Annotated in this window: 47 protein-coding genes (1 of these 47 running past the window's edge); 33 read left to right on the top strand and 14 right to left on the bottom strand. The window is 72.3% G+C overall.

The features are described from left to right. The 5 genes from ACFU9P_RS30795 to ACFU9P_RS30775 form a co-directional block, all read left to right on the top strand. On the top strand, window positions 1–1,358 hold the 3' portion of the coding sequence (locus ACFU9P_RS30795) for an FAD-dependent oxidoreductase (RefSeq protein WP_384087151.1). The gene continues 358 nt to the left of window position 1, outside the view; 1,358 of the gene's 1,716 nt are visible here — the last part of the coding sequence; the start codon falls outside the window, past its left edge; the stop codon is at window positions 1,356–1,358. A gap of 102 nt (window positions 1,359–1,460) precedes the next feature. Then, window positions 1,461–2,423: a dihydrodipicolinate synthase family protein gene (locus ACFU9P_RS30790; RefSeq protein WP_384087315.1), complete on the top strand. Its 963-nt coding sequence runs from the start codon at window positions 1,461–1,463 to the stop codon at window positions 2,421–2,423. Between the two features lie 5 nt (window positions 2,424–2,428). Beyond that, entirely contained in the window at window positions 2,429–3,475 is a 1,047-nt protein-coding gene (locus tag ACFU9P_RS30785; protein ID WP_384087148.1) for a proline racemase family protein, read from the top strand. After that, on the top strand, window positions 3,472–4,455 hold the full coding sequence (locus ACFU9P_RS30780) for an ornithine cyclodeaminase family protein (protein ID WP_384087145.1): 984 nt from the start codon (window positions 3,472–3,474) through the stop codon (window positions 4,453–4,455). The genes ACFU9P_RS30785 and ACFU9P_RS30780 overlap by 4 nt, the downstream gene beginning before the upstream one ends. Further along, complete coding sequence (locus ACFU9P_RS30775; RefSeq protein ID WP_384087142.1) at window positions 4,452–5,138, top strand: GntR family transcriptional regulator; 687 nt, start codon at window positions 4,452–4,454, stop codon at window positions 5,136–5,138. The genes ACFU9P_RS30780 and ACFU9P_RS30775 overlap by 4 nt, the downstream gene beginning before the upstream one ends. Before the next feature lie 103 nt (window positions 5,139–5,241). On the opposite strand, the gene ACFU9P_RS30770 is transcribed toward ACFU9P_RS30775, so the two are convergent. The 4 genes from ACFU9P_RS30770 to ACFU9P_RS30755 form a co-directional block, all read right to left on the bottom strand. Beyond that, window positions 5,242–5,898, bottom strand: coding sequence for a DUF305 domain-containing protein (locus ACFU9P_RS30770; RefSeq protein ID WP_384087139.1), 657 nt, complete (start codon window positions 5,896–5,898; stop codon window positions 5,242–5,244). A 99-nt stretch (window positions 5,899–5,997) separates the two neighbouring features. After that, window positions 5,998–6,396, bottom strand: coding sequence for a DUF6153 family protein (locus ACFU9P_RS30765; RefSeq protein ID WP_384087136.1), 399 nt, complete (start codon window positions 6,394–6,396; stop codon window positions 5,998–6,000). An 82-nt stretch (window positions 6,397–6,478) separates the two neighbouring features. Then, window positions 6,479–7,534, bottom strand: coding sequence for a FecCD family ABC transporter permease (locus ACFU9P_RS30760; protein ID WP_384087133.1), 1,056 nt, complete (start codon window positions 7,532–7,534; stop codon window positions 6,479–6,481). After that, window positions 7,531–8,670 carry a FecCD family ABC transporter permease gene (locus tag ACFU9P_RS30755; protein ID WP_384087130.1) on the bottom strand — a complete coding sequence of 380 codons (1,140 nt, stop codon included), beginning with the start codon at window positions 8,668–8,670 and terminating at the stop codon, window positions 7,531–7,533. Before ACFU9P_RS30755 ends, ACFU9P_RS30760 begins: the two co-directional genes overlap by 4 nt. A 31-nt stretch (window positions 8,671–8,701) precedes the next feature. Here ACFU9P_RS30755 and ACFU9P_RS30750 point away from each other — a divergent pair, with 31 nt between their 5' ends. After that, entirely contained in the window at window positions 8,702–9,760 is a 1,059-nt protein-coding gene (locus ACFU9P_RS30750) for an ABC transporter substrate-binding protein (RefSeq protein ID WP_384087127.1), read from the top strand. Between the two features lie 109 nt (window positions 9,761–9,869). Here ACFU9P_RS30750 and ACFU9P_RS30745 read toward each other — a convergent pair whose 3' ends face one another. Further along, window positions 9,870–10,520, bottom strand: a complete 651-nt coding sequence (locus ACFU9P_RS30745) for a TetR/AcrR family transcriptional regulator (RefSeq protein ID WP_384087124.1) — start codon at window positions 10,518–10,520, stop codon at window positions 9,870–9,872. A gap of 137 nt (window positions 10,521–10,657) precedes the next feature. Then, window positions 10,658–11,242, bottom strand: a complete 585-nt coding sequence (locus tag ACFU9P_RS30740; RefSeq protein WP_376372141.1) for a TMEM165/GDT1 family protein — start codon at window positions 11,240–11,242, stop codon at window positions 10,658–10,660. Window positions 11,243–11,679: 437 nt separating this feature from the next. Between ACFU9P_RS30740 and ACFU9P_RS30735 the strand changes: the two genes are divergently transcribed. Continuing rightward, window positions 11,680–12,306, top strand: a complete 627-nt coding sequence (locus ACFU9P_RS30735) for a hypothetical protein (RefSeq protein ID WP_376372139.1) — start codon at window positions 11,680–11,682, stop codon at window positions 12,304–12,306. Window positions 12,307–12,791: 485 nt separating this feature from the next. Here the strand turns inward: ACFU9P_RS30735 and ACFU9P_RS30730 are convergent, their stop codons facing one another. Continuing rightward, the gene (locus tag ACFU9P_RS30730) at window positions 12,792–13,757 is read right to left on the bottom strand and encodes a DUF2382 domain-containing protein (RefSeq protein WP_376372136.1); all 966 of its coding nucleotides are present in this window, start codon (window positions 13,755–13,757) and stop codon (window positions 12,792–12,794) included. 361 nt (window positions 13,758–14,118) lie between these two features. On the opposite strand from ACFU9P_RS30730, the gene ACFU9P_RS30725 reads away from it, so the two are divergent. From ACFU9P_RS30725 to ACFU9P_RS30710, 4 genes are all read left to right on the top strand, one after another. Then, complete coding sequence (locus ACFU9P_RS30725; protein WP_376372133.1) at window positions 14,119–15,183, top strand: NAD(+)/NADH kinase; 1,065 nt, start codon at window positions 14,119–14,121, stop codon at window positions 15,181–15,183. Between the two features lie 66 nt (window positions 15,184–15,249). Then, on the top strand, window positions 15,250–15,954 hold the full coding sequence (locus ACFU9P_RS30720) for an ArsR/SmtB family transcription factor (RefSeq protein ID WP_384087119.1): 705 nt from the start codon (window positions 15,250–15,252) through the stop codon (window positions 15,952–15,954). A gap of 83 nt (window positions 15,955–16,037) precedes the next feature. Further along, entirely contained in the window at window positions 16,038–16,766 is a 729-nt protein-coding gene (locus ACFU9P_RS30715; protein ID WP_384087312.1) for an SRPBCC domain-containing protein, read from the top strand. 201 nt (window positions 16,767–16,967) lie between these two features. Continuing rightward, entirely contained in the window at window positions 16,968–17,642 is a 675-nt protein-coding gene (locus ACFU9P_RS30710; RefSeq protein WP_376372127.1) for an HAD family hydrolase, read from the top strand. A 46-nt stretch (window positions 17,643–17,688) separates the two neighbouring features. Here the strand turns inward: ACFU9P_RS30710 and ACFU9P_RS30705 are convergent, their stop codons facing one another. The 3 genes from ACFU9P_RS30705 to ACFU9P_RS30695 all read right to left on the bottom strand — a co-directional run bounded on the left by ACFU9P_RS30705 (window position 17,689) and on the right by ACFU9P_RS30695 (window position 21,490). Further along, window positions 17,689–18,789: a PHP domain-containing protein gene (locus ACFU9P_RS30705; RefSeq protein WP_384087115.1), complete on the bottom strand. Its 1,101-nt coding sequence runs from the start codon at window positions 18,787–18,789 to the stop codon at window positions 17,689–17,691. A gap of 318 nt (window positions 18,790–19,107) precedes the next feature. Beyond that, window positions 19,108–19,758 (bottom strand): LAETG motif-containing sortase-dependent surface protein, encoded by a 651-nt coding sequence (locus tag ACFU9P_RS30700; protein WP_376372120.1) that lies wholly within the window; start codon window positions 19,756–19,758, stop codon window positions 19,108–19,110. A gap of 499 nt (window positions 19,759–20,257) precedes the next feature. Further along, a complete protein-coding gene (locus ACFU9P_RS30695) occupies window positions 20,258–21,490 on the bottom strand; it encodes an aromatic acid exporter family protein (RefSeq protein WP_384087113.1) in 1,233 nt (410 codons plus the stop codon). A gap of 191 nt (window positions 21,491–21,681) precedes the next feature. Between ACFU9P_RS30695 and fdh the strand changes: the two genes are divergently transcribed. The 4 genes from fdh to ACFU9P_RS30675 all read left to right on the top strand — a co-directional run bounded on the left by fdh (window position 21,682) and on the right by ACFU9P_RS30675 (window position 27,414). Then, window positions 21,682–25,017, top strand: a complete 3,336-nt coding sequence (gene fdh / locus ACFU9P_RS30690) for a formate dehydrogenase (protein ID WP_384087110.1) — start codon at window positions 21,682–21,684, stop codon at window positions 25,015–25,017. Further along, window positions 25,014–26,009, top strand: a complete 996-nt coding sequence (locus ACFU9P_RS30685) for a 4Fe-4S dicluster domain-containing protein (protein ID WP_384087107.1) — start codon at window positions 25,014–25,016, stop codon at window positions 26,007–26,009. The genes fdh and ACFU9P_RS30685 overlap by 4 nt, the downstream gene beginning before the upstream one ends. A gap of 71 nt (window positions 26,010–26,080) precedes the next feature. Next, complete coding sequence (gene nrfD / locus ACFU9P_RS30680; RefSeq protein WP_384087309.1) at window positions 26,081–27,043, top strand: NrfD/PsrC family molybdoenzyme membrane anchor subunit; 963 nt, start codon at window positions 26,081–26,083, stop codon at window positions 27,041–27,043. A gap of 71 nt (window positions 27,044–27,114) precedes the next feature. After that, complete coding sequence (locus tag ACFU9P_RS30675) at window positions 27,115–27,414, top strand: hypothetical protein (RefSeq protein ID WP_376372109.1); 300 nt, start codon at window positions 27,115–27,117, stop codon at window positions 27,412–27,414. Window positions 27,415–27,484: 70 nt separating this feature from the next. On the opposite strand, the gene ACFU9P_RS30670 is transcribed toward ACFU9P_RS30675, so the two are convergent. Further along, the gene (locus ACFU9P_RS30670) at window positions 27,485–27,994 is read right to left on the bottom strand and encodes a GNAT family N-acetyltransferase (RefSeq protein WP_376372106.1); all 510 of its coding nucleotides are present in this window, start codon (window positions 27,992–27,994) and stop codon (window positions 27,485–27,487) included. 342 nt (window positions 27,995–28,336) lie between these two features. On the opposite strand from ACFU9P_RS30670, the gene ACFU9P_RS30665 reads away from it, so the two are divergent. Beyond that, entirely contained in the window at window positions 28,337–29,083 is a 747-nt protein-coding gene (locus ACFU9P_RS30665; protein WP_376372103.1) for a DUF4118 domain-containing protein, read from the top strand. Window positions 29,084–29,203: 120 nt separating this feature from the next. On the opposite strand, the gene ACFU9P_RS30660 is transcribed toward ACFU9P_RS30665, so the two are convergent. Continuing rightward, window positions 29,204–30,556: a DUF2252 domain-containing protein gene (locus tag ACFU9P_RS30660; protein WP_384087103.1), complete on the bottom strand. Its 1,353-nt coding sequence runs from the start codon at window positions 30,554–30,556 to the stop codon at window positions 29,204–29,206. Window positions 30,557–30,964: 408 nt separating this feature from the next. Between ACFU9P_RS30660 and ACFU9P_RS30655 the strand changes: the two genes are divergently transcribed. The 9 genes from ACFU9P_RS30655 to ACFU9P_RS30615 all read left to right on the top strand — a co-directional run bounded on the left by ACFU9P_RS30655 (window position 30,965) and on the right by ACFU9P_RS30615 (window position 41,904). Beyond that, window positions 30,965–32,218 carry a methyltransferase gene (locus tag ACFU9P_RS30655; RefSeq protein WP_384087100.1) on the top strand — a complete coding sequence of 418 codons (1,254 nt, stop codon included), beginning with the start codon at window positions 30,965–30,967 and terminating at the stop codon, window positions 32,216–32,218. An 83-nt stretch (window positions 32,219–32,301) separates the two neighbouring features. Next, a complete protein-coding gene (locus ACFU9P_RS30650) occupies window positions 32,302–32,694 on the top strand; it encodes a molybdopterin-binding protein (RefSeq protein WP_376372095.1) in 393 nt (130 codons plus the stop codon). Window positions 32,695–32,893: 199 nt separating this feature from the next. Beyond that, the gene (gene modA / locus ACFU9P_RS30645) at window positions 32,894–33,706 is read left to right on the top strand and encodes a molybdate ABC transporter substrate-binding protein (RefSeq protein ID WP_384087097.1); all 813 of its coding nucleotides are present in this window, start codon (window positions 32,894–32,896) and stop codon (window positions 33,704–33,706) included. A gap of 226 nt (window positions 33,707–33,932) precedes the next feature. Further along, on the top strand, window positions 33,933–35,912 hold the full coding sequence (locus tag ACFU9P_RS30640) for an ABC transporter permease (protein ID WP_384087095.1): 1,980 nt from the start codon (window positions 33,933–33,935) through the stop codon (window positions 35,910–35,912). A gap of 75 nt (window positions 35,913–35,987) precedes the next feature. After that, window positions 35,988–36,998 (top strand): LysR family transcriptional regulator, encoded by a 1,011-nt coding sequence (locus tag ACFU9P_RS30635; protein ID WP_376372091.1) that lies wholly within the window; start codon window positions 35,988–35,990, stop codon window positions 36,996–36,998. Window positions 36,999–37,100: 102 nt separating this feature from the next. Next, on the top strand, window positions 37,101–38,261 hold the full coding sequence (locus tag ACFU9P_RS30630; RefSeq protein WP_376372089.1) for an NAD-dependent formate dehydrogenase: 1,161 nt from the start codon (window positions 37,101–37,103) through the stop codon (window positions 38,259–38,261). 120 nt (window positions 38,262–38,381) lie between these two features. Then, window positions 38,382–40,304, top strand: coding sequence for an NAD-binding protein (locus ACFU9P_RS30625; protein ID WP_384087306.1), 1,923 nt, complete (start codon window positions 38,382–38,384; stop codon window positions 40,302–40,304). Window positions 40,305–40,403: 99 nt separating this feature from the next. Beyond that, entirely contained in the window at window positions 40,404–40,604 is a 201-nt protein-coding gene (locus ACFU9P_RS30620; RefSeq protein ID WP_376372087.1) for a hypothetical protein, read from the top strand. Window positions 40,605–40,860: 256 nt separating this feature from the next. Then, window positions 40,861–41,904, top strand: a complete 1,044-nt coding sequence (locus ACFU9P_RS30615) for a phosphatidylinositol-specific phospholipase C domain-containing protein (RefSeq protein WP_384087091.1) — start codon at window positions 40,861–40,863, stop codon at window positions 41,902–41,904. Between the two features lie 96 nt (window positions 41,905–42,000). Here the strand turns inward: ACFU9P_RS30615 and ACFU9P_RS30610 are convergent, their stop codons facing one another. Next, window positions 42,001–43,557 (bottom strand): ATP-dependent DNA ligase, encoded by a 1,557-nt coding sequence (locus ACFU9P_RS30610; RefSeq protein ID WP_384087088.1) that lies wholly within the window; start codon window positions 43,555–43,557, stop codon window positions 42,001–42,003. Window positions 43,558–43,703: 146 nt separating this feature from the next. On the opposite strand from ACFU9P_RS30610, the gene ACFU9P_RS30605 reads away from it, so the two are divergent. From ACFU9P_RS30605 to ACFU9P_RS30595, 3 genes are all read left to right on the top strand, one after another. Then, the gene (locus ACFU9P_RS30605; protein ID WP_384087086.1) at window positions 43,704–44,732 is read left to right on the top strand and encodes an oxygenase MpaB family protein; all 1,029 of its coding nucleotides are present in this window, start codon (window positions 43,704–43,706) and stop codon (window positions 44,730–44,732) included. Beyond that, a complete protein-coding gene (locus tag ACFU9P_RS30600) occupies window positions 44,714–46,984 on the top strand; it encodes a tetratricopeptide repeat protein (protein ID WP_384087084.1) in 2,271 nt (756 codons plus the stop codon). Before ACFU9P_RS30605 ends, ACFU9P_RS30600 begins: the two co-directional genes overlap by 19 nt. 237 nt (window positions 46,985–47,221) lie before the next feature. After that, on the top strand, window positions 47,222–48,754 hold the full coding sequence (locus tag ACFU9P_RS30595; RefSeq protein ID WP_384087081.1) for a phytoene desaturase family protein: 1,533 nt from the start codon (window positions 47,222–47,224) through the stop codon (window positions 48,752–48,754). A gap of 19 nt (window positions 48,755–48,773) precedes the next feature. On the opposite strand, the gene ACFU9P_RS30590 is transcribed toward ACFU9P_RS30595, so the two are convergent. After that, window positions 48,774–50,645, bottom strand: coding sequence for a serine hydrolase (locus tag ACFU9P_RS30590; protein ID WP_384087078.1), 1,872 nt, complete (start codon window positions 50,643–50,645; stop codon window positions 48,774–48,776). 216 nt (window positions 50,646–50,861) lie between these two features. Between ACFU9P_RS30590 and ACFU9P_RS30585 the strand changes: the two genes are divergently transcribed. The 5 genes from ACFU9P_RS30585 to ACFU9P_RS30565 all read left to right on the top strand — a co-directional run bounded on the left by ACFU9P_RS30585 (window position 50,862) and on the right by ACFU9P_RS30565 (window position 57,045). After that, window positions 50,862–51,968, top strand: a complete 1,107-nt coding sequence (locus ACFU9P_RS30585) for a calcium:proton antiporter (RefSeq protein WP_384087303.1) — start codon at window positions 50,862–50,864, stop codon at window positions 51,966–51,968. 120 nt (window positions 51,969–52,088) lie between these two features. Continuing rightward, on the top strand, window positions 52,089–52,331 hold the full coding sequence (locus ACFU9P_RS30580) for a DUF397 domain-containing protein (RefSeq protein WP_046496401.1): 243 nt from the start codon (window positions 52,089–52,091) through the stop codon (window positions 52,329–52,331). 301 nt (window positions 52,332–52,632) lie between these two features. After that, the gene (locus ACFU9P_RS30575; RefSeq protein ID WP_046496399.1) at window positions 52,633–53,133 is read left to right on the top strand and encodes a hypothetical protein; all 501 of its coding nucleotides are present in this window, start codon (window positions 52,633–52,635) and stop codon (window positions 53,131–53,133) included. A 174-nt stretch (window positions 53,134–53,307) separates the two neighbouring features. After that, complete coding sequence (locus ACFU9P_RS30570; RefSeq protein ID WP_384087075.1) at window positions 53,308–55,659, top strand: glycoside hydrolase N-terminal domain-containing protein; 2,352 nt, start codon at window positions 53,308–53,310, stop codon at window positions 55,657–55,659. Between the two features lie 240 nt (window positions 55,660–55,899). Beyond that, a complete protein-coding gene (locus tag ACFU9P_RS30565; RefSeq protein WP_384087072.1) occupies window positions 55,900–57,045 on the top strand; it encodes a chemotaxis protein in 1,146 nt (381 codons plus the stop codon). Window positions 57,046–57,188 lie beyond the last annotated feature (143 nt).

Here is a 57,188-nt window from a genome sequence, read left to right as displayed (position 1 = left end):
CCCACACGGTCGGCGGCCACATAGCTCCCGACCACACAGGCCCTGACCACACAGCTCCCGACCACACAGGCCCTGACCACACAGATCTCGACCACACAGGTCGTGACCACATGGCTGCCACGCACACAGCCGGCAGCCCGGCCGGGCGTGTCCTGCGCAGCCGTACGGTCGTCGTCGCGACCGGTGCGTACGACCGTCAACTGCCCTTCCCCGGCTGGACCCTGCCCGGTGTTTTCACGGCGGGCGGGGTGCAGGCCCTGCTGAAGGGGCAGGGCGTTGTGGCCGGGCAGCGGATCGCGGTCACCGGTACCGGGCCCTTCCTGCTCGCCGTCGCCGCGGGCCTGGCCGAGGCGGGGGCGCGGGTGGTCGGGGTCTTCGAGGCCGGGCTGCCCGCCGGGCTCGGGCGCCATCCCTTCGCGGTAGCCCGAAACCCCGCGAAACTCGCCGAGGGCGCGGACTTCCTGCGCACCCTGCTGCGTCACCGGGTTCCGTACCGGACCCGTACGGCCGTGATCGCCGCCCACGGGGACGGCGAGGTCACCGGAGCGACGGTCGCACGCCTCGACGCGGGGTGGCGCGTCATGCCGGGCAGCTGGCGCCGTATCGACTGCGACACCCTCGCCGTCGGCTACGGCTTCACACCCCAGACCGAGATCGCGCTCCAGCTCGGCTGTGCCACCCACCGCGATCTCGACGGCAGCCTGGTGGCCACCGCCGACGGACGGCAGCTCAGTACCGTTCCCGGTGTCTATCTGGCGGGCGAGGTCTGCGGGGTCGGGGGAGCGGCCCTGTCCGTGACCGAGGGCGAACTCGCCGGGCTGCACGCCGCCTTCGTCACGACCGGCGCGGCCCCGAGCCGGGCGGTGGTACGGCGGCTGACGCGGCGGCGCGCGGCGCAGCGGGGGTTCGCCACCGCCCTGCACGAGGCGTATCCGGTACGGCCGGGATGGACGACATGGCTGGACACGGACACCCTGGTGTGCCGGTGCGAGGAGGTGACCTCGGAGGCGGTCACCGAGGCGGTCGAGGAACTGGGCGCGACCGATGCCCGCGGGGTCAAGCTGTACGCACGTCCCGGTATGGGGCTCTGCCAGGGGCGGGTCTGCGGTTACGCCGTCGGCTGTCTGGTCGCCGCGCGCACCGGGCGCGCGCCGACCGAGGACGATCTGCGTTCCATGGCGGGCCGGCCTGTCGCGCAGCCGCTGACGCTCGGCACGCTCGCAGCAGGCCTCGGCACCGACGACCCCGAGCCCGGCCTCGACACCGCCCCCGACGTTGACGCGCCCGCCCCCGAGCCTGACCCCGCCCCCGCTCCCATCCCCGACGACTCCACCTCGGACCAGAAATCCGGTCAATAGAATGTCACATGCCGTATTGCACGCAGCTTCAGTGGAATGTCACACTGCACACGCCCGGGGGCTCCCGGACACCGGAACGGGAACCATGGAGGTCGCATGAGCATGGGCACGGGCGTGCGCGCGCAGCCGTGGCACGGCGTATTGGTCGCGACGGCGTTGCCCCTCCGCGAGCGGGCGGGAGGCCGGCTCGATGTCGACTTCGACGGCTTCGCCGCGCATGTCGCCTGGCTCGCGGAGAACGGCTGTGACGGCGTCACACCGAACGGTTCGCTCGGCGAGTACCAGACCCTCTCGCCCCAGGAGCGCTCCCGTGTGGTGACCACGGCGGTCGAAGCGGCCCGCCAGGCCTCCCGGGCTGCCGAAGCGGCAGCCCCGGCCGGCACCGCGCCGTACCCCTTCACCGTCATGCCCGGCGTGGCCGCCTACGGCGCCGACGAAGCCCGCCGCTGGGCCGAGCAGGCCCGCGAGGCCGGCGCCCACGCCGTGATGCTCCTGCCGCCCAACGCCTACCGCGCCGACGAGCGCGCCGTGATCTCCCACTACCGCGAGGTGGCCAAGGCGGGCCTGCCGGTCGTCGCGTACAACAACCCCTTCGACACCAAGGTCGACCTCGTCCCGGAACTGCTGGCCGAACTGCACGCCGAAGGGCTGATCGTCGCGGTCAAGGAGTTCTCCGGCGATGTCCGGCGCCCGTACCGGATCGCCGAACTGGCCCCCGGTCTCGATGTCCTGTGCGGCGCCGACGATGTCGCGCTGGAACTGGCCGTCGCCGGTTCCCCCGGCTGGGTGTCCGGCTACCCCAACGCCTTCCCGCGCGCCTCGGTCGCGCTCTGGCGGGCTGCCTCGTCCGGCGATCTGGAGACCGCGCTGCCCCTCTACCGGACGCTGCACCCGCTGCTGCGCTGGGATTCGCGGACGGAGTTCGTACAGGCGATCAAGCTCAGCATGGATCTCGCCGGCCGGTACGGCGGCCCGTGCCGCCAGCCGCGCGTACCGCTGACCCCCGAGCACGAGGAACTCGTGCGGCGGGCCACCGAGAAGGCACTCGCGGAAGGGCTCGGGTAACACGCATGCGCAGCAGCAGAGTCTTCCACGCGGTCGACTCCCACACCGAGGGGATGCCCACCAGGGTGATCACCGGCGGCGTCGGAGTCGTACCGGGCGCCACCATGTTCGACCGCCGCCGGTACTTCGTCGAACACCTCGACCACATCAGGAAGTTCCTGATGAACGAGCCCCGCGGCCACTCGGCGATGAGCGGCGCCATCCTCCAGCCGCCGACCCGCCCCGACGCCGACTACGGCGTGCTCTTCATCGAGACCTCCGGCTGTCTCCCGATGTGCGGTCACGGCACGATCGGGGTCGCCACCGTCCTCGTCGAGACCGGCATGGTCGAGGTCGTCGAACCGGTCACCACCATCCGTCTCGACACCCCGGCCGGACTGGTCGTCGCCGAGGTACGGGTCGAGGGCGGGGCCGCGAAGGCGGTCACCCTGCGCAATGTGCCGTCGTTCGCGCTCGGTCTCGACCGCACGGTACGGGTGGGGCCCTGGGGCGACATCCCGTACGACATGGCCTTCGGCGGCAACTTCTACGCCATCGTCGCCCTGGAGAAGCTGGGCATCCCCTTCGAACGGGCCGAGAAACAGCGCCTGCTCGACGCCGGTCTGGCGATCATGGCCGCCATCAACGAGCAGGACCGCCCCGTCCACCCGGGCAACCCCGAGATCAGCGGCTGCCACCATGTCTATCTGGCCGCCCCCGGCTCGGACGCCCGGCATTCGCGGCACGCGATGGTCATCCACCCCGGCTGGTTCGACCGCTCGCCGTGCGGTACGGGTACGAGTGCCCGGATGGCCCAGCTCCACGCGCGCGGCGAACTGGCCCTGGACACCGACTTCGACAACGAGTCGTTCATCGGGACGCACTTCACGGGCCGCCTCGTCGAGCAGGGCCAACTCGGTGGACGGGCTGGCGCACAGGCCGACGGGCAGGGCGGATCCGGCGGCGCGCTCACCACCGTGACACCCCTCATCACCGGCCGCGCCTGGATCACCGGCACCGCGCAGTACCACTACGACCCCGACGATCCCTTCCCCGAGGGCTTCGAACTGTGAGCACCGCAAAGGCTGTTACGGCCACGACCGCGCCCCGGCTCCTCGGCGCCGCCGACGTCCTCCGTGCCATGCCGATGGCGGCGGCGGTCGAGGCGCTGCGGCGCGCGCTACGGGGCGGGCTGGACCCCGAGTCCGATCCGCCCCGTACGGTCGTGCCCGTGGCGTACGGTCAGCTCCTCCTGATGCCCGCCCACCAGCGGCGGTACGCGGGGGTCAAGATCGCCACCGTCGCCCCGGCCAACCCGGCGGCGGGGCGGCCCCGTATCCAGGGGCAGTATCTGCTGCTGGACGCCCCGACCCTCACCCCGCTCGCGCTGCTCGACGGGGGCGCGCTGACGACCGTACGTACCGCCGCGGTCTCGGCCCTCGCCGCCGACCACCTCGCGGAACCCGGCGCGGGCCATCTGGTGCTGTTCGGTACAGGGCCCCAGGCCCGTGGTCATCTCGACGCGCTGCGGGCCGTCCGCCCGCTGGACCGGGTGACCGTGGTGGGGCGTACGCCGGGCCGTACGGCGGAATTCATCGAGGCGGCGCGCCGGGACACCGGGCTCGACGACACCGGGCTCGACATCGGACCGGGGGAGCCGGCGGATGTCGCGGGCGCCGACCTCGTCGCGTGCTGTACGACCGCCAGGGCCCCGCTCTTCGACGGCGCGCTGCTCCCGCCCCATGCCACCGTGATCGCCGTCGGGTCCCACGAACCGGACGCCCGCGAGGTCGACCCGGCCACGGTCCGCCGCTCGACGGTCGTCGTCGAGTCCCGCGCGGCGGCCGTACGGGAAGCGGGGGACCTGATCCCGGAGCTGGCGGACGGCAGCATCGGCCGGGACGGCCTGGTGCCACTGGCCGACCTGGTCAACGGCACCGTCGCCGTGGACGGCCGGCGCCCCCGGCTCTTCAAGAGCGTCGGCATGGCGTGGGAGGATCTGGTCGTGGCCAGTGCGGTGCGCGAGGCCATCAGTGAAGGAGACGGAAAATGAGCGTGGGCGACCCCATGACACCGGTACTGCCCTCGTTCAGCGCCCGGCGCAATCTCCGCGAGGAGATCATCGAGACGCTGCGCGCGGCGGTGATCTCCGGTCAGCTGCGTCCCGGTGTGGTCTACTCGGCGCCCAGTCTGGCCGAGCAGTTCGGTGTGTCCTCGACGCCGGTGCGCGAGGCGATGCTCGATCTCGTACGGGAGGGCCTGGTCGAGGCCGTACGGAACAAGGGCTTCCGGGTCACCGAGCTGTCCGAGCAGGACCTCGACGACATCACCCATCTGCGTGCCCTGATCGAGATCCCGACCGTGCGCAGGATCGCCGAGGCCGGGGTCGATCCGGCGGTCATCGAACGGCTGCGCCCGCTGGCCGCCGGTATCGAGGACGCGGCCCGCCGCCAGGACCTGATCGCGCATGTCACCATCGACATGGAGTTCCATCTCACGCTGCTGGGCCTGACGGGCAACAGCTATCTGGTCGAGACGGTCCGCTCCCTCCGCTCCCGGTCGCGGATCTACGGCCTCAGCATCCTGGCCGCCCATGACCAGCTCGTCCCCTCGTCGCACGAGCACGCCGAACTGCTCGACCTGATCGAGGCGGGCGACGCCGACGGCGCGGAGGAACTGATGCGACGTCATATGGGTCACGTACGGGGCATCTGGGCCGGCGAGCGCGGCGCGTAACCGCACTGAAGGCATCCGGGCCCGGCGCCGGGAGCCGCAGCTGATGCGCGGCCCCCGGCCCCAAGGCTGGTGCTACCTGCTACCTGCTACCTGCCGACACTTGCTACCGGTCGAGGAGACCGTTCATACGGGTGATCTCGGCGCTCTGGGCGGTGACGATACGGCCGGCCAGGTCCTTGGCGGCCGGGTTCGCGCCCTGGGACTGCTCCGTCTTCGACATGGTGACCGCGCCTTCGTGGTGCTTGACCATCAGCTTCAGGAACGCGGTGTCGAACTCCGCCCCTGACGCCGACTCCAGCGTGGACATGTCGTCCTCGCCCATCATCCCGGCCATGGCGTGACCGGCGTGGTCCGCGCCCTCGGCCGGAATCTGTTCGCCCCAGCCCTTCAGCCAGCCGGACAGGGTCTTGATCTCCGGGTCCTGCGCCTTCTTGATCTCGGCGGCGAGTGTCATGACCTCCGCCGAGGAGCCGCGGGTGGCGGCGAGATCGGCCATCTCGACCGCCTGCCGGTGGTGCGGGATCATGCTCTGCGCGAACGCGATGTCCGCGGCGTTGTGGGCGGTGTCCGGTGCCGACGCGGACCCCGGGGCCGCCGCCGTACCGGAGGCCGAGGCCGAAGCGGAGTGCGACGAGCCGTTGCCGTGGCCGGCCTGTCCCGATGAGCCGGTGTCGTTGCCGCAGGCGGCGAGTGCCAGTACGGCGCCGGTGACGGCCGCGGTGGCCGCGGCCCGGCGGGCGGGGGTGCGGAATGAGGTCATGGTGAAGCAACTCCTGTGCGAGAGGTACGAATAAAGCCGGATGAAGGCATGCCGAGTCGGCCAACGGCCCGAAGAGCAGGGGTCGGCCGTGGAGCGGGCCTATATGCGCAGGAGTTGGAGTTCGCTCAGAGAGGGCGGGTCCTGGCCGTCCGGCGCGGCTCCGGGTGCCTGCCGCGGGTCGGTGGCCGGATCGGCGAGACCGGCGGGGAGGCCCGAGGCCGCCAGGGCGGAGAGCGCGGGTCCGGTACTGGTACCGGCCGCCGCGCACAGGCCGTCCGCGTGATCGAGATGCCCGCCGCCCTCATGGCCGGACTGTACGCAGTCGTGCGCACTGGCCGGCATGACATGAGCGGCCGGCGGCGCGGTGGCGGACGAGGCCGCCGGAGGAACCGGGGCCAGGCCGTGCATGGCCAGTACTCCCGCCGCCAGTGTCAGCACCAGCAGCAGAAGGGCACGCACCCGAGCGGGCCGTGCCATGCCGCGCGGTGGCCATCTCATGCGATCATCGTAATCCGAGACCGGACGCTTCGCCGTACCGCACCCTCGCCCGGAAGACCTGACGCCCGGCCAAGTGCCCCGGTCACGACGGGCGTACGTGCTTCCGCTCCCTCGACAGCAGCCACAGCAGATAGACACCGCCGAGCGCCCCCGTGACCAGGCCCACCGGGATCTGGAACGGGGAGAGAAGACGCTGGGCCAGCAGATCGGCCAAGGCCAGGACGAGCGCTCCGGTGAGCAGGGCCGAACCGATCGGCGCGCCGGGCGAACGGGTGATCCGGCGGGCGAGCTGAGGCGCCGCCAGCGCGAGAAAACCTATGGGGCCCGCGACGGCGATGGCCGTACCGGCGAGCGCGGCACCGAGCAGCAGCGCGAGCCCGCGGGTCCGGGTGACATTCACCCCCAGCGCGCCCGCGGTGTCGTCCCCCATCTCCATCAGCCGCAGCGGCCGGCCCAGGACCAGCGCCGCCACCGCGAGAAGCGGCAGGGCCAGCGCCAAGGGGGTGACCTGCGGCCAGGAGACGGCGTTGAGGCTGCCGAACGTCCAGGCCTTCGCGCTCTCGGCCGACTCCAGATCGGCCCGGGTGAGCAGGAAGTCGTTGACCGACGCGAGCATGGCGCCGACGGCGATACCCGCCAGCACCAGCCGGCTGCCGGACACCCCGCGCGACGCGGTGAATCCGTACACGGCCGCCGCCGTGACCAGACCGCCCAGCACCGAGCCCGCGCCGACACCCATCCCGGCCGCGCCGCCCGCCCCGCCGCCCGCCAGGATGACGACGAGCGCGCCGCTGGTGGAGCCGGTGGTGAAGCCGATGACATCCGGGCTGCCGAGCGGATTGCGCGACAGGCTCTGGAACAGCGCGCCGGACAGCCCGAGGGCCGCCCCGACGAGCAGTGCCGCACAGACACGTGGCAGCCGCTGACCCACGACGATGAACCGGTCGGTGCCGGAGCCGCCGCCCGCGAGTACGTCCAGGATCCGGCCCGTACCGATCCGGTACGTACCGGTGAACATGGCGAACACCCACACGGCGGCACAGGCCAGCAGCAGTACGGTCATGACGGCCGCGGTCCGCGCCGACCAGCGGAGTGTGAACCCGCCCGGAACCCGCAGCACACGCGTCGGGGCGCTCACGCGGTCACCTCCCGGCGCCGTACGACGAGCCACAGCAGCACAGGGGCGCCGATGAACGCGGTGACGATCCCGGCCTCGATCTCGCCCGGAGGCGCGATCACCCGTCCCGCGACATCGCTGACCAGGAGCAGCACGGCACCGCCCGGCAGCGAGAGGACCAGCAGCCGACGGATGTCGGGACCGATGAGCAGCCGCAGGACATGCGGAACGACCAGGCCCACAAAGGCGATCGGGCCCGCGGCCGCGGTGGAGGCACCGCACAGCAGCATGATCGAGAGAAAGCCGGCCGCGCGGACCCGGCTCACCCGGAGCCCGAGCGCCGCGCCCGTCTCGTCGCCCAGCGCGAGGGCGTTGAGGGCCGGGCCGAGCGCCAGCGCGATCAGCGTTCCGGCGGCGATGAAGGGGACGGCGGCGGTGAGCGCCTCCGTACCGCGGTTCTCCAGCGCGCCCACCACCCAGAAGCGGTACGAGTCAAAGGCCTCCGTGTCGAACATGGTGAGGATGCCCGTACAGGCCCCCAGACTCGCCGACAGCGCGGCCCCCGCCAGCACGAGCCGGGTGTGGTGGTGACCGCGGGTGGCACCGGAGGTCAGCGCGTACACGAGCAGGGCGGCCAGAACCGCGCCCGCGAAGGCGAACCAGACATAGCCGGACGCGCCGCTGACCCCGAATCCGGCGATCGCGATCACCACGGCGAACGACGCGCCGGCGTTGACCCCCACAAGGCCCGGTTCGGCGAGCGGGTTACGGGTGATGGCCTGCATGACGACCCCGGCGAGGGCGAGCGCCGCGCCGACGACCACCGCCAGGACGGTACGGGGCATCCGCAGCCGCCGGACGATGATGGCCTCCGGGCTTCCGTCGTCATGGACCAGGACACGCGCCACCGTCCCCAGCGGGATGCTCCGCGCGCCGACCCCCAGGCTGACCAGGACCAGCAGTACGACGACACCGAGGCATAGCAGGAGCGCCACGAACAGCCGGGCGCCGCCCGGCCGTTGAGGCCCGCGCCCGGCTTTCACTTCCGCTTCGCGCTCGGCTTGCTGCTGTCCCGTCTCCGGCCGCTTCGTCTCCGGCTGTGCGGAGTGCGCGCTTCCGGATATGTGATCTATCGCATTGCTGCCATACCTACTCATCGACACTTAGGGAAGCCTAAGCTAAGCGCTCGTGTACCGCTTCCGTGATCTTCATCTCATCCGTGCTGTCAGCGGCGTCGTCCTGGCCGGTGCCCTGCTGCTCACCGGCTGTTCCGCCGACTCGGCCGGCTCCTCGGCCACCGAACCGACCCGGCCCGCCAAGGCGGCCGACACGTCGGTCCATACCGCGCCACGCTCGGTGCCCAAGGGCATGGGTAGCGGCAGACCGGACGGCGAATTCCCGCGTACGGTCGCCCACTTCGAGGGCCGGACCACCATCAAGGCCGAGCCCAAGCGGGTCGTGGTCATCTCCACCGGCCAGGCCGACGCGCTGCTCACGCTCGGTACGGTGCCCGTCGGCTCGACCCGGGGCGACGGCGCGGATCTCGTACCCCGGTATCTGACCGTCGACTTCCCGCAGTACGCCGCGCAGTTGGCGAAGGTCGCCGACGTGGGGTCGCGGGTGGATCCCGATCTGGAGACCATCGCCAATATCAAGCCCGATCTGATCCTGATGAACATCGCGGGCAAGAACGCCAAGGCCCTCTACAGCGCGCTGAGCGCCCTCGCGCCCACCATCGCCACCCAGGGCACCGGGCTCTACTGGAAGCAGGACTTCCTGCTCGTCGCCGACGGGCTGGGCAAAACCGCGCGGGCCCGGTCGATCCTCGACGGCTTCCACGCCGACGCCGCGGAGCTGGGCAAGGGTCTCGACAGGCCGGTCACGGTGTCCTTCCTCCGGCTCAACGGCGACCGGCTGCGGGTCTTCGGGGTCCCGTCGTTCACCGGCAGCATCGCCGAGGACGCAGGACTGGGACGGCCGGAGAGCCAGCGGTTCGACGAGACCTCGGAGGACATCAGCAACGAGCAGCTGGACCGGGCCGACGCCGACTGGCTGTTCTACGGAGTCCAGGACGCCGGAGCCAAGTCCTCGGCGCTCACCGGGGCGCCGTTGTGGCCGACCCTGTCCGCCGTCGCGGGCGGTACGGCAATCCCGGTCGACGACGACGTCTTCTATCTCAACACGGGGCCCACGGCGGCCCGCGACGTTCTGTCCGTACTCAAGAAGCACCTGGCCGCGAAGGGCTGAGCCCGCACCGGCTCCCCGCCCCTGGACCCGTTCGCCGCGCTTGCCCGGCGGGCGGGTCCCTCCCGTTGGCGCGCCCGGCCGCCTTCTTGACGCCCGACCGTGTCCGTATTTACGGCTTGACCGGCTCCGGTACGGTCACGCACAGCGCGGCGATATGGTCCAGCATCGCGTCCAGCCCCGCTTCGAGCGCCACGGTGTCCCGGCGGACCCGGGTGAGCAGCAGCCCGCCCTGGAGCGCCGCGAGTATGGCGAGCGCCAACTGGCCCGGATCGGCGTCGCGGCGCAGTTCGCCCCGGTCGTACATGGCCCGCAGCCCGTCGTGGATGGACTGTCCCCACCGCGCGAAACCGGCGGCGACCTCCTCGCGCGCCACCGGGTCGGTCCCGGCGAGTTCACTGCCCAGCGAGCCGATCGGACAGCCGCCCGCGCAGTTCCGCTCCGCCTGCTGCGCGACCATGAAGTCCCGCCACGCCCGGAGCGCCTCCAGGCTGTCGAGCCGGCTGAGCAGGGGCTCCTGCGCGTCCAGTACGGCATCGGTCGTGACCGCGATCACAGCCCTGACCAGGGCCCTTTTGTCGCCGAAGTAGTGGTAGACCTGCGAGGGGCTCACCCCGGCGGCCTTCTGGACGTCTTCGAGACTCGTCCCCGCCACCCCGCGCTCGAACATCAGCTCCGCCGCGGCCGTGACGATCCGGCCGCGCGTCGCCACGCCCTTCCGGGTCAGACGAGGGGCGGCGGCGATGGCTTCTTCGGTGGACATGATCTCAGGATAGCCACGCTTTGGAGTTGACCCTCCAGAAAATGAATGACCACCCCCGGCAACGCTCGCTCACCCGGGTACGAGCCCCCGCCCGGCGTCCCGGGCGGGGGCTCTTGGCTCAGGTACCGGAGCAGACGTCAGCCTATGAAGATCTCGATCACCGTCCAGACCGCCAGCCCGAGCATGCACAGCCCGCCGATCCGCTGGACCGTCTTCAGCGGGACGCGCGTGGCGATGAACCGGCCCGCCAGCAGCGCCAGCGCCGAGACCGACATCAGCGCGGCGGCCGAACCGATCGCGGTCGACCAGGCGCCGTTGCTCGCCGCGAGGTTGGCGGTGGTGATCTGGGTGAGGTCGCCCCACTCACTGATGAACACGGCCATGAAAGCGGTCGAATAGACGGGCCAGAACCCGGTGACCGTCTTCGGCGCCGTCTCCTCGCCCTCCTCACCGCCCCCGCCGCGCAGCAGCATGAAGGCACCGAACGCGAAGAGCAGCGCGGAGACGAGCTTGACGATCCAGCCGGGCAGCAGCCCGAGGAGACCGCCCGCGCCGACGGCGATGGCGACATGCACCAGGAACGCCGTCGACGTACCGAACCAGACATAGAGCGGACGCATGCGCGTACCCATGGCCAGGGACGCGAACATGGTCTTGTCGGGCAGCTCCGCAAGGAAGATGAGCCCGAAGGCGGTGACGATCGCCAGGGGGTCGAGACGCATTCCGGGTGGCTTTCTCTGAGGGCCGGACCCGGGTCTTCGCGACGCGCCGTGCGGAGCGGGACGACCTCTCGGTCCGGCACGACGGCGCGCCCGCGGGACCGCGGGTGCGTCATGCCTGACCGAAGGTCTCGCCCGCCCGCCGTGACGGCGGGCCCGGCCACCGGGAACCCGAAGGCTCCAGTGTGTCGACGACCGGTTCGCGGGGCTACTCCCCTTCGCGCCACCCACACTACCCCACCCCCTGATGCCGCCTTTCGGCCCGTACGCAACCGGGCGGGGGCCCGACGAGCACCGGGCCGCGCCCCGGCCCGGGGTGTTCCACCCGGACGGCCCTGTCCGGTGGCCCGGTATCGGGGTCTGTCGTGTAGTGGGTGCTGTGGCCGCGATCTGGCGGTCGGACTTGCTGCCCCTGGGGCGGCCGGATCTGAGGAGCCTGGATGAGGACCAACATCAGGACAGCCACTGCCGTGGCCGCTGCCGTGCTGTGTGCGACCGCGCTCGCCGGATGTTCCGGCAGCGGGGACAGCGGCTCCGAGTCCCAGGCCGAGGTACCCGCGGACTTCGCGGCGGCCCCGACCTCCCCCACGGCAACGCACCACAGCCCCTCGGTGAACCCCTCCGACGAGGTCGGCACCATCTCCGCCAAGACCGGGCCGCTCGGGACCATCCTGGTCGACGACAAGGGCCGTACGCTCTACCTCTTCGAGGCGGACAAGACCAAGCAGTCCACCTGCAAGGACGGCTGCGCCAAGGCGTGGCCTCCCGGACTCGTGCTGACCGGCACGCCGAAGGCCGGCACGGGCGGGGTGAGGGCCAATCTGCTCTCCACCACCACCCGCAGCGACGGCACCAAGCAGGTCACGTACAACAACCACCCGCTGTACCGGTTCGAGGGCGACAAGAAGCCCGGTGAGACCAACGGCCAGGGCCTGACCGCCTTCGGCGCCAAGTGGTACGTCGTCGACACCGCCGGCAAGGCCATCACCACCCCGGTCTCCAGCACCAGCCCGAGCCCCAGCAAGAGCCCGGGAGCCACCCCCACCACCACCTCAAGCGAATACTGACCGCCTCCATGGGGCCGACAGCTCGGACACACCACGCCGCTCCCGCACGGCACCGGCCGGACTTCCCCGGTCGCCCTCCGTGCCGCAGTCCACGTGAGCGCCCTGGCCGGCTGTTCCAACAGCGACGGCGGCAGGCCGGCAGGCTGCGCCGCTCCCTCGCTGGGTACGGCATTCCCCTCGGGCGGAGGGCAGGACCAGGCCGTCACCGGCAATTCCGCGTACACGCCCGGCACCCCCGCCCTCGCGCCGCCGGCGTCCGCTGACCCTCAGGACCTCCGGTCCCCCCGCGGTGTGTGAGCCCCGCCGCGCGGACCGCCGAGAACACGTCGTACGACCCAAGGACACCTCGTACCGAACGACCCGAGGACACCTCGTACGACACGGCCGGGAACCGACCCGGCCCCCGCCGGCCACGGGAGCCGTGGTGGAGGCGGGGGCGTGGAGGTACGGGTCCCAGCACCCAGGAGCCTCAGTGCCCAGGGGCATCAGCGTCCCCGGCCGCGCCTGCCGCCGAAGTCCTGGCCCGTCTGGTCGGTGTCGTACTCGATCCGCTCCTTGCGGACGTCCGCCGAGACCTCCTTCTGCTCGGTGACCTTCTCCGTCTCCATGCGCACACGCTCGACAGGGATGGTCTCCTTGCTGATGACCGGCTGCTCGGCGTGGAGCGTCACCTCGGTCTGGGCCTCGCTGATGGCGGAACGGCCCATCCGGGAACGGTCCTCGGGCGCGATCGCCTCGTGGATGACCCGGACCTCCTCATGGCTCAGGGGCACGGACGTGGTCACGTTCTCGGTCACCACGACCTTGCGGAGCCGCGCGTGCCCGATCTCGCGCTCCTCGGTGCTGACATGGAGCTGTTCCTCGGACCGGATGAGTTCCTCGGCCTGCGGTTCCTTGCCCTCGCCCGGTTCGGCTCCGCGCATCCCCGCCATGGCCCTGCCCTGGCTTCCCGCGGTGGCCTGCCCGGACCCGGCGGGCATGCCCGCGCCCGCGGCGGTGCCGGCCGTGCCGGGGCGCGCCGCCGTACTCATCCCCGTACCCGCACCCGCACCGGACTCCGTCCGGGTCCCGGCGGCCGTTCCCGCGGCGGCCGTGCCCGGGCCCTCGGCCATGCCCATGCCGGCGCCGGTGGGCGCCAGGCCGTAGTGCTGGTAGAGCTGCTTCTCCTGGCCCGGGTCGAGATGCTCGTCGGCGGCCAGACGCGGTGCCTCCTTGACCGTCTCCCTGGCGTACGGGACATGGATGTCCTCACCGGCGCGACGGGCGCCGGCCAGCGGAACGAGCGTCTCGTTCATACCGAACAGACCGGTCTTCACGGTCACCCACTCAGGGCGGCCCGTACGGTCGCCCACATAGACCTGGCCGACGTTGCCGATCTTGTCGCCGTCCTTGTCGTACACGGGCAGCCCCGTGAGCCTGCTGGGGTCGTTGAACACGCCATCGGCTGACATCAGCGATCACTCCTCGCGTGGGGGAAGCGCGTCTGCGGGTTTGGCCCCTCACGGTCAGGCGCGCACGACACCATCGCGCCTCCGTCGGGCACGGGCGGCAACCTGGGGAGAGTCGGGACGTCAAGTCCATACGGCCCGTTTACGCCGTTCGAGCGGTGTTCACCGGAGATGGCGACCCGTTGGGGTTATCCGCCATTCGGGTGAATTCGAGGCGATCGATCCGTATTCTTCGGTTGACGTAACCATTCGTCCCCAGCACGGCGATCCTGGACCGCGAGGCGGCCGGATTCCGGGCCGACGGGCACCGTGTGTGGCGGACGGAGCGCGGAGACGGAACACGCGGAGGACGGAGAGCGGGAACATGGCTGTGCAACGGATCGGTCTCATCGTCCACCACGGCCGCTCCGAGGCCGTCGAGGCGGCCCGCGCCGTCCACGCCTGGTGCGGCGCGCAGGGCGTCCCGTACAAGGAAATCGATGTGTGGCGGGGGCACGAGCGGCGCCATGACAGCCAGGAGGAGGCGTCCTCGGCCGGCAACCCGGACCTGGTCGTCACCCTCGGGGGTGACGGCACGTTCCTGCGCGGCGCGCGGATCGCCGCCGAGAACGGCGCCGCCGTGCTAGGGGTCGATCTGGGCCGGGTCGGCTTTCTGACCGAGGTTCCGGCCGACAAGGTCACCCGGGCGCTGGACGCCGTCCATGAGGGGCGCGCCACCATCGAGGAGCGGATGACCCTCACCATGCGGGCCTCGCGCGCGCTGGAGATGCCGACGGGCATGGAGGCGCTGCTGCGTTACGGCCGCGGGCCCGCGCTGCCGCCGCCGCACGTCAGGCCGGACACCACGGAGGGCGAGGGCTGGGGAGTGGCCCTGGACATCACCGCCGTCAACGATGTGGTGGTGGAGAAACTCGCCCGGGACCGGCAGGTCAACCTGGGGATCTATATCGCGGGCCGGCTGCTCGCCTCGTACTCCGCCGACGCGGTCATCGTGGCCACCCCGACCGGTTCGACGGCGTACAGCTTCGCCGCCGGGGGCCCGGTGCTCTCCCCGCACATGGACGCCGTGGTCTTCACACCGGTGGCCGCGCACATGACCTTCGACCGCACGGTCGTGGCCGCGCCGGACGAGCCGGTGGCGGTACGGGTGCTGCCGCACTCGGGGGAGGCGGCGCTCAGTATCGACGGCCAGCTGCGGGGGGTGCTGGACCCGGGCGACTGGGTCGGGGTGTACGGGGCGGCGTACCGGCTGCGGCTGGTGCGGCTGGGTCCGGTCGACTTCTACACCAGGCTGCGCGAGCGCTTCCGGCTCTCCGACGCGCCCGCCACCGCGCCGGACGGCGAGTCGGCGCCGCTGTTCCGGCCGGACAGTCCGGTCCCCGCCGACCTCGCCCATCTGCGGCTGCCACCGGCTCCCACCCGCTCCTGAAGGCCGGCTCCCACCGACAATCCATCCGTCGTGGACAATAAAAGTTTTCGGTGAGAGGGTGGAGCCATGCTGGATGTGACCGTGATCGAGGACGCGGCGGCGGCAGCCGTCTCGCTGGACCCCATGAGGGCCAGGCTGCTCGCCGAACTGGCCGCCGGGCCCGCCTCGGCGACGATGCTCGCCGCCCGGGTCGGACTGCCCAGGCAGAAGGTCAACTACCACCTCAAGGCACTGGAGCGGCACGGCCTGGTCGAGCTGGCCGGCGAGCGCAGGAAGGGCAATGTCACCGAGCGGCTGATGCGGGCCACCGCGGCCTCGTACGTCATCTCGCCGCTCGCCCTGGCCGAGGTGCAGCCCGACCCGGGCCGGTTCCGTGACCAGCTCTCCGCGCGCTGGCTGCTCGCCCTCGCCGCACGGCTCGTACGGGATGTGGGCGCCCTGATCACCGGGGCGGCGAAGGCCCGCAAGGGGCTCGCCACCTACGCGCTCGACGCCGAGGTGCGGTTCGGTTCGGCGGCCGAACGCGCCGCGTTCGTCGAGGAGCTGACCCGTGGGGTCGCCGCGCTGGTCGCCAAGTACCACGACGACCACGCCGAGTCCGGCCGTGACCACCGGATCGTCGTCGCGCTCCACCCCACCGTGAAGATCCACCCCGCCGTCAACACCGCCGTCGACACCGCCGAACCGGGCGTCGAACCGGGCGGCGTCGTGCCGGGCGTGCCTGCCGTGCCGGCCCGTCCATCGGAAGATGCCACCACGACGGCCGGATGAACGCCGACGCCGCCACCGGCGTTCAGCACATCGCCCACGCGCCCCGGCGCGCCCAAGGAGTCACCTATATGTCCGAGGAAGACATGTCCAAGGAATTCGAGATCGTCCGTGAGTTCGAGGTCGACGCGAGCCCCGAGCAGGTCTGGGAAGCGGTCACCACGGGTACGGCGGGCTGGCTGTGGCCCATGGAGTACGAGCCCCGCGAGGGCGGCGCCGCGCCGTTCGGCGGCACCCTCACCGCCTGGGACCCGCCGCGGCGGCTGACCGCCCGCACGGAGGATGTGGAGGGCATGTCGCAGCAGACGCTGAATCAGCTCGACCATGTGATCCAGCCCCGTGAGGGCGGTGGTTCCTATGTGCGCTACGTACACAGCGGCATCCTCGTCGAGGACTGGGACAACCAGTACGACGGCGCCAACAAGCACACCGACTTCTATCTGCACACCCTGCGCCAGTACCTGCTGCACTTCACCGGGCGGTCCGCCGTGTTCGCCGGCGCCGACGGGCCCGCGGCCTCGACCGCGCCGGACGCGCTGGAGGTGGCGAGCCGGGCTCTCGGGCTGCCGGACGACGCGGCCGAGGGCAGCACCGTACGGGTCGAACTGCCCGGAGAGGCGCCTGTCGACGCGGTCGTGGACTACCGCAACGCGTACTTCGTCGGGCTGCGCACCGGCACGGCGATGTACCGGGTGTTCGGCAGGAACCACTTCGGCGCGCCGGTCGGGATCAGCGTGCACGACTTCGCCCCCGGCGCCGACGCCAAGCGGATCGAGGGCGCGTGGCAGAGCTGGCTCGACGGAGTGTTCGCGTAGCGCGCGAGCCGGGCGGCCCGCCCCGGCGCGGCCACTCGTCACAGGGTGGCCGCGCCTTCGGAGACGCGCCGAAGCGGTACGGGATGAGGCCGTCCCGGCCTGGGGAGACGGCATGATCGAGGTTCTGCTCCGGGCCGTGTGGCAGACACGGCTTGGAGCCCTGGGGCCCCAGGGCCCTGAACCGGAACGGGAGCGACACCCATGCCCACGCGCGCGGCACTGTTCGACGTCGACGGAACCCTGGTCGACACCAACCATCTGCATGTGACCTGCTGGTGGGAGGCGTTCCGGCAGGCCGGTCACACGGTGCCGATGTCCGAGATCCACCGGTCCGTCGGACTCGGCGCCGGTGAACTCATCACGCATCTCCTCGGCGACGAGCGGGATCCCGACCAGGACGCCTGGATCAGCGCCGCGCACGCCACGCTCTACGGGACCTATCTCGGCCGGCTGCCCGCACTGGAGGGCGCGGGCGATCTGCTGCGGTCGCTGGACGACCGCGGCTGGCGGGTCGTCCTGGCCACCTCGGCCGGAGAGGCCGAACTGACCGCGCTGCGCCGGGCGATCGACGCCGACGAGGTGATCTCCGCCGCGGTCGGCTCGAACGGCGGCGCCACCGGCAAGCCCATGCCCGACCCGGTGCACCGGGCCCTGGAGCTGGCCGGGGTGCCGGCCGAGCGCGCGGTGTTCGTCGGGGACACCGTCTGGGACATGGAAGCGGCGGGCCGGGCGGGGGTGCGTGCCGTCGCCCTCCTGTCGGGCGGCGTTCCGCGCGCCGCCCTGGAGTCGGCGGGCGCGGCCGCGGTCTACGAGGATCCGACCGCGCTGCTGGCCCGCCTCGACACCAGCCTGTTCGCCGAGCTCGAAGGTCACTGAGCGCGAAGGCCGCCGAGTGCGAAGGCCCCCGAGTGCGCCGCGGCGCTCACTCGGCGGACGGAGCCTTGCGGGACGGAGCCTCGTGCGACGGCGCCTGCCGGGTGCGTGTCCACTCCCGTAGCCCGTCGGCCGTCCAGGTGTTGATGACACGGCCGGCCGGTACGCCGCACTCCTCCGCCCGCGCACAGCCCAGCAGTTGCCAGTCGAGCTGCCCCGGCGCGTGCGCGTCCGTGTCGATGGCGAAGAAGACCCCTGCCGCGACCGCCTCGCGCAGCAGCCGGCGGGGCGGATCGAGCCGCTCGGGACGGCTGTTGATCTCCACCGCCGTACCGGACTCGGCGCAGGCCGCGAACACCGCCTCCGCGTCGAACGCCGACTCCGGCCTGGTGCCCCCGCCCTGACCGCGCCGCCCGCGCTGCCCCGTACCCCGGCGCGGTGTCAGCAGGCGTCCCGTGCAGTGCCCGAGGACATCGGTCAGCGGATCCCGTACCGCCGCGACCATGCGCCTGGTCATCGGGGCGGACTCCATCCGGAGCTTCGAGTGCACCGAGGCGACCACCAGATCGAGCCGGTCGAGCAGTTCCCGCTCCTGGTCCAGCGAACCGTCCGGCAGGATGTCGCACTCGATCCCGGTGAGCAGCCGGAACGGCGCCCACCGCTCGTTCAGCTCCGCGATCACATCGAGCTGTTCACGCAGCCGCTCGGCGGTCAGACCGCGTGCGACGGTCAGCCTGGGGGAGTGGTCCGTGAGCACCGCCCACTCATGGCCGAGCGCGGCGGCCGTACGCCCCATCGCCTCGATCGGACTGCCGCCGTCCGACCAGTCCGAGTGGAGATGGCAGTCCCCGCGCAGCGCGGCGCGCAGTGCCTGCCCGTGGTCCGCGAGCGGCGCGCCCGCTTCCCGTTCGAGCCGTTCCAGATATCCGGGGACGGCGCCCGTGACCGCCTCTTCGACGACCTCGGCCGTCCTCGGGCCGATGCCCCGTACCCGGCCCAGCGTGCCGACGGCGGCGCGCCGCGCGACCTCGTCGGGGGACATGCCCGCCACCACCTCGGAGGCGGTACGGAACGCCCGTACCCGGTAGGTCTCGGCCAGCGAGCGTTCCAGCAGAAAGGCGATCCTGTCGAGAGCCTCCACCGGATCCATGGGCGCCCCCAGCGTGTCGGTCGCGTCCCGCCCATTGTGGGCGGCGGTGCGGCGCCGCGCATGGCAAGGCCCCGCAGACGGGGGATTGCCGCGGGGCCTGCCTCGACCGTGGCCCGTCGCTCACCGAGGTGGTGCTACGACGCGCACGCGTCCCGCCGTACGGAGTCCGGGCCGACATGCCCCAGGCGGGGCCTGGTGGCGGTCATCGGCCGGTCCATGCCTCTCGGCCGGGCGAAATCCGTCCGGGCCGCCGGATGGTGGCGGCGAAAGGAGTGGACGGCAGCCGGCGTGGCGGCGGGGTCGTACGTGGGCGCTGGGTCAGTTCTGTGCGGTACGGCGCTTGCGCGCGGCCCACATGATGCCCGCTCCGGCGACCACCACAACAGCGGCCGCACCGGCGATCACCGGGGTGGCGCTCGAAGAACCCGTCTCGGCGAGGTTGTCCCCGGCGGGGCTCGGCTGCGACGAGGGCTGCGCGGCCTCGGAGCTGGTGGGCTCCTCGGTCGGCGCCTCCGAGGCCGGAGCGGACTCCGAGGGAGCCTCCGTGGGGGCCTCGGTGGAGGGGCTCTCCGCCGGCGGCGGAGTCGTGGACTCCGACGGCGACGGGGTGGTGCCCTCGCAGACCGGAGCGGTCTTGGTCTCGTCCCGGTTGAACTGCTCGCCGTCCGCGGCCTTCACCACGAGCCGGACGCTCAGCTCGGTCGAGTGCTCAGGAAGCGCGAGCTTCTTGTGGAACTCGTTCTTGAAGTTCTCCGTGGGCAGCAGGTCCTTGCCGTCCGCGGTGATCGTCACGGTGTTCTGGTCGCTGTTGCCGTACGCGGTGAGGTCGACACTGACCTCGGAGCACGTCACCGACCAGTTGGGCGTGTGCGCGACCGCGGGAACGGCCGAGAGGCCGACGATCGCACCCGCCGTCGCGACTGTTATGAGGGCGCCTCTGCGCCGCCATGATCCGCTGAATAGAGTCACAGATTCCTCCGCTTTAACCGCGCCGCCCACGATGGCGGCGCGGGCGGCACAGTACCGCCATCTGCCAGGACCTCATCAACCGCCCCACCCAACTCACGCTTGCCGCGCGCCTCATGTCCCTGGTGAGAGGCGTGCCGGGGGTACGGCGGCCGGGCGCGGAGGGCCGCGCGCATGACCATGATCACATCGGGCCGGGCGGCCGGATCGCGCCGTCATCGCTGATGACGCCCTTTTCCGCCGGGTTTTGGGCGGTGGGTGCCGGGGCCGTTCCCCGAATACGCCGGGGATCATTGCGGATCGGGCAAAATTTGCGTCAATTAATGGGCGTGAGTTTCCCGTTGTGGTGAGAACGAGCGATTCACGCCAGGACAGCGGCCGGATTTCGGAATGCGCGCGCACCGGAAATGCGACCTCGGTACGGACCGTTCCGCGCACTCCGGACCCGTACCGCGATGCCCGTACCCGCGCACTCCGGACCGTACTCCGCGCCCGGCCGTTCCTACGTACGGTCGTGGCGCCGGACCCGTCGCCGTACCCACTGCCTGGCGGCGGTCAGCCTCGGGTGGCGCTCCCGCTGTTCGCGCGAGGCGCGGTCCAGCTCCTCCATCAGCCGCTGCGAGCGGTTCTCCATGTCCAGCTCGTCCAGGATCCGGTCGATCTCCGCCAGCACCGCGCCATGGAGCTGCCACTGGCGGGGATGCCGCTGGACGCCCTCCAGCAGCAGCCGCGCCACCTTCTCCCGGCTCCTCGTCGCCTCGGCGAGATCCTCGGACAGCCGTGCCTCCGCCACCCGGGCGCTCTCGCTCGCCTCCGTGGTGACCAGGACCGCGAAGCTCACCACGGCGTCGGCGACGCTCTCCAGCAAGTCCTCCAGCTCGCCGCCCACTTCCGGCGGGAACAGCGCCTCCTCCCTGCGCTCCTTGGCGAGGTCGGTGAGCGTTCTGGCCAGCACGCGCAGGATGACCGTACAGATCTCCAGGGTGTCGAGACCGGTACGGAGCACCACCCGGTGCAGCAGCCCCTCCCTGACCCGGGGGTTGAGGCGGAGGCTGTCCTCCGCCTGCCGCAGCGCCGCGTCCACCTCGCTGATGTCGTGGTCGAGCCGGCGCGCCTCATGGAGCCGGGCCGCCGCGCGCTCGACCGGGATCGTCCCCGTCAGCCCCTCACCGATCCGCAGCAGCAGCCTGCGCATCCGCCGCGACAGGTCCTCGATGGACTCGCCCGCGCCGGCCACCCATACCGGCGGTACGAACAGGAAGTTGAACAGCAGCCCCACCACCGCCCCGATCAGCGTCTCCAGCACCCGGTCCCAGGCCGTCGACGCCACCCGGGTCACCCCGAGCACAAGCATCGCGCTGATCGCCACCTCGGGCACGAACTCACTCACCCGGACCAGCCGCCCGACCACCAGCGAAGCCAGGATGATCAGCCCCAGACTCCACCAGGACAGCCCGACCAGCACACTGAACGCGCTGGCCACCAGCACCCCCGCCACCACCGAGTTGACCCTGCGGATGCTGGTGGTGAGCGTCGAGTAGAGCGTGACCTGTACGACCAGCAGGGCGGTCAGCGGAGCGGTGAGCGGCGCGGCCTCGCTGCTCAACCGGAGCGCGACCACATACGCGATGGTCGCCGCGGCCGTGGAGCGCAGCGTCTGCGCCACGGCCGGCTCGCGGCGCCGCTTCACGAGTTCGGCCACCGGCGCGCTCACCGAGGTTCGGACAACACCCACGTGGGACTCCCTTCCCGCACCCGGTCCGCCCGGACCCGGCGGGGCCGCCGATAGGGCCGTGTGGATGACCCGGATCCGGTGAACGCCCCTCCGGCGCTCCGACCGGTCGCACACCCGGGCTCGCCGGGTGAGTCTGGAGGAGCGCCTCCCCGGGAAGCCGGGGCCACGGTCCACAGACACGGGAGGAAGCGATGGGTGTCCGCAGACTGATCCACGACTGGCCCGTCCGCCGCCAGTTGACCGGCTCCGACCCGCTCGGCCGTGGCCGGGCCGCGATGTCCTCCCGTACGGAGCACCTCAGGCCCCGCACCGAGACCGCCGACCGGGTCGTCAAGTCCATCTGCCCGTACTGCGCGGTCGGCTGCGGCCAGCAGGTGTACGTCAAGGACGACCGGGTCGTACAGATCGAGGGGGACCCCGACTCGCCGGTCAGCCGGGGCCGGCTCTGCCCCAAGGGCTCGGCGACGCTCCAGCTCACCACCGGCTCTGCCCGCCGCCACCAGGTCCTGTACCGGCGCCCGTACGCCACCGAGTGGGAGCCGCTCGATCTGGACACGGCGATGGACATGGTCGCGGACCGGGTGGTCGAGACCCGGCGGCGCACCTGGGAGTGGGAGCACGACGGGGTGCGCACCGCCCGCACGCTGGGCATCGCCAGCCTCGGTGGAGCCACTCTCGACAACGAGGAGAACTACCTCATCAAGAAGCTGTTCACCGGCCTAGGTGTGGTCCAGGTGGAGAACCAGGCCCGGGTCTGTCACAGCTCCACCGTCGCCGGTCTCGGTACCTCGTTCGGACGCGGCGGCTCCACCACTTTCATGCAGGACCTCCAGCACGCGGACTGCATCGTCATCCAGGGCTCCAACTACGCCGAGGCGCACCCCGTCGGATTCCAGTGGGTCATGGAGGCGAAGGCGCGCGGGGCCCGGGTCATTCATGTGGACCCGCGGTTCACCCGTACGAGCGCGCTCGCCGATCTGTACGTACCGATCCGCGCGGGCAGTGACATCGCCTTCCTCGGCGGGATCATCAACCATGTGCTCACGGAGGAGAAGGACTTCCGGGAGTACGTGCTCGCCTACACCAACGCGGCCACGGTCATCAGCGAGGACTTCCGGGACACCGAGGATCTCGACGGGGTCTTCTCCGGGCTCGACGACGACCACCACCACTACGACCACAGGAGCTGGCGATACGAAGAAACGGCAGCGACGGCAGCGACCGCAGAGACGGCCACCGCGGCTCCCGGCGGCCGTCCGAACGGCCGGAGCGGGCAGCCGGACCGGCACAGGCAGGACGGACAGCCCGCGAGGGACGCGGCCGAACGGATCGCGCAGGCGCGCATCCATGAGGCCGGCGGCTCCGAGGCGTTCGGTTCCGGCGGCCCGCAGGCCACCCCCCGCCCGCTGCGTGACGAGACGCTCCGGCACCCGCGCTGCGTCTACCAGATCCTCAAGCGCCACTACGCCCGCTACACCCCCGAACTGGTCGAGCGGACCTGCGGAGTTCCGCGCGAGGCCTTCCGCCAGGTGTGCGACGCGCTGACCGCCAACTCGGGCCGCGAGCGCACCAGCGCCTTCGTCTACGCCGTCGGCTGGACCCAGCACTCGGTCGGCGCGCAGTACATCCGCGCGGCCAGTGTGCTCCAGCTTCTGCTCGGCAACATCGGGCGGACCGGCGGCGGTATCCAGGCCCTGCGCGGACACGCCTCCATCCAGGGCTCCAGCGACATCCCCACCCTCTTCAACCTGCTCCCCGGTTATCTGCCGATGCCCCACGCGCACGCCCACCCCGACCTGGAGGCGTACCTCGCCTCCAGCCGCACGGAGAAGGGCTTCTGGGGCAACGCGCGGGCGTACTTCGTCAGCCTGCTGAAGGCGTACTACGGAGACGCCGCCACCGCCGCGAACGACTACTGCTACGGCCATCTGCCGCGGCTGACCGGCTCGCACTCCACGTACGAGACGGTCGTGGCGCAGCTCGAAGGGGTCTGCAAGGGCTACTTCCTGATGGGCGAGAACCCGGCGGTCGGCTCCGCCAACACGCGCCTCCAGCGGCTCGGCATGGCCAAGCTGGAGTGGCTGGTCGTCCGGGACTTCTCACTCATCGAGTCCGCGACCTGGTGGCAGGACGGCCCCGAGACCGAGACCGGCGAGATGCGCACGGAGTCCATCGGCACCGAGGTGTTCTTCTTCCCGGCCGCCGCCCACACCGAGAAGTCCGGCTCGTTCACCAACACCAACCGCTGGCTCCAGTGGCACCACGCGGCCGTCGAACCCGAGGGCGACGCACGCAGCGACCTGTGGTTCATGTACCACCTCGGTCGCCGGATCAAGGCGAGGCTGGCCGGCTCCACCGACCCGATGGACCGGCCCGTACAGGACCTGACCTGGGACTACCCGGTGGAGGGCCGCTTCGACGACCCCGTCGCGGAGGCCGTGCTCGCCGAGATCAACGGACAGGCCGCGGACGGCTCGCCGCTGAGCGCGTACACCGGGCTGAAGGACGACGGCTCGACCCGCTGCGGCTGCTGGATCTACTGCGGGGTGTACGCGGATGGCGTCAACCAGGCCGCCCGCCGCAAACCCCACACCGAACAGGACTGGGTCGCCGCCGAGTGGGCCTGGGCCTGGCCCGACAACCGCCGCATCCTCTACAACCGCGCCTCCGCCGCCCCCGACGGCACCCCCTGGAGCGAGCGCAAGGCGTACATCTGGTGGGACCCCGCGCAGGGCCGCTGGACCGGGCACGACGTGCCGGACTTCATCCCCGACCGCGCCCCCGGCTACGTACCCCCGGAGGGTGCGACGGGGCCCGACGCGCTGCGCGGTGACGACCCGTTCATCATGCAGGCGGACGGCAAGGGCTGGCTGTTCGCGCCCACCGGTCTGGAGGACGGCCCGCTGCCCACCCACTACGAGCCGCAGGACTCGCCGTTCACCAACGCGCTGTACCCGATGGTGTCGCGCTCGCCCGTACGGCGGCTGATGGACCGCGAGGGCAACCGCTACCACCCGAGCGGCGACGAGCCGGGCTCCAGCGTCTACCCGTACGTCGTCACCACCCACCGGCTCACCGAGCACTTCACCGCGGGCGGGATGAGCCGCTGGTCGCCCTATCTCGCCGAACTCCAGCCGGAGTTCTTCTGCGAGATCTCCCCGGCGCTCGCCGCGGAGCGCGGCCTCAGGCACGGCGGCTGGGCCACCATCATCACCGCGCGCAACGCGGTCGAGGCACGGGTGATGGTGACCGAGCGGATCAGACCGCTGACGGTGCACGGCCGTACGGTCCACCAGATCGGGCTGCCGTTCCACTGGGGTCCCAACGGGATCTCCACCGGCGACGCCGCCAACGAGCTGGTGGCCATCGCGCTCGACCCCAACTCGCACATCCAGGAGGACAAGGCGCTGACCGCGGACATCATCGCCGGCCGCCGTCCCCGGGGCCCCGATCTGCTGCTGCTCGTCGCCGCGTACCGGCAGCGCGCCGGCATCACCGAGAAGACCGGAATGGAGGCCAGGACATGACGAGCCATCTGCTCAGCGGACCGGAGACGGACCCCGCGCGCGACGCGGGCCACGAGGACGCGCCGCCGCGTGTCGGGTTCTTCACCGACACCTCGGTCTGTATCGGCTGCAAGGCCTGCGAGGTGGCGTGCAAGGAGTGGAACGCGATTCCCGAGGACGGGCTGTCGCTGACCGGCATGTCGTACGACAACACCCAGAGCCTCGGCGCCTCGACCTGGCGGCATGTGGCCTTCATCGAGCAGTCCGTGCCGGCCGGGCAGACGGCTGCGGTGCAGGGTGCGGGGCCGGGGCCGGGGCTTGACGGCCGTACGCCGAGTCCGGACGGGCGTACGGAACTGCCGCTCGCCGCCGGCAGCTCCGGCAACGGCGAGATGCGCTGGCTGATGTCGTCCGACGTCTGCAAGCACTGCACGCACGCCGCCTGCCTGGACGTCTGCCCGACCGGCTCCCTCTTCCGTACGGAGTTCGGCACGGTCGTCGTCCAGGAGGACATCTGCAACGGCTGCGGCTACTGCGTACCCGCCTGCCCCTACGGTGTCATCGAGCAACGGCCCTCGGACGGCCGGGCGTTCAAGTGCACGATGTGCTACGACCGGCTCGGCGCGGGACAGGAACCGGCCTGCGCCAAGGCGTGCCCGACCGAGTCCATCCAGTTCGGCGTGCTCGACGAACTGCGCGAACGGGCCGCGCGGCGGGTCGGCCGGCTCCACGCGGCGGGCGTCACCGAGGCGCGGCTGTACGGGCACGAGCCGGACGACGGGGTCGGCGGCGACGGCGCGTTCTTCCTGCTCCTCGACAGGCCCGAGGTGTACGGACTGCCGCCGGACCCCGTGGTCACCACCCGCGATCTGCCGACGATGTGGAAGCACGCGGCCACGGCCGCGCTCTCCCTGGCGGGCGGCATCGCGCTGTCGTTCGCGGCCGCCACGCTCAGCGAAGGGCTCACGGAGGGGCTCACCGGAGCGCTCGCCGGAAGGAAGGAACTGCCATGAGGGAAAGGGCGGACGCGACCGCCGACAGGGCACGGTCCACGCGCCGGCACAAGCGGAACGGCGAGGAACCGATGGTGCCCCGGGCCGACTTCGACTCGTACTACGGACGGCCCGTCATCAAGGCGCCCGGCTGGTCGGCCCGGGACATCGCCGGATACTTCTTCCTCGGCGGACTCGCGGGCGCGGGCTCGGTACTGGCCGCGGGCGCGCAGCTCACGGGGCGCCCGGCGACCGCGAAGGCGATGAAGATCTCCTCGCTCGCCGCGATCACGCTCTCCGCCGCCGCGCTCGTCAACGACCTGGGGCGGCCCAGCCGGTTCGGCAACATGCTGCGGGTCTTCAAACCGACCTCGCCGATGAGCGTCGGCTCCTGGCTGCTCTCCGGGTACGGACCCTGCGCGGGGGCCGCCGCGTTCTGCGCCGTCACCGGCCTGCTGCCCAGGGCCGGGGCCGCCGCCACCGCCGGGGCGGCGGTGACCGGGCCCGCGGTGGCCGCCTATACGGCGGTGCTCGCCGCGGACACCGCCGTACCCGCCTGGCACGGCGCGCACCGCGAACTCCCGTATGTCTTCGTCGCGTCGGCTGCCGCGGCGGCGTCCGGGATGGCGCTGGTCCTCGCGCCGCTACGGGAGAACAACCCCGCCCGGTGCGCGGCCGTGCTGGCGGCGGCCGGGGAGATGTCGGCGATGTCGGCCGCCGAGCGGAGCCTGGGCATGGTCGCCGAGACCTACCGGGAGGGGCGTGCGGGACAGCTTCTGCGCGCCGCCCGTGTGCTCACGGCCGCCGGCGCGGCGGGCGCGGCCGTCTTCGGCCGGCACAGCCGTACGGTGGCGGCCGGCAGCGGAGCCATGCTGCTCGCCGGGTCGGCCTGTACCCGGTTCGGCATCTTCGCGGCGGGGATCGCCTCCGCGGAGGACCCCGTGTACACCGTGCAGCCGCAGCGGATGGCGAAGGAGCGGGCGGCGAAGGAGCGTGAGGCGGGGGAGCACGAGGGCCGCAGGGGAGCGGCGGTTGTGCAGGACGGGGGCGGATGAGGTAGACACCTCTCCAGCGGGTCGATCGGCATTCGGGCCGCGCGGCCGCCCGACTCATCGAACGGTTGTGCATGCCTTCTTCACCGTCCCGCCGCGATCCGCTGCGGGAACCGTCCGCCGCGTCCGCGCAGAACGCGCGTCCGCAGCACCACGGCATCTTCCTGGAGCCGCGCTACACCGTCGAACTGCCGCCCCTGTACGACGGTGAGGGGGAGGACGAGGGCGGCGCCGCGGACAGCGCCCCCGACCGGTCGTCCTCCGGCTTCGACCGGTCCTCTTCCGACCGCGCGTCCTCCGACCGGTCGCAGTCCGGCCGGTCGTCCGACCGGGGTTCCGCACGGCGCCGTACGTCCGCTCCGCGCCGCGGGTAAAGGCGGGCGGCGCCGCGGGCCGATGGCGCGCGGGGGCGTGGAGGCGCGGGACGACCGTACGGACCGGGGATCACCCGGCCCGTCGGTCGTCGGCCCAGCCGATCCGGTAGTACTTCAAATGCTCGTCCTCCCCGACCAGCCGCATGCCCACCGCGGTCATGACACGCTGTGACGCGGTGTTGTCGTGGTCGGTGTCGCCCAGTACGGCGCTCACACCGCGGGCCCGCGCGAAGCGCAGCAGCTCGCGCAGCGCCTCCGAGGCATAGCCCTTGCCGTGCGCCGAGGGGACGAGTCCGTAGCCGACCGTGACGCGGAGATCGTCGTCCGGGGCACTGTGGAAACCGAGCCCGCCGATGGCGTGGCCGTCCTCGCGGCGCCGGATCTCGTACGCGCCGAAGGGCCGGGGGTCCCCGGTGATCGCGCAGGTCGTCAGATAGCGCCTGGCGCCGACCATGTCGCCCTCGGCGGGATATCCGGGGGCCCAGCGGTCCTCGGGGTCCGGCTCGCCCGCCGCGACCCGTTCGGCCTCCAGGACACTCAGCGGATGGAGCACCAGCCGCTCTGTCACAAGATCATCCATGACAGGGAGAGGTATCACGCGCCGGGGCGGCGCCGTGGCCGGTTCACGGGACCGCGCGATGCCGTCCGCCGGGAGGTCACCGGTGCGTTGCCCGTACGTTCCTGTCGCGGCCCGGGCGCTGCGCGGACTCCGGGGCGGCCGGGGGTGGCCCGAGCGTCAAGGCCGCGTAAACGATCCGCGGGTCCGGCGGAAGGACCGCGTCAAGACCGCCCGCCCGCCGCGCCGCCGGGGAGGAGCGGAGGGACGCTGGACGGACGGGCCGCACCAGGCGGCTCCGGTATCGGCCCCGGTATCCGTCCCGGTATCGGTCGGTACGAGGCCGAGGTCCGGCGAGGTGGATCCATGACGTACCCGCTCCGCGACCGGATCGCCCTGGCCACGGCACTGGCGGCGCCCCTGCTGGTCACCGCGCTGCTGGTGCCGTTCCGTACGGACCTGGCGAGCACCAATCTCGCGCTGATCCTGGTCGTGGCCGTCGTCGCGGTCTCCGCCCTGGGCAACCGTGTCGCGGGTGCGGTCGCCGCGCTTTCCTCGGCCGTGTGGTTCGACTTCTTCCTCACCCGGCCCTTCGAGCGTTTCACCATCAACGACTCGAACGACATCGGGACGGCCGTCCTGCTGCTGGCCGTGGGGCTCGCCGTGTCGCAGCTCGCCGCCCGCGCCCGGAAGCTGCGGGTCCTGACCGTGGTCGACGCGGGCCTGCTCGCCCGGATCCATGACACCGCAGTACTCGCCCAGTCCACCGGCTCGCCCGACGCCGTCGTCGACCGGGTCAGCCGCCATCTCGTCGAGATACTCCGGCTGCGCGGCTGCCGCTTCGAGTACGGCACACTCCTCGGCCACCCGGCCCGGCTGCTCCAGGACGGCACGGTCGCGGTGGACGGCCGCCCCTGGGACCTGGAGGCCCGCGGCTGGCCGGCCGGCGAGACCGAGATCAGGGTCTCCGGCCACGGCCGCTACCTGGGCCGCTTCATGCTCCGCCCCAGCCCCGGCCTCGTCCCCACCCGCCAGGTCCGCCAGGTGGCGGTGACCCTGGCCGAGGACGCGGGCGCGGCCCTCAACACGATGGGCCCGGCCCTGGACCGCTGATCAGCGCAGCGGAAGCGGTACGCCGTGCGCGTACGGCGAACTCGACGCCCCCCTCGGCACCGGCCTCGGCGCCGGACGCGCGGATCAGGTCGTACCGGAGTCAGGTCGTACCGGACCGTGTCACAGCCGCCAGGCCGGGGCCGGATGCGGGGCCGGGATCCGGCCTGCCGTGACCGCCGCCGCGAGTGCCGCGTGGTCGGCCGCGTTGCGGTCCGCGTACCGCAGGGAGAAATCGGCCATGGCCCGGTCGAAGACGTCCGAGGTGCCGAGATAGTGGGCGATGGCGATCCGGTCGCCCGAGCGGGCATGCGCCCGGGCCAGCGCCTTGCCGCACAGCCACGCGTGGTCGAGCAGCAGCGACGGCGACATGTCCTCGACCGCCGTGGAGCCCTTGGTGTCACGGAGCTGGCGCCAGTAGAAGTGGCGGCCCTCCGGCCCGGTGACCCAGCCGAGCAGGAGATCGCTGCCCGCCTGGAGCAGCCGCTGCCCCGCCACCACCCGGTGGCCCTGATGGGCATAGGTGCTCGGCCGCAGATGGGGTTCGAGGACCGGCCGCTCCGCCTCCTTGATCTGGAGGAGGAGCGGATCGTCGGTGTCGCGCCCGGCCAGCAGGACGACATGGCAGCGCAGCCCGACACCGGCGACCCCCACCACCTTGCGGGCCGCGTCGACGAAGCGGAACCGGTCGAGCAGCGTCCGCCGCTCCTCCGGGAGCGTGGACCGGTAGCCGATGAAGATGCGCCGGAGCACGGCCATGTCGAGCCGTCCCACCGGTTCCAGCAGGGGAGGGTCGGGGGCGATCCTGCGCAGCCCGTCCGGTGTGTCGGTCAGCTCCTCCAGCGCCCGGAGTGTGGTGCGCGGCCGGGTCTGCGAGGGGTCGGCATCGAGCTGCTGCCGTCGGCCCGACCGTACGAGGGTGAGGATGTCGGCGGGGTCGATGTGGTCGTACCAGACGTCGAGTTCGCCGAGACCGGCCAGCCGGTGCATCGCGGTACGGTACGCCTCGGCCGCGGCGCGTACGGCCTGCCGGGTCTCGTCCACGGACTGGCCGTTGTCGCGGGCGGCGACCGCGATACTCGCCGCGAGCCGCTTCAGATCCCATTCGAACGGGCCCGGATGGGTCTCGTCGAAGTCGTCGAGATCGAAGTGCAGGGCGCGCTCGGCCGAGGCGAAGGCACGGAAGTTCAGCAACTGCGCGTCCCCGGAGAGCTGCACGGTCAGGCCCGAGCGCGGCTGGGTGGCCAGATCGGCGGCCATCACGGCGGCGGCGCCGCGCAGGTAGGCGTACGGGGAGGCGGCCATCCGCTCGTACCGCAGCGGCAGCAGTTCGGGCACCCGGGTGGCGGTCTGCCGGGCCAGGACGGTGAGCGGATCCAGCCGGTCGGCCGCCGGTATCCACAGCCCGTGCGAGGAGCGCGACGCCTCCTTCCGCGCGGCTCTGCCCTGTGCCGCCCGGTCGGCGGGGGTGGTCATCTACGGCCCCTCTCGCTCCGGTGGTGGGTGGCCGCGGCACGGCCGCTGGGCCCGGCCGTCGGCCGGACCGGACAGGGCCTGATGCGGCTGCGGCAACGCGGCAAGCGCGAGCGGCCGCCGCGTGGCGGGCGGCGGTTCGACGACGGGACGTGGTACGAGCATTCCGCCCCGGCGGCGGGGCGGCCCGGCGGGGCGGGCATTCGGGTGGCGCCCGCCCATGAAGGCGGTGGCTTCCGCGGGCCGTGCCCGGCGGTGTGCTGACGCATCGTCACCTCGGTGGAAGCTCGGCGGAAGAGACGGAAGGGACGGACGACTTCGACGGATGCTCCGCGGAGGCACGTTTCCGCAGGCACCCGCATGATCCTTGTGGCGTACGGTCCCCCGCAGGGCGGTTAGCCTGAAGGCACGATGAACCGTTTGACGACACCCTGGGGCGAGTTCGGTCTCACCCGCTTCCCCGAGCAGCCCCGCGACCCCCTCCGCGCCTGGGACACCGCCGACGAATATCTGCTGCGGCATCTCGCGGGGACCGGCGCCGGGCCGGCGGAGGGAGCGGAGGCGGCGGAGGGGGCGGAGGGGGCGGGCGACGGGCCGGAGCGGGGTCCCGCGGGCCGGCCGGTCGACCTCTCGGGCACCGTCGTCGTCCTCGGGGACCGCTGGGGCGCACTCACCACGACCCTCGCCGCCCACCGGCTCGACCAGTACTGCGCGGACCCGCTCGTCCAGATCACCGACTCGTATCTCACCCAGCGGGCGACCCGCGCCAATCTGCGGCGCGGCGGCGCCGACCCGGGCGCCGTACGGCTGCGATCCGTCAGGGACACCCCGCCGGAACGGATCGACGTCCTGCTGATCCGCGTCCCCAAGAGCCTCGCGCTGCTGGAGGACCAGCTCCACCGGCTCGCCCCGGCGGTGCACCCGGGCACCGTGGTCATCGGTACGGGACGGGTCACCGAGATCCACACCTCCACCCTGAAACTGTTCGAGCGGATCCTCGGCCCCACCAGGACCTCGCTCGCCGAGCGGAAGGCGCGGCTGATCTTCTGCGAGCCCGCGCCGGGCCGGGTGCCGGCGCCCAGCCCCTGGCCGCACAGCTACGCGCTGCCCGAGGGGCTCGGCGCCGTGTCGGGCCGTACCGTCGTCAACCACGCGGGGATCTTCTGCGCGGAACGGCTCGACATCGGTACGCGCTTCCTGCTGCGCAATCTCCCGCACCGGAACGGCCCGGAACATGTGGTCGACCTCGGCTGCGGCAACGGTGTGATCGGTACGGCGGCGGCGCTGGACAATCCCGCGGCCCGGGTGACGTTCATCGACGAGTCGTTCTCGGCGCTCGCCTCGGCCGAGGCGACCTTCCGCAAGAACGTCGACGCGGCCGCCCCGGCCGAGTTCCTGCTCGGCGACGGACTCGCGGAGACACCGCCGGGGACGGTCGACCTCGTGCTGAACAATCCGCCGTTCCACTCCCACCAGGCGACGACCGACGCGACGGCCTGGCGCATGTTCACCGGGTCGCGCGCGGCGCTGCGGCCGGGGGGAGAGCTGTGGGTCGTGGCGAACCGGCATCTCGGCTACCACATCAAGCTGCGGCGGCTCTTCGGCAACTGCGAGACGGTCACCAGTGATCCGAAGTTCGTCATCCTGCGGGCCGTCAAGCGCTGAGCGGCGGAAGGCCGCTCGCATCTGCGAGGTAGCAGGCCGACCGCCGTTGTAAATGCGAGCTGATCACGCATATCTTGTCGCACATGCAGTCCTACACAATCGGTCAGGCGGCCCGGCTTCTCGGGGTGAGTCCTGACACCGTCCGCCGCTGGGCCGACGGCGGCCGGGTCGCGACGCACCGCGACGAAGGCGGCCGTCGTCTCATCGAAGGACGCGCGCTCGCCGCGTTCTCGGTCGAGGCCGCCCAGGGCGGCGGCGAGGACGACATCCCGTACACCTCGGCCCGTAACGCGTTCCCGGGCATCGTCACCGCCGTGAAGCTCGGGGATGTCGCGGCGCAGGTGGAGATCCAGGCGGGGCCGCACCGGCTGGTCTCGCTGCTCACCCGTGAGGCCGTCGAGGAACTGGGGCTGGAGGTCGGCATGCAGGCCACGGCCCGTGTGAAGGCCACCAGCGTGCACATCGACCGCACCTGAACCCGACCCGACCGCACCTGACCCGACCGCCGCCGCAGGCCCCCGCCATCTGCCTGTTCGCTCCCTGCCTGTTCTTTCCCCCGCTGTTCTTTCTCCGGTTGTTCGCTCTCCGGCACCACCCGGCGTCGTCCGTCCCCGGCGCTCCTGTCACCGTCCGCTCGCGGGCCTGTTCCGGCCCGTAACGCCAAGGAGTCCACGCATGTCCTTCGCCCTCACCCGCCGCCGCGCCGCCGCTCTCACCGCCGCCGCCCTGCTCGTACCGCTGCTGGCCGCGTGCGGCAGCGACGACAGCACGGCCGACTCCAAGAAGGAGTCCACGGCAAGCCCGTCGGCGAGCGGGGTCCCCGAGGCGGATCTCACCGTGCTCGCCGCCGCCTCGCTGACCGATGTCTTCAAGACCGCGGGCGCCGCGTACGAGAAGGCGCACCCTGGCACGAAGGTGACCTTCTCCTTCGCCGGTTCGCAGGAACTGGCCGCCCAGGTCGAGCAGGGCGCCCCGGCCGACGCGCTCGTCACCGCCGACACCAAGACCATGGACGGGCTGAAGGCCGATACCGGCACCCCGACGGTCATCGCGAAGAACCGGCTGGTCATCGCCACCGCCGACGGCAACCCGGAGGGGATCGCGAACCTCAAGGACCTCGCCGACCCCAAGCTGAAGGTCGTTCTGGCCGCGCCCGACGTACCGGTGGGCCGCTACAGCAGGCAGGTGCTCGACGCGCAGAGCATCACGGTGAAGCCGGTCTCCGAGGAGCCGAACGTCCGCGCCGTACTGAGCAAGGTCGAGCTGGGCGAGGCCGACGCGGGCATCGTCTACAAGACCGACGCTCAGACCGCGCCCGACAAGGTCGACGCCGTGGAGATCCCCGACGCGCAGAACGCCGTCGCGGAGTACCCGGCCGCCACGCTCAAGACTTCGGAGCACGGCGAGGCAGCCGCCGCGTTCGTGAGCTGGCTCAGCACTCCTGAGGCGCAGAAGATCCTCCAGGACGCGGGATTCCAGCAGCCGTAACCGCCGCCCGCGGTACGAACAGCCGTCGCGCGGGCACCAGCCGCGGGAGCACGTGCCGTACGAAGAATCGCCATACGAGCATCCTCGCCGTGTGCCAGGGCTTGTCCGGGACGCAGGACCGGGCAAGCCTGTTCTTCATCCACACCTTCGTCCACAGCGCCCGCACCACCGGCCCGCACCACCGCACCGCCCTCGCACCACCGCAGCCCCCCAGCCCAGGAACCCGATGAGCCGCTCCCGCACCCGCAGTACCGGTACCCCCCTCGCACTGGCGGTGCCCGCGCTGCTCGCGATCGCGTTTCTGCTGCTGCCGCTGATCGGGATCCTCGCCCGTACCTCCTGGGGCGACCTCGGTACGCATCTCACCAGCCCGGAGACCGTCCAGGCGCTGAAGCTGTCGCTGCTGGTCTCCTTCTGCTCGCTCGGGCTGTCCCTGGTGCTGGGGGTGCCGCTGGCCTGGCTGCTGGCCCGGGTGCGGTTCCCCGGCAAGACGCTGGTACGCACCCTGGTCCTGCTGCCGATGGTGCTGCCGCCCACCGTCGGCGGTGTCGCGCTGCTGCTGGGCTTCGGCCGGCGCGGGCTGCTGGGGCCCTGGCTGGAGGAGACCTTCGGGCTCACCCTGCCGTTCCACACCTCGGGCGCCGTGGTCGCCTCGACCTTTGTCGCGATGCCGTTCCTGATCATCAGCCTCGAAGGCACTCTCGCCGGGCTGCGGCCCGCGTACGAGGAGACCGCCGCCTCGCTGGGCGCCCCGCCGCTCCGGGTCTTCCTCACCGTCACGCTGCCGATCGTGGCCCCCGGGCTCGCCGCGGGCGCCGCGCTGACCTGGGCCCGCGCGCTCGGCGAGTTCGGCGCCACGATCACCTTCGCGGGCAATCTCCCCGGCACCACCCAGACCCTGCCGCTCCAGGTCTATCTGCTGCTCCAGAACTCGCCGGAGGCCGCGACCTCCGTGTCGCTGCTGCTGCTCGCCATCGCCATGGGCGTACTGATCGCCCTGCGCGGACGCTGGACCCCTGGCGCCCCGGATCGTCCGCCCCGGCCGGAATCCGCGCCCGACAACGACACGGCCGATGCGGCCGACACCGCCGATCCGGCCGCTACGAAGGCGCCGCCGGCCGGCCCGCCCCTCACCGGCATACCCGCGCCGCCCGAGCCCTGCGGGCTGCACGCCGAGGTCAGCGGCTTCAACCGGCTCACCCTGGACGCCGGGCCCGGCACCACCATCGCCGTCGTCGGCCCGAACGGAGCGGGCAAGACCACCCTGCTGCGCGCCCTCCTCGGGCTCACCCCGCGCGCCCACGCCGAGCTGCGCCTCGGCGATCTGGATGTCACCGCCCTGCCGCCGCACCGGCGCGGGGTCGCCTGGGTCCCGCAGAACGGCGCGCTCTTCCCGCATCTCAGCGCGCTCGCCAACACCGCGTACGGCCTGCGCGCCCAGGGCGTGCGCCGGGCCGAGGCCCGCCGTACCGCTCAGCGGTGGCTCGACCTGCTCGGTGTCGGCCGGCTCGCCCACCGCAGACCGCACCAGCTCTCCGGCGGCCAGGCCCAGCGGGTCGCGCTGGCCCGCGCGCTCGCCGCCCGGCCCCGGCTGCTGCTCCTTGACGAGCCCCTGGCCGCGCTCGACCAGACCACCCGCGCGCGGGTACGGCACACCCTGCGCGGCCATCTCGACAGCTTCGGCGGAGTCTGCCTGATCGTCACCCACGATCCGGTCGAGGCCCTCTCGCTGGCCGACCGGATCCTCGTACTCGACGAAGGACTCGCCCTCCAGGACGCGCCGCCCGCCGAGGTGACCCGCCATCCGCGCTCGCCCTGGGTGGCCAGGATGCTCGGCCGCAACGCCTGGCCGGGCACCTACGGTCCCGGCGGGCTCGAACTGAGCGGGGGCGGGCGGCTGATAGTCGCCGCGCCCGCCGACGGCGAATCCCCGGCCGACGGTACGGGCGCGCTCGCCGTCATCGCCCCGGAGGCCGTCTCCGTACACCGCGACCGGCCCGGCGGCAGCCCCCGTAACGTCTGGGCGGGAACGGTACGGGAGATCACCGCCCTCGGCAGCCGGCTGCGTGTTCTGATCACCTCGGACGAGGCGCCGGACCTGGTCGCGGAGATCACGCCGGAGGCCGCGGCCGAACTCGGACTGGCCGAGGGCTCGTCGGTGTGGACCAGTGTCAAGGCGACAGAGGTGACGCTCGTCGCGATGTGAGCCGTCAGAGGCCAGGTGAGCTGTACGTGCGCTGCCAGCCGTGTCAGGGCCGTACCGGAGAGCAGGGAGCGAGCGATGTTGCTGCGTCAGTTGGAGTACCTGGTCGCGCTGGCCAGGGAACGGCACTTCGCCCGCGCCGCGGCGGCCTGCTATGTGTCCCAGCCGTCCCTCTCCGCGGCGATCCGCAAGCTCGAACACGAGCTGGACGTGCCCATCGTGCGCCGGGGCCGCCGCTTCGAAGGACTGACCCCCGAGGGCGAGCGGGTGCTGCTCTGGGCGCACCGTATCCTCGCCGAGCGCGACGCCCTGCGCCACGAACTGTCCGCGATGCGCGGCGGACTCGCCGGCACCCTGCGGCTGGGCGCCATCCCCACCGCGCTCACCGCGGCCTCGCTGCTCACCACACCGTTCGTGGAGCGCCACCCCCGGGCGCGGGTCTCGATCGACTCGCTCTCCTCGCGCGACATCACCCAGCGTCTGGCCGAATTCGAGCTGGACATCGCACTCACCTATCTCGACGACGAGAGCCTCGGCCACGTACGCAAGACCCCGCTGTACGAGGAGCGTTACCTGCTGCTGACCCCGGACGGCGGGCCGATGCAGGGCCAGCAGGCCGCCCGCTGGGCGCAGATCGCCGAACTGCCGCTCTGTCTGCTCTCGCCGCAGATGCGCAACCGCCTCATCATGGACGAGTACTTCGCCGCCGACGGGGTGGCCGCGGTGGCCCCGGCGATCGAGACCGACTCCGTCGCCGGGCTGTACGCGCATCTTGCCGCCGGACGCTGGTCCAGCGTGATCTCGCACGCCTGGCTCCATATGTTCGGCGTCCCGGACGGGATGCGGGTGATGCCGCTGGAGCACCCGTCGCACGGCCCGAGGGTCGGCCTGGTCATCGCCGACCGCAGCCCGGAACCCGTACTGGCCAGAGCGCTGCTGGAGATCGCCAGGGAAGCGGGCGTACGAGAGGCGCTCGACGATCTCCTCGACACCTATCTGCGCCCCGCCAACCTGCCGGAACAGCGCCCGGACAGTGCTGCGGCAGCAACGGAACAGCGCGTGGACGGCACCGGAACAGCGTCGGGATAGCCGGGCTCTATCCCGACATAGAAAGGTTCATTTTGACCATGGTCGCGGCTCGGAGCAGGGTGGATAACACCTTCCCGCAGCAATCGATGAGGAGCCGCAGTCATGGCAAAGGTGCTGTGCGTGCTGTACGACGACCCGGTCGACGGATACCCCAAGACCTACGCCCGGGACGACCTCCCCAAGATCGACCACTACCCCGGCGGGCAGACCACCCCCACCCCCCAGGGCATCGACTTCACCCCCGGCCACCTGCTGGGCAGTGTCTCCGGTGAGCTGGGCCTGCGCTCCTACCTGGAGTCCCAGGGCCACACCCTGGTCGTCACCTCGGACAAGGACCGGGAGGGTTCGGTCTTCGACCAGGAACTGGTCGACGCCGATGTTGTCATCTCCCAGCCGTTCTGGCCCGCCTACCTGACGGCCGAGCGGATCGCCAAGGCCGAGAACCTCAAGCTGGCCGTCACGGCGGGCATCGGCTCCGACCATGTCGACCTCGACGCCGCCATCGCCAAGGGCATCACCGTCGCCGAGGTCACGTACTGCAACAGCATCAGCGTCGCCGAGCACGTGGTGATGATGACGCTGTCGCTCGTACGGAACTATCTGCCCTCGTACAAGTGGGTCCTGGACGGCGGCTGGAACATCGCCGACTGTGTCTCGCGCTCGTACGACCTGGAGGGCATGCAGGTCGGCACGGTGGCCGCCGGGCGTATCGGCCTCGCCGTGCTGCGCCGCCTCGCGCCCTTCGACGTCGGCCTGCACTACACCGACCGGCACCGGCTGCCCGAGTCCGTGGAGCAGGAGCTGGGGCTCACCTGGCACGAGAGCGCCGCCGCGATGGTCCCGCACTGCGACGTGGTCACCATCAACGCGCCCCTCCACCCCGAGACGGAGGGTCTCTTCGGCGACGAGCTGATCGCCACCATGAAGCGCGGCGCGTACCTGATCAACACCGCCCGCGCGAAGATCGCCGACCGTGACGCGATCGACCGCGCGCTGCGCAGCGGACAGCTCGCCGGGTACGCGGGCGATGTGTGGTACCCGCAGCCGGCCCCCGCCGACCACCCCTGGCGGACCATGCCGCACCACGGCATGACCCCGCACATCTCCGGCTCCTCGCTCTCGGCGCAGGCGCGGTACGCGGCGGGTACCCGGGAGATCCTGGAGAACTTCTTCGCGGGCACTCCGCAGCGTGACGAGTACCTGATCGTCGACAAGGGCGCGCTGGCCGGAGTGGGAGCGCACTCCTACTCGGTCAAGAGCTGACGACGAGTCACATTGGGGTCACCGCGCGCCCCCGCGGTGGCCCCGAATTTCCTTGCCCTCCACACTGTTCGGGTGACCTCACTTCCTCACCAGGCGCAACTCGGCTTTCCCACGGGCCATATGATCGTCTGCGGCGACGACACCCTGGCCCAGCGGCTCGCGGGCGAGCTGCGCGATGTGTACGGCGAGCAGGTCACGCTCGTCGTCCCGCCGGCCCGCGGCCACCTTCCGCCCGCCCCGCTCGTGGCACGCGGCAGGGCCTCCGCCCTCATCGGACGGATGTCGGCGGCGGTGAACCGTACGGCAGCGGCCCAGCCCGTGGGCGAGGGCGCCGGACGGACCGAGGGGCCACAGGTCATCGAGGCGCCGGCACCCGACGAGGACGTCCTCGTGGACGCGGGGGTACGGGAAGCCGCGGCGCTCGCCCTCGTCCATGACGACGACGAGATCAATATCCGGGCCGCGCTCGCCGCCCGCCGCCTCAACCCCCAACTGCGCCTGGTCATCCGGCTGTACAACCGCAAGCTCGGCCAGCATCTGGAGGCCCTGCTCGACCAGGCCGCCGCCGTCGCCACCCCCGGGATCGACGCCGCCGCCCTCGACGCCTCCACCACGGTCCTCTCGGACGCCGACACCGCGGCGCCCGCGCTCGCCGCCACCGCCGTCGCGGGCACCAGCAAGGTCGTCAGGGCCGACGGACTGCTGCTCCGGGCCGTGGAGCGCACCCCGCCGGGCCCCGGCGAGGTCGCGGACCCGGGGCTGTGCACCCTCGCCCTGCTCTCGGCCACCACCAACGACCCGGCGGGCGCGGAGGGTTCGGACAACAGCGGCCAGGAAGGCCCCCGGCTGCTGCCCGACGACGCCAGCGCCGCCGCCGCCACCGGACGGGGCATGGTGGTCCTGGAGGCGGTGACCCACGCGGGCCCCGATCTGCCGGCGCGCCGGCTCGGCGGGCGCGGGGCGCCGCTGGGCTCGCTGTTCTCCCGCCGGCTGCGCTGGTCCTTCGCCGGGATCGTGCTGGCCGTACTGGTCCTGGCCATGTCGTCCTGGATCTTCACCGGGGTCCATCTGCTGCGCGCGACCTATCTCACCCTGCTCGACCTGTTCGCGATAGGCGACCCCGCCGAGGGCGAGCCGGCACCCCGTCAGATCCTTCAACTCCTCTCCGGAGCCACGGGACTTCTGCTGCTGCCGGTGGTGATCGCGGCGGTGCTGGAAGCCCTCGGCACCTTCCGTACGGCATCCGCGCTGCGCCGCCCGCCGCGCGGGATCTCCGGGCATGTGGTGCTGCTCGGCCTGGGCAAGATCGGCAGCCGGGTGCTGGTCCGGCTGCGGGAACTCCGTATCCCGGTGGTGTGTGTGGAGGAGGACCCCGAGGCGCGCGGCATCGCGCTCGCCCGCGGGCTGCGGGTGCCGGTCGTGCTGGGCGATGTGACCCAGGAGGGCGTGCTGGAGCAGGCCAAGATCCAGCGGGCGCACGCCCTGCTCGCCCTGACCAGCGCGGACACCACCAACCTCGAAGCCGCGCTCTCCGCGCGCTCCCTCGCGCCCGGCCTGCGGGTGGCGCTCCGGGTGTACGACGACGACTTCGCGACCGCCGTCTACCGCACCCTGCGCGCCGCCCACCCCGAGGCGCTCACCCGCAGCCGCAGTGTGTCGACCCTGGCGGCTCCCGCCTTCGCCATCGCCATGATGGGGCGTCAGATCCTGGGCGCCATCCCGGTGGAGCGCAAGGTGCTGCTGGTCGCGGCCATCGATGTGGCGGGCCATCCGCGGCTCGAAGGGCGTACGGTCGCCGAGGTGTTCCGGCCGGGCGCCTGGCGGATCATCGCGCTGGACACGGCGGAGCCGGCGGACCGGGTGCCCGATCTCGCGGACACCCGGCTGGACCGCGAGGGCCGCCGGCCGGCGGGGCTGGTCTGGGATCTGCACCCCGGTTATGTGCTGCACCCCCGGGACCGGGTGGTCGTGGCGGCCACCCGGCGCGGCCTGGCGGAACTGCTGGGCCGCCGCCCGGGCCGCCGTACACCGGACGCGCCCTAGGGCGCGTCCGGTGCGTAGCGTCGTCCACCGCGCACCGGGGATGCGGCGGGCGCGGGCGGGAACGAGAATGGCCACACACCGGACGAACAAGGAGGCGGCATGAACGCAGAGTCCGCTGCGCGGCCGGAGGGGCACGAGGGCATCACCCCGGACCGGCTGCTGCACACCGCCGGTGACGAGGTGACTCCGGAGGATCTGGCCCTGGCCTCGGGCCGCGATCTCACCCCGGAGACCATCGAGTGGGCCAGGCGCAGGCTGGCCGAGCGGGGCCGCGCGGCCATCGAGGAACAGCTTCCGTAACGCAACCCGCAACCCGCAACCCGCAACCCGCAACCCGCAACCCGCAACCCGCAACACCCGCACACTCACACGCACCCGCGCACACACCGCACCACACCGCGTGCCCCGCCGCCGACGAGCGGAGAGGGGGCGCTTCTTTCCGCCCCCCATTGCCCGCGCACACGGAAACTTCCATCCTCCCGCTGGTCACTGAATTCCCCTACGCTCCCTCTCGGTTGACATGCCCAAGACATGCTCAGCGGGAGGAACAAGGGATATGGCAAAGCTTCTCCGCACCACGATCGCCGCCGGCGCCGTGGCCGTACTCGCTTTCGTCACCACTCCGGCCGGTGCCGCCGACACCAGCCAACTCCCCTTCCCCGCCACCACAGGGGTCGGTGTCCACAACGCGTACGAGAAGGCCACCTTCCCCTACTTCGCGGACGCCCTGGACTCCGGCGCCGGAATGCTCGAACTCGACCTGTGGACCAATGTGTTCGGCGCCTCCTGGCGTGTCTCGCACAGCAACCCGCTGGGCAATGACAACAACTGCGTGAACGCCACCAACGTCGGCGAGCTGCGCAACAAGGCGCAGAACCGCGATCTGGCCGGCTGCCTCGCCGACATCAAGGTCTGGCACGACGCCAACCCGGGACACCGCCCCATCGTCCTCAAGCTCGAACTCAAGGACGGCTTCCTGGGCACCGCGGGCCGTGGCCCCGCCGCCCTCGACGCCTTGCTCACCAGCAAGCTCGGTGACGCGCTCTACCGCCCCGCCGACCTGGTGGGCGGCCACAGCGACCTCGACCAGGCGGCCCAGGCCGGCGCCTGGCCCACCCGCGCGCAGCTCGCGGGCAAGTTCATCGTCGAACTCATCCCCGGCACGGTCGAGGAGCAGAACCCGTTCGACACGCTGTGGACCGACCGCGAGTACGCCACCTACCTGCGCGACCTCAAGGCGGCGGGCCGGCTGCGCGAGGCGGCCGCCTTCCCCGCCGTCCACAACGCGGCGGCCGGCGACCCGCGCACCCGGTACGCGGACGCCTCGATCCGCCCCTGGTTCGTCTTCTTCGACGGTGACGCCTCGGCCTTCACGGGCGGCAGCATCGACACCTCGTGGTACGCGCAGCGCAACTACTTCGTGCTGATGACGGACGCGCACAACGTGCCGCCGGCCATCGACGGCACCAACCCCACCGAGCAGCAGGCCCGCGACCGGCTGGCCCTCCTCGCCCAGCGCAACGCGAGCCTGATCTCGGCCGACTGGCACGGGCTGAAGCCGGTGCTGCAGTCGGTCGTGGCGCGCGGCGCGGCCCAGTAGAGCCACCGGGTCCCGGGCCGGAAGGGACGCCGGCCCGGGACCCCTCCCGTACCACCACCGACCACTCCCCGTCCCCACCCCCACGGCCGGGGCGCCTCAGGTCCGCTCCTCGGCGCCCCGGCCATGGGCCGCGAGTACCGTCCCCACGGTGTCCGCCTCCGCCGCCGGTTTGTCCTCCCGGTAGCGGACCACCCGGGCGAAGCGCAGTGTCACGCCCGCCGGATAGCGGGACGACCGCTGGAGCCCGTCGTACGCGATCTCGACCACCAGCTCGGGCCGTACGGTGACGGTGAAGCCGTCGTCCCGTACCGCCAGCTCCCCGAGGCGCCCGGTCTGCCACTCCAGCATCGCGTCCGTCAGCCCCTTGAAGGTCTTGCCGAGCATCACGAACGAGCCGTCCTCGCGCCGCGCGCCGAGATGCAGATTGGAGAGCCTGCCGGTGCGCCGGCCATGGCCCCACTCGGCGGCCAGCACCACCAGGTCCAGGGTGTGCACCGGCTTCACCTTCAGCCAGCCCGCGCCCCTGCGGCCCGCGCTGTACGGGGTGTCGAGCCCCTTGACCACCACGCCCTCGTGCCCCCGGTCCAGGGTGATCCGCAGGAACTCCTCGGCCTCCGCCGCGCCCGTGGTCCCGGACGCCGCCGAGACGACGAGCCGCCGTACCCGCATCGGTTCCGGTACGAGCCGTACCAGCGCGGCGTGCCGCTCGGCGGCCGGCAGATCGAGCAGATCCTCGCCGTCCGCCGCGAGGACGTCGAAGAAGACGGGCGAGAGGGGTACCGCCACGGCCGCGGACCGTACGTCGGTACGGGAACCCACCCGCCCGGCGATCTCCTGGAACGGCCGCGGTCTGCCGTCCTCGTCCAGCGCGATGACCTCCCCGTCCAGGACGAACCGGTCGCCGTCCAGCCCGAGCGCCACCTCCGTCACCTCGGGCAGCCGGTCCGTGATGTCGTCGAGCGTCCGCGTGAAGATCCGGACCGTAGGCCCCTCCCGGTGCACCTGCACCCGGATGCCGTCCAGCTTCTCCTCGACGGCGCAGTCCCCGAGCCGCCCGATCGCCTCGCCGACACCGGCGGCGGTCTGCGCGAGCATCGGCAGTACGGGGCGGCCCACCGTCAGCAGGAACTCCTCCAGCACATGCGGCCCTTCGGCCAGCAGCCGTTGCGCGACCTGCTGGAGCGAGCCCGCCAGCATCACCGCACGCCGCACCACCGCGGGCGCGGCGCCCGAGGTCTCCGCGAGCGCCTCGACGGCCAGCGCGTCCAGCGCGCCCTGCCGCAGTTCGCCGGAGACCAGCCCGATCAGGAAGCGCTGCTCGTCCTCGGTGGCCGCGGCGAGCAGCTCCTGCACCAGCCGCCGCCGCTCGCGCTGCGATCCGGGGCCCGCGACGGCCGCCAGGGCGGTGAAGGTGTCATTGACGCCGTGCACGGTGAGGGTGGCGCGGTCCGCGGGCGGCGGCGGGTTCTTGAGGGCGTTCCAGCCCACGCCGATCCGGCCCTGGGGCAGCCGTCCGGCGAGATACGGGATGACGACGGGCACGTCCTCGGGCCCGGCCGTACGGAACACTCCGGCCAGCAGGGCGATCTTCCGGGACCGCGCCGAGGTCTGCGCGACCTCCCGGGAGACACGGGCGAGCGGTGCCAGCATCATGCAGCCATCGTGCTACGCGGCGCGCGCGTCCGCGCGTCCTGTGCGGGGACCCGATCCGGCTCCGCCGACGTACGGCATTAGCCTGGCCGTACCGCCCCGGCGGCGCGGCGGTACGGGGCCGGTTGCACGGCAGGGAGGGACGAGCCATGGACGACCGCGTCGACCGCGAGCGCCAGGAGGACCGGCCCGCCGGGGGCGGGCCCGACCTCCCGGGCGAGGCCGGACCGTACCCCGGTGCACCGGGTACGGCGGGCCAGCGCGACCCCGGGCTCTTCGGGCCCGGGTCCGTCACCTGGCAGCTCCACAGCGACCCCATGATGTGGATCGCCGGGATCCGCGCCCTCTATCTCCAGGCGCTCCACCCCCGCGCCATGCGCGGTGTCACGCAGAACAGCGACTTCAGGAACGACGCCTGGGGCCGGCTGCGCCGTACCGCCCACTTCGTCGGCACCATCAGCTACGGCACCACCGAGGCCGCCGAGCGGGCCGGCGCCCGGGTCCGCCGCATCCACCGGCATCTCAAGGCCACCGACCCGGCGACCGGTGAGCGGTACGGCGTCGACGAGCCCGCCCTGCTGCTCTGGGTGCACTGCGCCGAGGTCGACTCGTACCTCCAGGTCCTGCGCCGCTCCGGCATCCCCCTCACCGACGCGCAGGCCGACCGCTATGTGGCGGAACACCGCGTGGGCGCCCGGCTGGTCGGCCTCGACCCGGCCCTGGTCCCCGCCACCACCACCGGACTGGCCGACTACTTCGCCCGGGTGCTTCCCGAACTGGACTGCGGACCCGAGGCCCGGGACGTCGACGCCTTTCTCCGCAGGCCGCCGGTCCATCCGCTGCTCGCCCCGGCGCGCGAACTGCTCTGGCGGCAGGTGGCCTCGCTCGCGTACCAGGCCCTGCCGCCCTTCGCCCACGCGCTGTACGGCAGACCGGCCGCAGCACCGGAGACCGTCAGCAGGCGGCTCACCACGGCCGGGAGCCTGCTGCGCCGCATCCCCGCGCGGGTGCGCTGGCAGCTCCCGCCCCGGCACATTCTGCGGGCAATGGCCCGGCTCGGGGCCGACACCCGTCCCAGCCCGTACACACTCCCGGGCGGGGCGGCCATACTGGACGGGCCGGGGAGGGCGCAGCGAGGTGACGGGGGCGACAGCACGCGATGGCGGACACCAGGCTGATCCAGGGCCGCTACCGGCTGCTCGAACAGATCGGGCGCGGGGGGATGGGCGAGGTGTGGCGGGCGCGCGACGAGTCGCTCGGCCGGCGGGTCGCCGTCAAGTGCCTCAAGCCGCTGGGCCCCCAGCAGGACTCGTCGTTCACCCGGATCATGCGGGAGCGGTTCCGCCGCGAGGCGCGAGTAGCCGCGGCCCTCCAGCACCGCGGGGTGACGGTCGTCCATGACTTCGGAGAGTACGAAGGTGTCCTCTACCTGGTCATGGAACTGCTGGAAGGCCGCAACCTGAGCCAACTCCTTGAGGACAACGAACAACGGCCGCTCCCGGTGCCCGATATCGTCGACATTGCTGAGCAAATCGCGGACGCCCTCGCGTACACCCATCAACAGGGCATCATCCACCGCGACTTGAAGCCCGCCAACATCATGCGGCTCACCGACGGCACGGTGAAGATCTGCGACTTCGGCATCGCGCGCCTCGGCCACGACATCGGCTTCACCTCCCGGCTCACCGGTACGGGCATCGCCATGGGCACCCCGCACTACATGTCGCCCGAGCAGATCGGCGGCGGCCATGTCGACCACCGCAGCGATCTCTACTCGCTGGGGTGCGTGCTGTACGAGATCGCCACCGGCTCCCCGCCGTTCGACCTGGACGACGCCTGGGCGGTGCTGGTCGGGCACCGGGACACCGTCCCCGAACCGCCCAGCGGCCACCGCGCGGAGCTGCCCGGCTTCCTGGACCGGATCGTGCTCGATCTGCTGGCCAAGGTGCCCGAGGAGCGGCCCGCCGACGCGGCGGATCTGCGGCGCAGGATCACCGGCGCGCGCTCGGCCCTCCCCGTATCCGGTCCGGGACCCGGGACCGGCCCGTACCCCTACTCCGTGCCGCACACCGGTCCGGCCGCGCGCCCGGGGCCGCCGCCTGACGGCCCCCGGCTGCCGCCCTGGACGCGGGGGATGACCACCGGGCACAAGGCGACCGGGATGTCCCTCCTCCGGCAGACCCCGCCCGACCACACCGCGGGCCTGACCGGCGAGTGGACCGCCCCCGTCGACCCCCGTCTGGCCACCGGCACCCCCTATCCGCGCCCGGCGCGGCCCACCCCGTCGCCCGAGCAGCTCGCCGTCCTCGCCAGCAGGCACAACGCCGGGCTGAGCCTGGGCCGGCTGGGCCGCTGGGAGGAGGCGGGCGAGGTGCACCGCGCGGTGGCGGCCGAGCGCGAGCACGCCCTCGGCCCGGACCATCCGGACACCCTGCGGAGCCGGTACGAAGTCGGGTTCACGCTCAGCAGGACCGGCCGTACGGCCGACGCGCTGCGGGAATTCGCACGGGTCGTGGAGGGCCGCGAACGCGCCCTCGGCCCCGACCACCCCGACACACTCACCGCGCGCCAGGAGATGGCGTACGTCCTCGGGCAGCTCGGCCGGCACTTCGAGGCGCATGAGGTGTTCACGGCGGTGCTCGCCTCCCGCGAGCGCACGATGGGCCCCGACCACCCGGACACGCTGCGCTGCCGCCACAACCTGGCGTACAACCTCAGCAGGCTCGGCCGGCTCGAAGACGCGTACCGGCTGGCCCGCGAGGTCGCCGAAGCCCGCGCCCGGGTGATCGGCGCGGGCCATCCCGACACCCTGGTCACCCGGTACGAAGTGGCGTACACGCTCGGGCTGCTGGGCCGCTGGCCGGAGGCGCTGGGCGCGTACCACGAGGTCGCCGCGGCCCGCGCCCGCGCGCTCGGCCCCGACCATCCCGACACCCTCGCCGCGCGCTACGAGGTGGGGATCGGGCTGGGCCGGCTCGGCCGCAGCGCGGAGGCGCTGGAGCTGTACCGGGCGCTCGTCGCGGACCGTATCCGTGTCCACGGCCCGCAGCATCCGGAGACCCTGCGCGCCCGGCACGGCTACGGGGTCAATCTGGGCAGGCTGGCCCGCTGGGAGGAGGCGCTCGCGGAGTCCCGCGAGGTCTGCGCGCTGCGCGAGCGGGTGCTCGGCCCCGACCATCCCGACACGCTGGTCAGCCGCCGGGAGATCGCGGTCGGGCTCGGCTGGCTGGCCCGCTGGGGCGAGGCCCTCGCCGTCTACCGCCAGGTCGCCGCGACCCGCGACCGCGTACTGGGCCCGGCCCACCCGGACGCCCTGGCCAGCCGCAACGACGAGGCGCACTGCCTGGAGCAGCTCGGCAGGGGAGCGGAGGCGGTGGAGCTGTACCGCCAGGTGGCGGCGCTGCGCCAACAGAGCACCAGGGGCGGCTGAGATACCGGGTCCGGTACGGCACGCGTCCGGCGCCCACGGGCCGCGCGGGACCGGATGGACCGGTACGGGCCGGTGAGGACCGGCTCCCCGTACCCCGCCCGGCGAAGGCACGGCCGTACGGTCGTCGTCGCCGTGCCCCGGCGGTGTCCCCGAGCCGGCCCGGCCCCGCACTCCGCGGCCCCGACCCCGCGCCCCCGTACCCCTGGCCCCGCGATCAGGCTCGTGTTACCAAGAGCCATGCCCGCACATGTCTCGTACGACGCCGTCATCGTCGGTGGCGGCCACAACGGCCTGGTCGCCGCCGCCTATCTCGCCCGCGTCGGGCGCTCCGTCCTCGTACTGGAGCGGCTCGGCACCACCGGTGGCGCGGCCGTCTCCAGCCGGCCCTTCGCGGGGATGGACGCCAGGCTCTCCCGGTACTCGTATCTGGTGTCCCTGCTGCCGCAGAAGATCGTCCGGGAGCTGGGGCTGCGCTTCACCGTGCGCAAGCGGACCGTCTCCTCGTACACCCCGCTGGGCGACGGCGGACTGCTGGTCGGCGAGGGCCGTACCCACGCCTCGTTCGCCGCGCTGACCGGCGGTGAGCGGGAGTACGCGGCCTGGCGGGAGTTCTATGCGATGACCGGGCGGGTCGCCGAGCGGGTCTTCCCGACCCTCACCGAACCGCTGCCCACGCGCGAGGCGCTGCGCGAGCGGATCGACGACGAGACCGCCTGGCGCGCGCTCTTCGAGGAGCCCATCGGGGTCGCGGTCGAGGAGCGGTTCCGGCACGATCTGGTCCGGGGCGTGGTGCTGACCGACGCCCTGATCGGCACCTTCGCCGACGCCCACGACCCCTCACTCGTACAGAACCGCTGTTTCCTCTACCACGTGATCGGCGGCGGCACCGGCGACTGGGACGTCCCGGTCGGCGGGATGGGCGCCCTCACCGACGCGCTGGCCGACGCCGCCCGGTCGGCGGGCGCTGAGATCGTCACCGGACACGAGGCGACCCGGATCGACACCGACGGCGGGAACGCCGAGGTCACCTTCCAAGTGGGGGACACCGAAGGCACGGTGACGGCGCGTCAGGTGCTGGTGAACGCGTCGCCCCAGGCCCTCGCCACGCTCCTCGGCGAGGAGCCGCCCGCTCCCGCCGAAGGCGCCCAGCTCAAGGTCAATATGCTGCTGCGCAGACTGCCCCGGCTGCGCGACCGGTCCGTCGATCCGCGCGAGGCCTTCGCCGGGACCTTCCATATCGCCGAGGGGTACGGGCAGTTGGCGACGGCGTACCGGGAGGCCGCCGCCGGCCGGCCGCCGAGCGCCCCGCCGTCCGAGATCTACTGCCACTCCCTCACCGACCCCTCGATCCTCGGGCCGGAACTGGCGGGGCAGGGGTACCAGACGCTCACCCTGTTCGGACTGCACACCCCGGCCCGGCTGTTCGCCGCGGACAACGAGTCCGTACGGGCGGAGCTGCTCGCCGCGACCCTCGCCCAGCTCGACCAGCGGCTGGCCGAGCCGATCGCCGACTGTCTGGCGGTGGACGCGGACGGCCGCCCCTGTATCGAGGCGAAGACCCCGCTCGACCTCGAACGCGAACTGCGGCTGCCCGGCGGCCATATCTTCCACCGCGACCTCTCCTTCCCGTACGCCGCCGAGGGGACCGGGCGCTGGGGCGTGGAGACGGCGCACGCCAATGTGCTGCTGTGCGGGGCGGGCGCCGTCCGGGGCGGCGGGGTGAGCGGGGTGCCCGGCCACAACGCGGCGATGGCGGCTCTCGGGCGGTGAGTACAGAAGGCTTCCGGGGTCAGTCCTCGGAGGCCGTCCAGCCCGCCGTCCCGATACGGGCCCTGTCCTCCTGCCGCGCCTCGTCGAAGACCGTACGCCCGCCGTCCTCGATCCGCAGGGCGTCCACATACGCGCCCCGCCCGACGTACAGCCGGTCCGTGGTGTAGCGCCAGCGCAGCCGTACCTCCGTACCGCGCCACTCCGCGAGATCCGCGGTCAGCCGGTGCCAGACCCGTCCCGACCAGCCGGTCGCCGAGCCCGCGGGGTGGTCCTGCGGCTGCTCTCCCTTCCGTACGGTGGTGAAGGGCACCGCACGCCAGCTCGCGCCGCCGTCCGCCGACGCCTCCAGGAACAGCGCGTCCGAGCCGGGTTCGGTGTCCCACCACAGGGAGCAGCGCAGCCGCGCGTCCCCGGACTCCGGGGTGAGCGGGGGCAGGGTGAGCGTGGCCGTGGTGGCACCGGCCATACCGGAGAACCAGGCGGTACGGCCACGCTCCGGCCGGACCGCGACGGCCCGGGCCATCCGGTCGGCGGTCGCGACCCGGGGCGCGCTGCCGGAGCGCCAGCTCCGCACGGGATGGACGGAGTTGCCGAGGACGACGAGGAACGAGTCGGTCGTCGGGTCGAGGACCAGACTGGTGCCGGTGAATCCGGTGTGGCCCGCGGTGCTCGGGGTGGCCATCGCGCCCATGTACCAGTGCTGGTACAGCTCGAAGCCCAGGCCGTGGGCATCGCCGGGGAAGTCCGTGTTGAAGTCGGTGAACATCAGCTCCACCGACTCGGGGCGCAGGATCCTCGCCCGGCCGTAGGCGCCGCCGTTGAGAAGCATCCTGGCCAGGACCGCCAGGTCCCAGGCGCAGGAGAAGACTCCGGCGTGGCCCGCGACCCCGCCGAGGCTGTACGCGTTCTCGTCGTGCACCTCGCCCCACACCAGTCCCCGGTCGAGCCCGGACCAGGGCCGCCGGGCGTCCTCGGTGGCGGCGATCTTCGGCTTCCAGGAGGCGGGCGGGTTGTAGCGAGTGCGGTGCATCCCGAGCGGAGCGGTGATCTCGTTCCGGAGCAGTGCGTCCAGCGGCTGTCCGCTGATCCGCTCCAGAATGAGCTGGAGGGAGATCAGATTGAGGTCCGAGTAGAGATACGCCGTACCGGGCGGGCTGACCGGCGCCTCGTTCCACAGCAGTTCGAGCTTGCCCTCGTAGGTCGGCGCCGTATAGAGGGGGACCCAGGCGCGGAAGCCGGAGGTGTGTGTCAGCAACTGACGCACCGTGATGTCCTCTTTGCCTGCCCGCCCGAACTCCGGGAGGTACGCCGTGACCCGCTCCTCCAGTTCCAGCGCGCCCCGCTCGATCCGCTGGACGGCGAGGATCGAGGTGAACAGCTTGGAGACGGAGGCCAGGTCGAAGACCGTGTCCTCGGCCATCGCGATCTGCTGCCCGTCCGGGAATTCGACTCCCTCGCCGGTCTTCTCGTCGTATGCCGCATAGCGCACGGCCTTGCCGATCGGGTGGTGCAGGGCGACCGTGCCGCCCCGGCCGGCGAGCAGCACGGCGCCCGCGTACCAGGGGCGGACGGGGGAGGGGCCGAGGAAGGCCGCCGCATCGCTGACCAGCCGCTCCAGCTCACGGGGGAGCAGCCCGGCCCGCTCGGCCGAGCCGCGCCGCAGGGTCCGCCGCCCGGAGCCGGGCCCCTGACCCGGGCGCCCGCCGGTCCCGGCGCCCGGGCCCCCGCCGCCCGGTCCGGCCGTCGCCGCGCGGGCCGTGCCGTCGGCGAACGGGACCGGCGCCAGCGCGAACGCCCCGCCCAGGGCCAGCACCCCACCGCTCAGCCTGCGCCTGCTGATCCCGTCGCCCGCGCCGCCGTCCGTACCGTCGCCCGAACCGTCCTGCGCCATCAGAGGGCCCTCCCTTGAAAGTATCTTTCGGGATCGCGATCGAATGCTGAAACTTTCTTGCGGGGTCCGGGCAGTGTCAACCCTCCTGCCCCGTGCGGCCTCGATACCACGGCGGAACTGACGCCGCATCACCGCAAGCGGCCCGCGGAAGCCGTCCGGCGCAGCCCGCCGCGCGTACCCCCTCCACCTCTGGAAGCGTGAGCCGACGTGAGCCGCATGACGAGGAGCGACCCCATCAGATCCCTGGTGTCGCAGTGGACCCTGGTGGTGCCGCTGCTCGCGCTGATCGCCCTGGTACTGAGCTGGGGGCGCTCGCTGCCCGGCTTCGCGGTCGCCCTGGTCGCCCTCTGTCTCGCGGGCGCGGTCCTCGCGGCCGTGCACCACGCCGAGGTCGTCGCCCACCGGGTGGGGGAGCCCTTCGGCTCGCTCGTCCTGGCCGTGGCGGTGACCGTCATCGAGGTCGCGCTCATTGTCACCCTGATGACGGGCGGCGGCGACAAGGCGGCCACGCTCGCCCGGGACACCGTCTTCGCCGCCGTCATGATCACCTGCAATGGCATCCTCGGCCTCTGTCTGCTGGTCGGGGCGGTGCGCAGCCGGGTCGCCGTGTTCAATCCCGAGGGCACCGGCGCCGCCCTGGCCACCGTCGCCACACTGGCCACGCTCACCCTGGTGCTCCCCACCTTCACCACCAGCAAGCCGGCGCAGCAGTTCTCCCCGGCGCAGCTCGGCTTCGCCGCGGCCGCCTCACTGATTCTGTACGGGCTGTTCGTCGCCGTACAGACGGTGCGTCACCGCGACTCCTTCCTGCCCGTCACCCAGGAGGGCGAGGTACGGGAGGAGGAGCGGCACGCCCCGCCGGCCGGGCGCTATGCGGTGCTGCTCAGCCCTGCGCTGCTCATCGTGTCGCTGGTCGCCGTCGTCGGCGACGCCAAGGCGGTGTCACCCACCATCGAGTCGGGAGTGGAGTCGGCCGGGCTGCCGCAGGCGGTGGTCGGTGTGGTGATCGCCCTGCTGGTGCTGCTGCCCGAGACCCTCGCCGCGGTACGCGCAGCCCGCCGCGACCGGGTGCAGACGAGCCTCAATCTGGCGCTCGGCTCCGCGATGGCGAGTATCGGGCTGACGATCCCGGCCATCGCGCTCGCCACCGTCTGGCTCAGCGGACCGCTCGTCCTCGGCCTGAACTCGACCCATATGGTGCTGCTCGCGCTGACCGTGGTGGTGGGCGCGCTGACCGTCGCACCCGGCCGGGCCACTTTGCTGCAAGGCGGCGTTCACCTGGGCATCTTCGCCGCGTTCGTCTTTCTCGCCATCAGCCCGTGACCCGGCCGGGCCCAACTCCTCGCCCGCGCAAGGGAGAAGAGGGACCGTCGGTCGTGGCCTGTCGGGGACCGTCGCCGGTCGATAGGCTGACAGCGGACGACGCAGCGGGAGGAGCAGGACGTGGCCGACAGCACCACCACCCAGAAGCCGCTTTCGGGCTGGGACAAGCCGGAACTCGATCTGAGCAACGCGGAATGGCAGTCGAGCAGCCGGGGCACGGGTGACGTCCAGATCGCCTTCGTGGAGGGCTTTATCGCGATGCGCAACAGCGGGCGCCCGGAGAGCCCGTCGCTGATCTTCAGCCCGGCCGAGTGGCGGGCCTTTGTGATCAACGCGCGTGAGGGGGAGTTCGACCTCACCTGAGCAGGGCCCCTGGTGGACTTCCGGGCTTCCCGCACCCGACTCGCCTCCGTACGGCGGTGATTGAGCCGGGTGCGGTGGATCCGGCGTACGTTCCCGGCGTATGGACGGGCGTGTTCGCCCATGGCTGACGGCCGGATGCGACCGTCGGCGCCCGCTCGGGGCCGCCACCTCCGTATCACTCGCACCATCCGTCCCACCAGCACCGACGCATGGAAAGCGGCTTCCGCCGAACCGCTCCCGGTCCCCTGGAAGAGGATCCACCCGGCTCCGGGGAAGTGGCGCGAACCCGTACCATAGTGGGATGTCCTTCCTCCGCCGCCGCAGCGCCGCCACACCCGCCGGCCCGGACTTCGATGTCCTGGCCATGGACCCGGGTGACTGGCCCGGAAACCTGGGCGCCGGTCTGCTGCCCGCCCCCGACGGCAGTTGTCAGGGTGTCTTCCTCCGGTACGACCTCTTCGGCGGCCGGGGCCCCGCGATGATCATCGGAAATCTGCCCGAGGGGTCACCGGCGCGCGAGCTGGTGGACGGACAGATCCCGTTCGAGGTGGCGCAGCTTCTGCTGGCACTGGAGAACGAGGAGCCGGTCGAGGTCGTCGGCAGCGAGGACATCCCGGTGATGCAGGGGGACAATCTGCTGATCGTCCGCCGCCTCAAGCTCTCCGAGAGCCGGATCTCCTGTGTGCAGTTCGACCGCAGCGACCATGTCCTGGTCACCATCGCGAGCTGGGACCGGCCGATCACGGACGATCTGTACGCGCTGCTGAAGCCGCTGCCCGCGGAGCTGTTCCAGCAGGGCTGAGCGGACCGGCTCCCGCGCCGGCGGACCGGCTCACGCGCTGAGCGTACGCACCGACGGATCCAGGGCCGCGCCGCCTCCGAACAGGGGGTCGGCGCGGCCCTGTTCGTGCTGCCTGTGAACTGAATTTGTCTTGCGTATTGCCAATTCTGTCATCGGACCTTTAACGTCCGGGCCATGACGCCTGGGATCAGCCGCAGAACCACGATCAAGTCCGCACTAGGGGTTACCGGCGCCTTGACGCTGGGAGTCCCGGCCGTGCCTGCCCTCGCGGGGGGTCATGACACCTCCGATGAATTTACTCTCTGGTATCAAAAGCCCGCCGCCGACTGGGAGCGCGAGTCGCTGCCCATCGGCAGCGGCGCGCTCGGCGCGAGCGTCTTCGGGACGCTGGCGACCGAGCGGCTCACCCTCAATGAGAAGTCGCTGTGGACCGGTGGCCCCGGAGCCTCCGGCGGATACGACCACGGCAACTGGACCACGCCCCGGCCCGGCGCCCTCGCCTCCGTACAGCAGCGTCTCGACACCGAGGGCAAGCTCACCCCGGAGACCGTTGCCGCCGAACTCGGCCAGCCCAAGCACGGTTTCGGCGCCTATCAGGTCCTCGGCGAGCTGCAACTGGACGTGCCCGGCGCGCCGACGGCGCCCGACAGCTCGTACCGCCGCTCCCTCGACATCGGCTCGGCCCTCGCTGCCGTCTCGTACACCCATGAAGGGGCCACCCACACCCGGGAGTTCTTCGCCTCCTACCCGGGCCAGGTGATCGCGGGCCGGTTCTCCGCCGACCGGCCGGGGAAGACCGGCTTCATCCTCCGCTACACCTCACCGCGCGACGACTACACGGCGACCGCCAGCGGCGACCGGCTGACCATCCGTGGCACGCTCCAGGACAACGGGCTGCGGTTCGAGGCCCAGATCCGGGTACGCGCCGAGGGCGGCAGGGTCACCGCGGGCCCGGACGGCACCCTCACGGTCAGCGGCGCCAACAGCGCCTGGTTCGTGCTCGCCGCGGGCACCGACTACGCCGACACGTATCCGCAGTACCGGGGCACCGACCCGCACGGAGCCGTCACCAAGGCCGTCGACGCCGCCGCCCGCCGCTCGTACAACGCCCTGCGCGCCGACCATGTCCGTGACCACCGCGCGCTCTTCGACCGGGTCTCGCTCGACATCGGCCAGCAGCTCCCGGACCTGCCCACCGACCAGCTCCTGGCCGGATACACCGGGGGCGCCACCGCCGCCGACCGCGCGCTCGAAGCGCTCTTCTTCCAGTACGGCCGCTATCTCCTCATCGCCTCCTCGCGCGCCGGGTCGCTGCCCGCGAACCTCCAGGGCGTCTGGAACAACGTCACCAACCCGCCCTGGTCGGCGGACTATCACGTCAATATCAATCTCCAGATGAACTACTGGCTCGCCGAGGTCACCAACCTCGCCGAGACCACCGCCCCCTACGACCGCTATGTCGAATCGATGCGGGCGCCCGGCCGGGTGAGCGCGCGGGAGATCTTCGGCTCGACCGGCTGGGTCGTCCAGAACGAGACCAACCCGTACGGCTTCACCGGGGTGCACAACTGGGCGACCTCCTTCTGGTTCCCCGAGGCCGCCGCCTGGCTCACCCAGCAGCTCTACGACCACTACCGCTTCAATGGCTCCACCGCCTATCTGCGCTCCACCGCCTACCCGGTGATGAAGGAGGCCACCGAGTTCTGGCTGGCCAATCTCCGGACCGACCCGCGTGACGGAAAGCTGGTGGTCACCCCCAGCTACTCGCCCGAGCACGGTGACTTCACTGTCGGCGCGGCGATGTCGCAGCAGATCGTCTTCGACCTGTTCACCAACACCCTGGAGGCCGCGCGGACCCTCGGCGACAGCGCGGACTTCCGCCGTCGGCTGGAGACCGCCCTCGCCGATCTCGACCCCGGACTGCGCGTCGGCTCCTGGGGCCAGCTCCAGGAGTGGAAGACCGATCTGGACAGCCGGACCGACGACCACCGCCATGTCTCGCACCTGTACGCCCTGCACCCGGGCCGCCAGATCGAGGCGGGCACGGCCTGGGCGGAGGCCGCGAAGGTCTCGCTGACCGCGCGCGGCGACGGCGGCACAGGCTGGAGCAAGGCCTGGAAGATCAACTTCTGGGCACGGCTGCTGGACGGCGACCACGCCCACAAGATGCTCTCCGAGCAGCTCAAGAGCTCCACCCTGCCCAACCTCTGGGACACCCATCCGCCGTTCCAGATCGACGGCAACTTCGGTGCCACGTCCGGGATCGCGGAAATGCTGGTGCAGAGCCAGCACGGACCGATCGAGGTGCTGCCCGCCGTGCCCGCCTCCTGGCCCGAGGGACGGGTGACGGGCCTGCGGGCGCGCGGCGGGGCGACGCTCGACATCGAGTGGTCGGGCGGCAAGGCCACCAGGGTCGTGCTGCGCGCGAGCCGTACGGGTGAGCTGACCCTGCGCAGCACCGTGCTGCCGGGCGGGGAGCGGACCTTCCGGGCCACCGCGGGCCGGACGTACGTCTTCGGTTCCTAGGAGGTCTCCCAGGAGACCGGCCTCAGGGCGAGAACTCCAGGGCCCCGTCCGGTGTGGCAGCGGACGGGGCCCTGGGCCCCACCCGAACCGACCGGCCCGGTACGGACGCGTGATCGGCACAGGATCGTCACTGCCGCACCTCGCGCGAAACCGGACGGAATCCCGCACGATGGAGGGAGACGAGGGGGCCCGTACGGCTGTCCGCCCGCCGCCCGGCCTCCGACCGAGCGAAGGGACAGCATGGACAACAACGGTCTGACGCCCGACGTCCTGCGGGAGCTGCGGCGCCCGCGCCCCTATCCGGCGGTGTCCCTGACGATGCCCACGCACCGGCGCGATCCCCGTCATGAACAGGACGCGGTACGGCTGCGCAATCTGCTCACCGAGGCGGCGCACCGGCTGGAGGCCGACCCGGAGGTGGACAAGCGGGCCCGCACCGCGCTCAGGGCGCAGCTCGGCCGGGCCCTCACCGAGGTCGATCTGCGCCGCGCCCTCGACGGGCTGCTGATTCTCGCGGACGGCCAGGAGCACCGGATCTGGTACCTGGCCCGTGAAGTGCCCGAGCGGGTCGTCCTCAGCGACAGCTATCTCACCCGGAATCTGGTGGCCGCCACCGCTCAGTCACGGCCGTACTGGGTGCTGGGGGTCGCGGCCGACCGCGCCACGCTGTGGAGCGGGGCCGGCGAGTCGCTGCGCGAGCACCGCGGGAACGGATTCCCGATGGCGCCGCCCGAGGAGAGCTGGGACGTCGAGCGCGAGGAGCGGATCGGCGACACGCCGAGCACCTTCAGCGACGAGGAGACCCGTAAGTTCCTGCGGTCCGTGGACGACACGATGGGCGCGGTCCTGGCGCGCCGGCCCAGGCCGTTCTATCTGGTGGGTCTCGCCCCCGCGCTGGCCCTGCTGGACGAGGCGGGGAGCGCCACCCGTCCGGCGGCCGGCAGGCTGGTCAAGGGCGGTCTGGCGGACGGGCCCGCGCCGGTGCTGCTGAAGGAACTCCGGCCCGTCGTCGAGGAGTACGCGCGCCGCGAGAAGGACGACGTACTGAACCGGCTGGACGAGGCCAAGGGGCGGCGCACCTTCGCCGCCGGGCTCGACGAGGTCTGGGAGTCGGTACGGGAGAAGCGCGCCGACCTGGTCGCGCTCGAAGAGCACTACCGCCGTACGGTCAGGGTCTGCGACGGCCATCTCGTCCCGGTCGGGGACGCGCTCACGGCCACGCCCGCGAGCCGGGCCGCGAACGGCAACGGCGGCCGCAACGACGTACGTGACGACATCGTCGACGAACTGGTGGAGACGGCGCTGGACGGCGGCGCCGACGTGGTGTTCCTCCCGGACGGCACCCTCGCCGCGCACGACAGGATCGCCGCGGTCCTGCGCTACTGACACCCGCCGGTCCGGTGCCGGGGCGGCCGGCCGCGTCGAGCCGCCGGACACGGACGCCGTACAGGGCCGGACACAGACGCCGTACGGACACAGAGGCGGCGGGGGTTGTCTGTCCCCCCCTTGCTACCGGCAACCTCCCCGGC

The sequence above is a fragment of the Streptomyces sp. NPDC057617 genome (assembly GCF_042800555.1).
Lineage (GTDB): Bacteria > Actinomycetota > Actinomycetes > Streptomycetales > Streptomycetaceae > Streptomyces.
This window is presented reverse-complemented; position numbering and strand designations above follow the sequence as displayed.

What these genes read in the sequence shown, in the direction of transcription:
- ACFU9P_RS30790 (WP_384087315.1), top strand. Translation starts at nt 1,461, where the DNA reads ATGGGCACGGGCGTGCGCGCGCAGCCGTGGCACGGCGTATTGGTCGCG.
- ACFU9P_RS30785 (WP_384087148.1), top strand. Translation starts at nt 2,429, where the DNA reads ATGCGCAGCAGCAGAGTCTTCCACGCGGTCGACTCCCACACCGAGGGG.
- ACFU9P_RS30775 (WP_384087142.1), top strand. Translation starts at nt 4,452, where the DNA reads ATGAGCGTGGGCGACCCCATGACACCGGTACTGCCCTCGTTCAGCGCC.
- ACFU9P_RS30770 (WP_384087139.1), bottom strand. Translation starts at nt 5,898, where the DNA reads ATGACCTCATTCCGCACCCCCGCCCGCCGGGCCGCGGCCACCGCGGCC.
- ACFU9P_RS30765 (WP_384087136.1), bottom strand. Translation starts at nt 6,396, where the DNA reads ATGAGATGGCCACCGCGCGGCATGGCACGGCCCGCTCGGGTGCGTGCC.
- ACFU9P_RS30755 (WP_384087130.1), bottom strand. Translation starts at nt 8,670, where the DNA reads ATGAGTAGGTATGGCAGCAATGCGATAGATCACATATCCGGAAGCGCG.
- ACFU9P_RS30745 (WP_384087124.1), bottom strand. Translation starts at nt 10,520, where the DNA reads ATGTCCACCGAAGAAGCCATCGCCGCCGCCCCTCGTCTGACCCGGAAG.
- ACFU9P_RS30740 (WP_376372141.1), bottom strand. Translation starts at nt 11,242, where the DNA reads ATGCGTCTCGACCCCCTGGCGATCGTCACCGCCTTCGGGCTCATCTTC.
- ACFU9P_RS30735 (WP_376372139.1), top strand. Translation starts at nt 11,680, where the DNA reads ATGAGGACCAACATCAGGACAGCCACTGCCGTGGCCGCTGCCGTGCTG.
- ACFU9P_RS30730 (WP_376372136.1), bottom strand. Translation starts at nt 13,757, where the DNA reads ATGTCAGCCGATGGCGTGTTCAACGACCCCAGCAGGCTCACGGGGCTG.
- ACFU9P_RS30725 (WP_376372133.1), top strand. Translation starts at nt 14,119, where the DNA reads ATGGCTGTGCAACGGATCGGTCTCATCGTCCACCACGGCCGCTCCGAG.
- ACFU9P_RS30720 (WP_384087119.1), top strand. Translation starts at nt 15,250, where the DNA reads ATGCTGGATGTGACCGTGATCGAGGACGCGGCGGCGGCAGCCGTCTCG.
- ACFU9P_RS30715 (WP_384087312.1), top strand. Translation starts at nt 16,038, where the DNA reads ATGTCCAAGGAATTCGAGATCGTCCGTGAGTTCGAGGTCGACGCGAGC.
- ACFU9P_RS30710 (WP_376372127.1), top strand. Translation starts at nt 16,968, where the DNA reads ATGCCCACGCGCGCGGCACTGTTCGACGTCGACGGAACCCTGGTCGAC.
- ACFU9P_RS30705 (WP_384087115.1), bottom strand. Translation starts at nt 18,789, where the DNA reads ATGGATCCGGTGGAGGCTCTCGACAGGATCGCCTTTCTGCTGGAACGC.
- fdh (WP_384087110.1), top strand. Translation starts at nt 21,682, where the DNA reads ATGGGTGTCCGCAGACTGATCCACGACTGGCCCGTCCGCCGCCAGTTG.
- ACFU9P_RS30685 (WP_384087107.1), top strand. Translation starts at nt 25,014, where the DNA reads ATGACGAGCCATCTGCTCAGCGGACCGGAGACGGACCCCGCGCGCGAC.
- nrfD (WP_384087309.1), top strand. Translation starts at nt 26,081, where the DNA reads ATGGTGCCCCGGGCCGACTTCGACTCGTACTACGGACGGCCCGTCATC.
- ACFU9P_RS30675 (WP_376372109.1), top strand. Translation starts at nt 27,115, where the DNA reads ATGCCTTCTTCACCGTCCCGCCGCGATCCGCTGCGGGAACCGTCCGCC.
- ACFU9P_RS30670 (WP_376372106.1), bottom strand. Translation starts at nt 27,994, where the DNA reads ATGGATGATCTTGTGACAGAGCGGCTGGTGCTCCATCCGCTGAGTGTC.
- ACFU9P_RS30665 (WP_376372103.1), top strand. Translation starts at nt 28,337, where the DNA reads ATGACGTACCCGCTCCGCGACCGGATCGCCCTGGCCACGGCACTGGCG.
- ACFU9P_RS30660 (WP_384087103.1), bottom strand. Translation starts at nt 30,556, where the DNA reads ATGACCACCCCCGCCGACCGGGCGGCACAGGGCAGAGCCGCGCGGAAG.
- ACFU9P_RS30655 (WP_384087100.1), top strand. Translation starts at nt 30,965, where the DNA reads ATGAACCGTTTGACGACACCCTGGGGCGAGTTCGGTCTCACCCGCTTC.
- ACFU9P_RS30650 (WP_376372095.1), top strand. Translation starts at nt 32,302, where the DNA reads ATGCAGTCCTACACAATCGGTCAGGCGGCCCGGCTTCTCGGGGTGAGT.
- modA (WP_384087097.1), top strand. Translation starts at nt 32,894, where the DNA reads ATGTCCTTCGCCCTCACCCGCCGCCGCGCCGCCGCTCTCACCGCCGCC.
- ACFU9P_RS30640 (WP_384087095.1), top strand. Translation starts at nt 33,933, where the DNA reads ATGAGCCGCTCCCGCACCCGCAGTACCGGTACCCCCCTCGCACTGGCG.
- ACFU9P_RS30635 (WP_376372091.1), top strand. Translation starts at nt 35,988, where the DNA reads ATGTTGCTGCGTCAGTTGGAGTACCTGGTCGCGCTGGCCAGGGAACGG.
- ACFU9P_RS30630 (WP_376372089.1), top strand. Translation starts at nt 37,101, where the DNA reads ATGGCAAAGGTGCTGTGCGTGCTGTACGACGACCCGGTCGACGGATAC.
- ACFU9P_RS30625 (WP_384087306.1), top strand. Translation starts at nt 38,382, where the DNA reads ATGATCGTCTGCGGCGACGACACCCTGGCCCAGCGGCTCGCGGGCGAG.
- ACFU9P_RS30620 (WP_376372087.1), top strand. Translation starts at nt 40,404, where the DNA reads ATGAACGCAGAGTCCGCTGCGCGGCCGGAGGGGCACGAGGGCATCACC.
- ACFU9P_RS30615 (WP_384087091.1), top strand. Translation starts at nt 40,861, where the DNA reads ATGGCAAAGCTTCTCCGCACCACGATCGCCGCCGGCGCCGTGGCCGTA.
- ACFU9P_RS30610 (WP_384087088.1), bottom strand. Translation starts at nt 43,557, where the DNA reads ATGATGCTGGCACCGCTCGCCCGTGTCTCCCGGGAGGTCGCGCAGACC.
- ACFU9P_RS30605 (WP_384087086.1), top strand. Translation starts at nt 43,704, where the DNA reads ATGGACGACCGCGTCGACCGCGAGCGCCAGGAGGACCGGCCCGCCGGG.
- ACFU9P_RS30600 (WP_384087084.1), top strand. Translation starts at nt 44,714, where the DNA reads ATGGCGGACACCAGGCTGATCCAGGGCCGCTACCGGCTGCTCGAACAG.
- ACFU9P_RS30595 (WP_384087081.1), top strand. Translation starts at nt 47,222, where the DNA reads ATGCCCGCACATGTCTCGTACGACGCCGTCATCGTCGGTGGCGGCCAC.
- ACFU9P_RS30590 (WP_384087078.1), bottom strand. Translation starts at nt 50,645, where the DNA reads ATGGCGCAGGACGGTTCGGGCGACGGTACGGACGGCGGCGCGGGCGAC.
- ACFU9P_RS30585 (WP_384087303.1), top strand. Translation starts at nt 50,862, where the DNA reads ATGACGAGGAGCGACCCCATCAGATCCCTGGTGTCGCAGTGGACCCTG.
- ACFU9P_RS30575 (WP_046496399.1), top strand. Translation starts at nt 52,633, where the DNA reads ATGTCCTTCCTCCGCCGCCGCAGCGCCGCCACACCCGCCGGCCCGGAC.
- ACFU9P_RS30570 (WP_384087075.1), top strand. Translation starts at nt 53,308, where the DNA reads ATGACGCCTGGGATCAGCCGCAGAACCACGATCAAGTCCGCACTAGGG.
- ACFU9P_RS30565 (WP_384087072.1), top strand. Translation starts at nt 55,900, where the DNA reads ATGGACAACAACGGTCTGACGCCCGACGTCCTGCGGGAGCTGCGGCGC.